Below are 57,061 nucleotides of genomic sequence, written 5' to 3' on the forward strand. Positions count from 1 at the left end.
TAAAAAGTGCTGCGAGCCAGTCCGATCAGCCGCAGCAGGTCAGGCAAAGGGAATCTACGTTTGAGTTTGGAAACGATCAGGACTTTTTCGCCGGTATTCGTTCCTTTTCCTCGCGCAGAGCCTTGAGTTCCTTTAGGACAGCGTTCTCCATGCGCAGATACTCAAGCTCAGCCATCAGCTGGTCTCTGGGCTTTTGCGAATCGTCGGTATCTGTGGGCTTTGCTGGTTTAATCTTCTTCGGCACTTTAATCGGCTTTTTCTGGCGGATGACAGGGGCTACAGGGCTACCACTGTAGTACTGCCGCTGCCAGTTGCCTATCTGCGAGGACTGGCCGAGGCCAAAATGCGCAGCGGTTTGGCGAAGGGAGAGACGATGCTCGTGCATGTGGCTCAGCACTTGACGCTTGAAGTCGTCGTCATAGCGCTGCCCGTGCGAGCGCGGACTAAGGCTGGACTTGCTCTGATAGCTGGATGCCCACCGGCGCAGCAGACTGACGTCGATACCGAAACGCTGGGCTACTTTTCGGAAGCCATCGCTACCATCTAGGTAGGCTGAGATGGCTGTGAGTTTGAACTGCTCTGTGTATTTGCCCATCGGTCCCCCCAAGGGTTGGATTTTTTGTCCAACTTCTTGGGGGCAGTCCACAGATGTGGGAGCGGCCTTGCGCCGCGAAGCGCCGCGCGGGCGGCGCTCGATCTTATAGGCGCCGGATAAACCAAGGCATGCGCTTCGCGGACGCCGCTCGATCTTCGCCCTCCTGAAGAAACCAAGACAAGCAAGCTACTGCCCACCCTCCGGCAACAGGCTGCGGTCGAACATGAACGGCCGCGGCCCCTGCGGTGTGTATTGAAACAACTGCTGCGGCCTGCCCAGCCGTGGCTGGTTCTTCTCCCCGGTGTCCCTCACCCACCCCTGCTCGCGCAAACGCTCCAGGCGCTTGCGCAGCGAGGTGCTGTTCACAGCCTGCCCCAGGCACGCCTGCACTGACGCCAACGCATCGAGCACCGTGAACTTCTCTGCCAGCAAGTACAACGGCAGGCTGCTGTACACCGTCTTCGCCGCCAGTCGCTCGCGGGCGCGCTCCACCAGCAGTCTGTGATCGAAGGGCAACAGCACCCTGCGCTCCAGCACGCTGTCCACATCAAAAAACGCCAGCTGCTCACCCTCAACGGCCTGCCCAGGGGCGAGCAGGGCCAGGTAGTAGGTGCTCAGCGACCAACCGCGCGGGTCACGGAAAGCATTGCCTTCGGTGCCTACCTGTTCCATGTAGCACGGTACGATACAGGCCTTTTCGCGCAAGGCGCGCTCGGCGGCGCCTTCCAGGCTGGTGTCGGCAATACGGCCGTTGACGATGACACCCGGCAACGCCCACTGGCCGACGTGCGGTTCGCGCTCACGGCGGTGCAACAACACTTGCAGGTGCTGGGCTTCAGGGGCCATGCGCAGAGCGACGATATCGACGCTGGCCAGGACTTCAGTGCTACTCACGCAAAGGCTCCACTCTTCAATCCTGCAATATTCCACCAGAGCGCTTTAGTAGTACAAGCTTCTTTCCTACCTGCTCTGGTGCTTGACACACTTAATACACCAGGTGGAATATATATCAACACCCGCGAGGAGAGCACCATGAAGATCGCCAGTTTCGACGTCGACGCGCAAAACGGCTTCACTGCCTACGCCCCACACGAACTGCCGGTACCCGAGGGCAATGAAATTGCCGCCGACCTCAACACCATGGCCCTTCGTGCCGACCTGCGCCTGGGCAGCAAGGACGCACACCCGGCCAATGCCGCCTGGGTGGTGGCCGAACCTGGGCAGATGCTGCAACCGCTGACGCTGGCCAATGCTGACCTGACCTGGGTCAGCCACTGCGTGCCAGGCACGCCCGGCTTCGAGCTGCTGCCCGGCCTGCCCGCCCCCATCGACTACGACTACTTCGTATGGAAAGGCGTCGAACCCGACCTGCACCCCTACGGCGCCTGCTACCACGACCTGGCCGAACGCCGCTCCACCGGGGTTATCGAATACCTCACCGTGCAACAGGTGGGCGCCGTCATCGTCGGCGGCCTGGCTTTGGACTACTGCGTCAAGACCACTGCCCGCCAACTGCGCCAGGCCGGTTTCCAGGTGCTGCTGTACCTGCCCGCCTGCCGCGCCCTGACCCAGGAAGGCGCCATCAGCGCCTGCGGGGCGCTGGCTGCCGAGGGTGTCATCCTCTGCGGCGACGAGGCCGCACTCGACCACCAGCTCGCTTTGATCAAGGAAGACCGCCCATGAGTGACAGCGTATTCGGCCCACGGATCATCCAGAACCTGCTGGACACCGACTTCTACAAGATCACCATGATGCAGGCCGTGCTGCATAACTACCCCAATGCCGAGGTGGAATGGGAGTTCCGCTGCCGTAATGGTGAAGACCTCTCCCCTTACCTGGCAGAAATCCGCTACCAGGTCGAGCAACTGGCCGAGGTCACCGTCACCCACGACCAACTGGCGTATCTGGAGCAGATTCCGTTCATCAAACCGGACTTCATCCGCTTTCTCAGCCTGTTCCGCTTCAACTTGCGTTATGTGCAGGTGGGCCTGGATGACGCCGGGCAGCTGGCGATTCGCGTGCGTGGGCCGTGGCTGCACGTGATCCTCTACGAGATCCCGCTGCTGGCGATCATCAGCGAAGTGCGCAACCGCTACCGCTACCGCGAGGTGGTGATGGAGCAGGTGGGCGAGCGGCTGTACCAGAAGCTCGACTGGCTCAAGGCCGAGGCCAGCGCCGCTGAGCTGGCAGGCTTTCAACTGGCCGATTTCGGCACCCGGCGGCGCTTCTCGTACCGCGTTCAGGAGGCCGTGGTGCACACCCTCAAACGCGACTTCCCGGGCCGCTTCGTCGGCACAAGCAACGTGCACCTGGCCCGCGAATACCAACTCAAGCCCATCGGTACGATGGCCCACGAATGGTTCATGGCCCACCAGCAACTTGGCCCGCGGCTGGTCGACAGCCAGGCGGCCGCGCTGGATTGCTGGGTACGCGAATATCGCGGGTTGCTGGGCATCGCGTTGACCGATTGCATCACCATGGACGCGTTCATGGGCGATTTCGATTTGTACTTCGCCAAACTGTTCGATGGTTTGCGCCACGACTCTGGCGACCCGCTAGCCTGGGCAGAGAAGGCCATTGCCCACTATGAAAGACTGGGCATCGACCCGCAGGGCAAGACGTTGATCTTTTCCGATGGGCTGGACTTTGCCAAGGCACTTGGCCTGTACCGCGCGCTGCATGAACGGATCAATGTGAGCTTTGGCATCGGCACCCATCTGACTTGCGATATCCCTGGGGTCGTGCCGATGAACATCGTGATCAAGATGACGGCCTGCAATGGTGCGCCGGTGGCGAAGATCAGTGATAGCCCGGGCAAGACGCAGTGCCGGGATGAGAACTTCGTGGCTTATCTGAAGCATGTGTTCAAGGTGGCTTGAGCCCTGTCACTGTGAGCGCCTACTAGAGTGGAAGAGGTGTATGCGAAGCGGTCAAGCGAAACGATTATTGGAGTCCAACCCATGAAAGATCAGATCACTAAGCTGGGTGAAACCCTAGAGGGGCTCGCTCAGATCGCAGATGAACTCGAACGCCAAGTAGCCCCATGTCCAGTGACTCGCCTTTTGCTTATCGCATGGTTAACCGAGTGGGTGCGAGGCCCGGAAACCCAGGCTGCGTTGAAGCGAGATCTTCCTTGCTTGCCTCAATCATTGAAATCGGCCTATGCGGTGTGGATTCACCACAGCGGTGGCCGCTAACGAGGAAAACGAATGGTATCTTTCGACCTTCAACGGATGCTGCTGGGCGATCTGCCTGTGACCTTTCTTCTGGAGGTCGCCCTTAGGGTTTTGGCCGCATTTGCAGCCGTGTTCTTCTTCCTCAAATTCAGTGGCCGACGCGGAATCAAACAACTCTCCCGCTTCGAGCTGGTGGTTATTCTGACCCTCGGCTCCGCTGCCGGCGATGTGACCTTCTATGAAGATGTTCCGCTGCTGCCGGTGGCCCTGGTCTTCTTGACGCTCCTGTTGCTGTATCGGGGTACGGTCTACCTCATGAAGCGGAGCAAGACGTGTGAAGCCTGGATTGATGGATTGCCGATAACGGTGGTGAAGGACGGAATGTACGAGATCCATTCGCTGCGCAATATGAACATTTCCTCGAATGAACTCTTCATGGAACTACGCCAGCGCGGTGTAGAGCACTTGGGACAGGTACGTTTGGGCCTGTTGGAAACTGACGGTGAGCTCAGTTTGTATTTCTATGAGCCGGAGGATACCAAGGCGGGCTTGTCAGTGCTCCCTTTTGAGCATCGTCCGCAATACTCCTCACCACCTTCTGCCGGCCTTTACTGTTGCGTGGGCTGTGGTTTTCCGACCTACCATGAGGCGCACGACTCGGTCGCATGTGAGCGCTGTGGCCATGTCGTTTGGTCCCCAGCGCTGGACACGCTACGCAATCGTTAGGCAGCGTGCTCAGCCTCGATTCACAAAAAACCCCTACAACGCCGCTTGCCCTGTTGCTCTGAACTTTGCGGCCTCTGCGGGCTTCATCTGCTTAGTCACCTCAACATCAGACACAGACGAAGAGCACATGAACGACAGCGGTTTTCTGGCACTCATCGAAAGGGGTTGTACACCATGATCGATCACGCGACAGGCATGAAACCAAGTGAACGCTACCGAGTAGAAAACCTCGAGCGCGCCCATCAATTTCCAGGTTTCTTTCAGGACGGCAAATATTACCTTGGCCCAGAGCTATTGACTGCCGTCGGCTGGCTCGAAGGGACGAAGTTCATATATGACAGCCTCGATGCAGAAGGCGAGCCCGTCTTCCCGGATCGGGTAGCGGGCTCCATCGAAGGGCTGAAATTAGTGCTCATCGACGGCACATCCCTCGCGCTCTCGAGGATTGAAGCCAGTGCCACCCTGTCGCCTGCGACTGACGACATCGAGCAACACCCACAGCCAGCCGGGCCTGCACGCCCAGCGCCGATAACTGGCCCGTTGCGCGGCAAGGTCGTGGTCATCACCGGCGCTTCAAGCGGGATAGGCAGAGCAGCCGCACACGCGTTTGCCTGCAAAGGTGCTCGCCTGGTGCTGGCCGCGCGCGATGAGCAAGCGTTGTTCGACGTGCTCGACGAATGCACAGATTGCGGGACGGATGCCGTGGCAATCACTACCGACGTCACCAGCAACGAGCAGGTACAAGCACTGGCCGCGCAGGCTGCCGAATTTGGCCAGGGGCGGATCGATATCTGGGTCAACAACGCCGGCGTTGGCGCGGTCGGCAATTTCGAGGAAACGCCGCTGGATGCCCATGAGCAGGTCATCCAAACCGACCTCATCGGTTACCTGAGAGGGGCGTATGTGGCACTCCCCTACTTCAAGGCGCAGCGTAGCGGCATGCTGATCAACACACTGTCACTGGGCAGTTGGGTCGCCCAGCCCTATGCAGCGGCCTACTCGGCAAGCAAGTTCGGCTTGCGCGGCCTAACCGAGGCGTTGCGCGGCGAACTGACGGAATTTCCCGACATTCATGTCTGTGACATCTATCCAGCGGTCATGGACACGCCGGGTTTCAGGGATGGCGGCAACTACACCGGCCACGCGCTCACTCCGCCTGGGCCGATCTATGACCCGGAGTTGGTGGCCAAGGCCATGGTGGCTTGCGCCATTTCACCTCGCGCGCGCACCACGGTCGGCGCAACAGCCCGCCTTGCGCACTTGGCTAGCTTCCTCATACCTGGGCTGCCGCTGGTTTCAGGATGGCTGACACGCTGGGGGTTGAACCGCAGCGCCAGCGCCGAAATATCGTCTGGCAATCTGTTCGAACCACCGAGTGGCCGGCGAAGTGTGGACGGTGGCTGGAGAACCCCGAAAAGCAAGACGCCGTTGTTGGTGAGTGCGGCAGTCCTCGGCATCATTGCCGGGTTTGTCATCACCCGCTCGCAACGTCGGCCCCGCTAGACTGATCCGCATTTCACCTAACTACAACGGCCTAAGATTGCTCAAGCATTCCCGTTACCTTTTCAATCAGCAGTTGGATTTCAAATGGTTTCGTGATCACCGCAGTGATAGGCGTGAGGAATCCCCCTTTAAGCACGGACGCTTCGGCGAAACCCGTGACAAACAGGACGCGTAGATCAGGCAACAGTTCGCGAGCAGCGTCGGCCACCTCACGACCATTCAAAGCACCGGGCAGACCTACGTCGGTGACCAGCAAATCAAAAGGCTGGCTGGTGCGTAGCAGGTGGAGAGCGCCGGAACCGCTCTCCGCTTCTTCTACGTCGTATCCCGCTTCAACCAACGCTTCAACCATCGACATTCGAACTATCGGCTCATCATCGACGACGAGCACCCGGCCCACGCCTTCGCGTTGTAGGCCGCGTTTCGCAACATCCTCAAGCTCTTGACCTTCTAGGCATCCTTCAAAGCGAGGAAGAATCAGGCGAATTGTCGTACCCACGCCTTCCTTGGAGTGGACGTCTACCTGCCCTCCGGATTGGCGCACGAACCCGTGCACCATGGACAGCCCGAGACCGGTGCCCTGCCCCAATGGCATGGTTGTGAAAAAAGGGTCGAAGATGCGCTTGATGTTGCTCTGGGATATCCCTGTTCCCGTATCTGCCACCGCGATCACGATATAGTCTCCGGCAATAAGGTCAGCGCGTAGCGCTGATGCGTCGTCAAATTCAATGACATCCGTGCTGATTGAAATGGCTCCGATACCATTGGGCATTGCATCCCGCGAATTTATCGCCAGGTTCAACAGTGAACTTTCCAACTGAGCGGGATCAATTCGCGCTAATCCAATTCCGGGCTGCAGGTGCGTGATGACCGTGATCGCCGGCCCGACTGATCGATTGATCAGATCTCCCAAGTCTTCGATGAGGACATTCACGTCGGTAGGCCGAGGATCAAGCGTCTGCCTTCTGGAGAACGCCAGCAATCGTTGGGTTAATGAGGCGGCGCGTTTGGCGCTGACCTGGATACCGTTGAGCAATCGCTCGCTAGCATCCGCTCTGCCTTGTTTTAACCGACGTGAAAGCAAATCTGCGCTCCCTAGAATGGCGGCCAATATGTTATTGAAATCATGTGCGATACCGCCGGTGAGCTGCCCGAGCGCCTCCATTTTTTGTGCTTGGCGCAAGGCCTCATTAGCCTGGGAAAGCTCTTCAGTGCGTCGGGCAACCCGCTCTTCCAGTGTCGCCTTTGCCTGTTGCACCTGGCGGTACAATTGGGCGTTATCGATGGCTACCGCCGCCTGTGCCGCAAGCGCCAGCATCAGTTGTTCATGCCGGTCAGTAAACCGGTTGGGCTGTGGGTGGCCAAAGAACAAACCACCGAGCACATCCCCGCTTCTGGACACCACAGAGATAGCCAGATAGCTGCGCACAGATAGATGCCCCTTGGGCATCCCACGGTGAGGCTCGAACTGCCCATAGCGTGGGTCGGCCAGGATGTCCTGAGAACGAACAACCCCCTCATTTCGGAAGGTCGGTGCGAATACAGGTGTGGCGCGTGGATGGCCCAACCTCTCAAACGCTGATCGATCTGCTCCCGAGAGCGTGTAGAGCTTCAGATGGGCGCCGGTTGCGTCGACTTCGTTGGCAAAGTAGGAGCCATAGGCCGCCCCAGTGAGGGCCATTCCGGCATCAGTCAGGTTTTGGACAATGCGCTCCAAGTTGAGATCGCTGGCGAAGGCGGCGTTGATATCCCGCAGGATGCCAAGTGTCCGGCTTTCCTCCCTGAGTGCCTGTTCGGTTTCCACACGGTTGGTCACATCGAAGCCTTCACAGAAAATCCCAGTGACGATCCCGCAGTCGTCGAATACCGGCTCGTAGACGAAATCGAGATAGCGGGTAGTTTTACTATCGCCCTCCCCATCAAGGAATATCGGCTTCCCTGTGCCGACGAACCGCTCGCCCGTTGTGTAAACACTGTCGAGCCAATCGAAATACCCTTGCTCTTGTAGATCTGGAAACACTTCCCTCATTGAGCAATTAAGGTATCCACGGTCGCCAAAGCTGCGGCGAAAGGCTTCATTGACGAACTCAAAGACATGGTCAGGGCCACGCAGAATGGTGATGAAGCCAGGCGCCTGATCGAACATCTTTCGATCACGTCCTAAGGTGATGTGGGAAGGGACTGTTTCCATTGCCGATAGGTGTACTTCTTGCCCTTGGACCAGAATTCCTGCCACCTCCCCATCGGTGCTCCGCAAAGGACTCAGGCTGAAAGCCCAGGGTTTTTCTCGGTCGAGCCTGACGGGAAACTCCGAATCGGACAGAAGCAGCAACGCTCCCTTTTCAACCACGGCATCGAGCTGAGATACCACCCGCGCCCAAACTGCCGTCCATACATCATGGGCCGGTTGGCCGAGCGCCCGGGGATGACGATGGCCCATGGCGGGGGTCCAGGCCTCGTTATAAAGCAATACTCGATCAGACGACCAGAGAATGGCTGATGGAAGGTCTGAGGTGAGCAAGAATGCAAAGGCGTGCTCTAGGCCAACCGGCCAGTGAGCTCTATCGCCGATAGCCGTGCACTCCCAATTGATGAGGCTCAGCCACTCGGACAACCCACCTCGTTGCCCACTGCTGCTACTGATAGCTGATTGCTGATCACTGTTGCTCATGGCTGTTCAGGGTTGTACCGGTAGAAATCTAAATCTAAACCATGATCAGGAGTTGGGCTTGGCTGTCAGACGATGTGCTATTGAGGTATTCCGATCTAAATCGATTGGCCATCGTCCTCAATGTCTTCTTCCGCTTCGGCTGCCTCGGTGGCATCAGCGTCATTCAACGGCGGCAATGTGGGCTTTTTCGGGTCGTTGATGAAAGGGACGTCGCTTGGCCCCTTCTCTTCGGAGCCCTCGGTCTTGGGTTGCATAGCTGACCCTCCAGAATTCATCGGTTACAAGGCACTAAGCTCCAGTCCAGCATGAGAATCCCTCCCTGCTCATCTTCCTCTGAGCGGATGTGGGCAGGAAAAATTCAGTTTGGCATTCGGCCGGCGCGCGGAATGTATGGGGCGCCCGCGATACCTAACCCACTTTCGGCTCCCCAACGCACAACGCCATAAACCGTGCCGCCGCCCGCGAAGGCGTGGCGGCATGGGGCATCAGGATGGAAAAGCGCCTCACCAGTGGCTGCGGCGCAATCCGCAGCCGTCGCAACGCGCCATCCTCATGGCGAATCGACATGGCCGACACAAAGCCGATGCCCATCCCCGCCCGCACCGCTTCCTTTACCCCCTCCACGCCAGCAATTTCCAGCCCCACGCGCATCGCCACGCCACTGCGGGCAAACGCGCGTTCGACAATCTGCCGCACCCCTGACCCACTCTCGCGCAGCACCAAGGGGTAGGCACCCACAGCTTCCAGGGTCTGCGGCTCGTCACCTGCCAACGGATGGCCACTGGGCACGATGGCGACGATCTCGTCTTCACGCCACGGCGTCACCCCCGTACCTAAGGGCAGTTCCTGCCCGGGGGGGCCTTCGATCAGGGCGATGTCGACACTGCCCAGCGCGGCGACGATTTCTGCGGTATTGCCATTGGAGGTGCTCACCGTCACGTCGGGGTAGCGTGCATGGAAGTCGGCGATCAGGTACGGCAACAGGTAGCTGGCCGGGGTGGTACTGGCGCCGATGCGCAGCGTGCCGCGCTCCAGGCCGCGCATGGCCTCGCGCAGGGCTTGCGCCTGGCGAAAGGTGTCGCGCAGGCGCTCGGCATGAGCCAGCAGCTGCTCACCCGCAGCTGTCAGCCGCACGCCACGGCCGGCGCGTTGATAAAGCGGTTCGCCGAACGCCTCCTGCAGCAACTTCAGCTGCCCGGACACAGCCGGCTGCGACAAGTGCAACGCCTGGGCCGCATGGCTGATGTTGCCGTGCTCGGCAACCGTGGCGAACGTTATCAGTTGTTCTGGGGTCATGAATTGAAAATATCAGCAAAATGGATACTTCACATCCTAAATTACGATTTTTTATAAGCTTATAACCAGATTAACGTAGGCCTTGTCGAAACACCTTTTCCGGAGGACTCACATGGCCACGGCTCCGTCCCACCCCGCCTATACGCCTACTCTCTCTACCCGAGGGCGGCTCAATGGCATCCTGTTCGTCGCGCTGTTCGCGCTTGCCGTCACCCAGCTGGCGGCCTTGCCCGCCATCGCCAGCCTGGGTATCAGCCCCTTGATCGTCGGCATCGTTGCCGGTGCCTTGTATGGCAATGCACTGCGCGATGGCGTGCCGGCCAGTTGGGCGGCGGGCATCAATTTTTCGGCGCGCGGGCTGCTGCGCATCGCCGTGGCCTTCTTCGGCCTGCGGGTCAGCCTGCAGGAAATCGCCGAAGTCGGCTGGTCGGGGCTGACGGTGTCGCTGCTGGTGGTGGTCAGCACCCTGCTGATCGGCCTCTGGTGTGGCATGAAGCTGCTCAAGCTGGACCGCGACACCGCGCTGCTCACCGCCGCCGGCAGTGCCATTTGCGGCGCGGCTGCGGTGCTGGCCTTCGAGTCGGCGCTGCGCAGCGCTCCGCACAAGAGCGCCATGGCGGTCGGCAGCGTGGTGCTGTTCGGTACCCTGTCGATGTTCCTCTACCCACTGGCGATCAATGCCGGCTGGCTGCACCTCGATACCCTGGGCGCCGGGCTGTTCCTGGGCGGCACTATCCATGAAGTAGCCCAGGTGGTCGGCGCCGCGAGCAACGTCAGCCCCGAGGCTACGCACATTGCGACCATCGTCAAAATGACCCGGGTGATGCTGCTGGTGCCGGTGTTGCTGGTGGTGGGCTTGTGGATCAGCCGCGCGCGCCAGCCTGGCCAGGGGCAAGGCAACGGGCGCATCGCCATGCCCTGGTTCGCCTTCGGCTTCCTGGCGCTGGTGCTGGTGAACTCGCTGCAGGTGCTGCCTGGCAGTGTGACCCAGGCGGTGAATACGCTCGACACCTTTGCCCTGACCATGGCCATGACAGCGCTGGGCATGGAGACCCGATTCAGCCAGATCCGCCAGGCGGGGCCACGGGCGCTGATTACCGGGGCGATACTCAACCTGTGGCTGGTGGGCGGTGGGCTGGCCATTACCCTCGGGGTGCAAAAACTGTTCGGCTGAACATGCGCGGCTTCGCGGGTTTACCCGCGAAGCCGCGCCCCCTGTCTGCAGAATCTTTCCACGGTGCCCCCTCGTTGTCGCGTGCATTTCTCGGTATGGTGGTGTCAAAGAAGGATGTTTTACCCGCACAGGAAAGACTTAGATGCCTCAACGCCATGTCATAAATGCATCCGTCAGCCCCAAAGGCAGCCTGGAGACGCTGTCGCAACGTGAAGTGCAGCAACTGAGTGAAGTCGGTACCGGTAGCCTTTACACCCTGTTCCGCCAGTGCGCCCTGGCCATCCTCAATACCGGCGCGCATGTCGACAATGCCAAGACCATCCTCGAGGCCTACAAGGACTTCGAGGTGCGCATCCACCAGCAAGACCGCGGCGTACGCCTGGAGCTGCTGAATGCCCCAGCCGATGCCTTCGTCGATGGCGAGATGATCGCCAGCACCCGCGAAATGCTCTTCAGCGCCTTGCGCGACATCGTCTATACCGAAAGCGAGCTGGCCAGCCAGCGCATCGACCTGGAAAGCTCCCAGGGCATCACCGATTACGTGTTCCACCTACTGCGCAACGCCCGCACCCTGCGCCCCGGCGTAGAGCCGAAGATGGTGGTGTGCTGGGGCGGCCACTCGATCAGCACCGAGGAATACCAGTACACCAAGAAGGTCGGCCACGAGCTGGGCCTGCGCAAGCTGGACGTCTGCACCGGCTGCGGCCCTGGGGTGATGAAGGGCCCGATGAAGGGCGCCACCATCGCCCATGCCAAGCAACGCATGCACGGCAGCCGCTACCTGGGCCTGACCGAGCCGGGCATCATCGCTGCCGAGGCGCCGAACCCGATCGTCAACGAACTGGTGATCCTGCCGGACATCGAGAAACGCCTGGAAGCCTTCGTCCGCGTCGGCCACGGCATCATTATCTTCCCCGGCGGCGCCGGTACTGCCGAGGAGTTCCTCTACCTGCTCGGCATTCTCATGCACCCGGACAACCAGGGCCTGCCCTTCCCGGTGGTGCTGACCGGGCCGCGCAGTGCCGAGCCGTTCCTGATGCAGTTGCACGCGTTCGTCGGCGCCACCCTGGGGGACGCCGCCCAGCGCCACTACCAGATCATCATCGATGACCCGGCCGAAGTGGCGCGGCAGATGGTCGAAGGGCTCAAGGAGGTAAAGCAGTTCCGCCGCGAGCGCAACGATGCCTTCCACTTCAACTGGCTGCTGAAGATCGACGAGGGCTTCCAGCATCCGTTCGACCCGACCCATGCCAACATGGCCGAACTGGCCCTGCGCCGCGAGCTGCCGCCGCATGAACTGGCCGCCAACCTGCGCCGGGCGTTTTCCGGGATTGTGGCGGGCAACGTCAAGGACAAGGGCATCCGCCTGATCGAGGAACACGGGCCGTACCAGATCCGTGGTGACAGTGCGGTATTGGCGCCGCTGGGGCACCTGTTGCAGGCGTTTGTCGACCAGCACCGGATGAAACTGCCGGGTGGCGCGGCGTATGTGCCTTGCTATCAGGTTGTGACCTGAGTGTTTGGGGGCCGCTTTGGCGGCCCCCAGCGTCAAGCGTTGCTAGCTACCCGAGCTGACCAGCGTCCGGTCAACCAGGCGAATGCTGTCGCGCCCATCGCGCTTGGACTGATACAGCGCTACATCTCCCTGCTCGATCAACGCCGCCAGGCTCGCGGGCGGCTGGTCGAACAGGTTGGCACCGATGCTCAAGGTCACGGCCTGCGGCGTGGGCACCGTTTGCAGCGCAAACTGCTGAAATTGTTCACGCAACTGGCTGCCCAGCGCCACCACGCGCTCGCTGGTCGCCGCACTGAGCAGGATGACAAACTCGTCGCCGCCAAGCCGCGCCGCCAGTGACCGCTCCGGCAACACCGCACGCATCATCTCGCTCAAGGCGATCAACAGCCGATCACCGGCAATGTGCCCGTGCAAATCGTTGACCAGTTTGAAATTGTCGATGTCGATCAGCAGCAAGGCGCCTGGCCGCGCCGGGCTCACCTCTTTGAAAAAGTGCGTCGCCCGCACTTCCAGCGCGCGGCGGTTGTATAACGCCGTCAGCGGGTCCCGTGCCGCCAGCCGGGCGATGCGCTCTTCACGGCGATAACGCACCGTACCGGTCATCGACAGCGCAATCAGCATGATTGCCATCGCCCCCTCGACCAGGGAAACCTGGATGATCAGCCCGCCAAACGTCGCCAGGTCAATCAGCGTGCCCGGGGCAATCGCAATGATCGCCTTCGCCACATAGAACAGGCCATGAATCAGCAGCACATAACGCAACTGCACCGCGCCCACGCTCAACGACCTGCCGTGGGGCTTCAACAGGAAACTGGCTTTGAGCGTCAGCAACGCCACCAGCAACGAGTTGACCATCAGCATCACCTTCGACCACTCCGGGCCGGCGGGCAACAGCAGCAAGGCGAACCACACCCCCACCATCAGCAGCCAGGCGCGCGACAGGCGGTGCTGGGTGAAGCGCAACACCCCCAGCAGGAAAAACCCGTGCGCCACCACCAGCAAGCCATTGGCGAACCAGATACCGATCAGCAGCAAGCCGATGCCCCGCAACAGGGCCAGGGTGGAGCCGACGGTGATCGTGGCGAAGCCGGCGCTCCACAACAGCAGCGAAGGCTCGCGAACACTGCGCCACTCGATCGCCAGGTACAAGGCAGCCGCAGCTGCCAGGGCGATGGTGATTGTCAGCATCGTTGGGGGGTCAAGCGCCATGGACGGTTTGGCCTATCTGGTTAACGTGGAAAAGGCCTGATTGTATGCGCTTGCAAGACTTTTTCAGAGCCCTCTCACCAGCGTTACAGCACCCGCTTGATCAACGGTTCCAGGCGGCTGTAGCGCAACCGCCGCAAGAGCTTGCGCACTTCCTTGGGGTGCTCGGCCTTGACCCCCAGCTCGGCAGCTGAATCGATCCTGCGCGCATGCTGGCGCAACCCCGCCAACTCGGCTTCGCGCGGCACTAACCACTGTGCCTCGGGGTCATCGATCAGCAAGCCGTTTTCCAGGTCCAGGTTGAACCCTCGGGGGTTCAGGTTGTTGCCGGTCAACAGCGAGTAGCGCTGGTCGACCCACAGCCCCTTGGCATGGAAGGTGTGCCCTGGGTCGTTCCAGATACGCACTTCAAGCTGGCCACTGGCAAGAGCGGCCTGGCGACGGCGGGTGAAGGCGCGCAGGTTGTCTTCGTACAGGTAAGGCAACGCGCCGCTGGCACTGAACGGCTCGCCGGGCGCGATATAGAAGTCATTGGCGGTACGATCGCCGACAATCAGCTCCACCCGCACGCCTCGGTCGAGTGCATGGTCGATCTCGCGCATCAATACCCGTGGCGGGTTGAAGTACGGCGTGCTGATGACGATTTGCGTGCGCGCAGCGCCCAGCAGTGCGCAAAGCACCCGGTTGAGCAGATTGCCGCGCCCGACACCCAGCAGCGGGATCACCCGCAGGCCCTGCCCCGACGCGCTGGCAGGCACGTCATAGGCCATGCGCCGCAGCCGCGCGCGCAAGCGCCGGATGTCGCCGCGCAGGCTGCGGGTCGAGGGCGGTGCCGGCAGGTCGAGGCGCGGCGTGGCAGTGTGGTGCAGCAGGCGACGCACCAGATCGACCATGGCATCGGCCAGGGCCGGTGAGTGGAACAGGTGGTAGCGATCCAGGCGGTAGCGGTCGAAACGGTGCAGGTAGACGTTGTTGAGACTGGCGCCGGTGTAGATCACGCAATCGTCGATGATGCTGCCTTTAAGGTGCAGTACACCAAACAGCTCGCGGGTTTGCACGGGCACGCCATGGATGACGATGTCCAGGCCATGGTGCTGGCGCTGGGCCTGATACCAGGCAGCGTTGCCCGGCTGCCGCCCGCCCCCCAGCAGGCCGCGCCGGGCACGGAACCAGTCGACCACGATGGTGATCTCCAGGCCTGGCCGCGCGGCTTTGGCCTGGTACAAGGCATCCAGCACTTCCTGGCCGGCTTCGTCTTCCTGCAGGTACAACGCGACGATGACGATACGCCGGGTCGCCGCCCTGATGCGCTCGAGCAGGCAGGCGCGGTAGGCCCTGGCATCGGGCAGCACCTCGATCGACGCGGGTGTCATGGCGAAACCTGGCAATGCCGCCAGCATGGATTCGGGGTTCACTGAACGTTCACCTTCTATGGGCAATCACTGTTGGCAGCCGCCAGCCGGCGGAGCCATTCCTGGCCGCTGCGCCGGGGGTGTAAGATCGACCCGGCAACGACCCATAACAACAAGAAACACGCGAGGCTTGGATTTTTCACTGCCCCTGACCAACTATGCCTCAGCTTGCACAGGAAGATCGCAATGGTCCACCCCGCTACAGCACCCGTATCCCCCTGCACCGTCAAGACCTTCGGCTTTCTGATCCTGCCCAACTTCACCACCATCGGCCTGGCGTCGGCGGTGGAGACCCTGCGCATGGCCAACCTGGCCGCCCGCCGCCCGATGTTTCGCACTGTGCTGATCGCCGCCAGCCACGAGCCGGTAATGGCCAGCAACGGCATGCGCGTGCTGCCTGACCACAGTATCGACAACGCCCCTGCGCTGGACGCCCTGCTGGTGGTCGGTGCCAACCCGATCGACCGCAGCCGTGGCACCCGGCCACTGATCGACTGGCTACGCCAACTGGCCCGTCAACGCCTGCCGCTGGGCGGCATCTGCACCGGCAGCTACCTGCTGGCCAAGGCCGAGCTGCTCAAAGGCTACCGCTGTACCATCCACTGGGAAGACATGCAGACCTTGCAGGAGCAGTTCCCCGGTATCGTCATTTCCGGCCAGCTGTTCGAACTGGACCGCGACCGCTATACCTGCTCGGGCGGTGTGGCGGCCATGGACATGATGCTGCAACTGGTGGCCCGTGAGGAAGGTGGCCAGGGCATCGCCGCCAAGGCGGCCGAGCTGCTGCTGTGCGACCGGGTGCGTGGCGAGCGCGAGCGCCAGCGGGTGCCGCTGCGCACGTTGCTCGGCAGCGCCCAGCCCAAGCTGAGCCAGGTGGTGGCGATCATGGAGGCCAACCTGGAAGAGCCACTGGGGCTGGAGGAGCTGGCCAGCCTCAACGAGGTGACCGTGCGCCAGTTGGAGCGGTTGTTCCATAAATACCTGCAGCGGACACCCAGCCAGTACTACCTGGAGTTGCGGCTGTCGCGCGCGCGGGAGCTGCTGCTGCGCAGCGATGTGCAGGTACGTGAGGTGGCGCTGGCGTGCGGCTTCAGCTCGCCGGCGCATTTCTCCAAGAGCTACAGCCGCTTCTTTGGGCTGTCGCCGTTGGGGGAGCGGCGCCAGGCTTCGTTGCACTGAGTGAGGGGATGCCGCTTCGCGGGTAACCCCGCGAAGCGGCCGGCAAAGCCCGCTAGTCTTTCAAGGCCGCATGCGCCGTCTCCCGGCACATCAACATCGCCACCAGCGCCACCAGTGCCGCCGCCAGCAGGTACCCGGCCGGCGCCAGCTTGCTGCCGGTCACTTGTATCAACCAGGTGGCAATGAACGGCGCCGTCCCGCCAAACAAGGCATTGGCCACATTGAAGCTCAGGGCAAAGCCGCTGAAGCGTACCCGGGTCGGGAAGATCTCCGCCAACAGGCACGGCAAGGTACCGTCGTTCATCGCCAGCATCGCGCCGAAGAGGATCTGGATGGCCAGGATCACCAGCAATGGCTGCCCATCGAGCAGGGTGAACAGCGGCACGGTAAGCCCCAGAAACAACAGCGAGGCGATCACCAGCATGGTCTTGCGGCCGAAATGGTCAGACAGCCGCCCCATCAGGAAGATCAGGCCGATGTAGGTGGCCAGCGAGACGGTCGAGGCGATGAAGGCATCCCGCTCGCCCATGCCCAGCTCGGTGGACAGGTACGTGGGCATGTAGCTGAGCAGCAGGTAGAACGCGACCGCGTTGAGGCAGGTGACGCCGATACCGATGGCTAGGCTGCGGCGGTGCGCGGTCAGCAGCTCACGGATCGGCGCCGGGACCATGCAGGCCTTGTTCTCCAGGCGCTGCTCCATCTCCAGAAACTTGGGGGTGTCCTGCAGGCTCATGCGGATATATCGGCCTACCAGGCCGAAGGGTGCCGCGAGCAGAAACGGCAGCCGCCAGCCCCAGCTGTGCAGGTCTTCGCTGCTAAGCACCTCATGCAGCACCGCCACGAACGCCGCGCCGAACAACAACCCCGCCGCCGTACTGGCCGGCACGATGCTGGTATACAGCCCGCGCCGGCCCTGCGGTGCGTACTCAGCCAGAAACGCCGACGCCCCCGCATACTCGCCCGAGGCCGAAAAGCCCTGTACCAGGCGGATCAACAACAACAGGCACGGCGCCCACACGCCGATTTGCGCGTAGCCGGGCAGCAGCCCGATGCAGAAGGTCGAAATCGACATGATCAGGATCGACAACGACAGCGCGTTGCGCCGCCCGTGGCGGTCGCCGAAATGGCCCCAGACCACCCCGCCCAAGGGGCGAACGAGAAACGACAGGGCAAACACCGCGAAGGTTGCCAGCAAACCGCTGGTCTTGTCGGTTTGCGGGAAAAACGTAGCGGCAATGATGGTTGCAAGGTAGCCGTAGGCGGCGTAATCGAACCATTCGACGAAGTTGCCCATGAAACTGGCGCGCGCGGCCTTGCGCAAGGCCTGGCGTTCGGCGCTAGGCACGGAGCCGTCGAGAGTGGAAGCGTTCAGGGTGGTGCTGGACATGACGGGTACCCTCTGATTCTTCTAATTGGAGGCAGGGTCTAATGGTCATTCAGTAATTATTGTGGTGTGCGTGCCGGCCTCTTTGCGGGGCAACCCCCCGCCCAAAAAGGCCGGCACCGGGCGTTATTTGCGAATGATGTTGTGCTCCGGGCCATACGGGAAGCGCGTGATGTTCTCGGCACCGTTGTCGTTGACGATCAGGATGTCATGCTCGCGGTAGCCGCCAGCACCCGGCCGACCCTCGGGCAGCATGATCATCGGCTCGATCGACACCACCATGCCGGGCTCCAGCACGGTGTCGATGTCTTCGCGCAGCTCGAGCCCCGCCTCGCGGCCGTAGTAGTGGCTGAGGGTGCCGAACGAATGGCCATAGCCGAACGTGCGGTACTGCAGCAGGTCGTGACGCAGGAAGATCTCGTTCAGCTCACGGGCAATGTCGCTGCAGCGCATGCCCGGGCGCACCAGTTTCAGCCCTGCTTCGTGCACCTCGACGTTGGCCTGCCACAGGCGCAGGTGATCATCCGGGCAATGGTCAAGGAACAGGGTGCGTTCAAGCGCCGTGTAATAGCCGGCGATCATCGGGAAGCAGTTGAGGCTGAGGATCTCGCCCTTGCCGACCTTGCGGCTGGTAACCGGGTTGTGCGCGCCATCGGTGTTGAGCCCGGACTGGAACCAGGTCCAGGTGTCCATCAGTTCGCCGTCGGGGAAGCGTTTGGCAATTTCACGCACCATGGCCTGGGTAGCATGCAAGGCCACTTCGTACTCTGGCACATGCTCACGCAGGGCCTCGACCACCGCAGCGCCGCCGATATCGGCCACCTGGGCACCGTGGCGGATCAACGCCTGCTCTTCGGCGGACTTGATCATGCGCATGCGCATGCACGGGGCGCCGATGTCCAGCAGCTCGGCCTTGGGGTAGCAGGCAGCGAGCTTGCCATGGTTTTGCAGGTTGAGGTGGTCGTACTCCACGCCGATGCGCGAGGCCAGCGGCAGCGCCTGCTGGATGGCAACGAAGTAGTTGTCGCGTTGCCAGTCGGTGTAGACGATGTTGTCGGTACCGACCGTGCGCCGCCAAGGTTGGCCGCCATCGATATTGGCGCTGATCGAGACGACCTTGTCCTGGGTCACGACCAGCGCGTACGGGCGGCCGAACGAGCAATAGAGGAAGTCGCTGTAGTAATTGACGTTGTGGTACGAGGTGAAGATCGCCGCCTCGATGTCCTGCTCGGCCATGTAGGCCCGCAGACGGGCGTGGCGGGCTGCGTATTCCTGTGCGGAGAAAGTCGCTTTGACCTTTTCGCCGTTACGGATCTTCAGGGTCTTTGGCATTTGCATGGTCGGGTTCCTTGTCGTTGTGAGCACGCTGTTCAGGCCGGCCGCCTGAGAAGCATTGCAACAGAACGAACGAGGACACTTTTGTATCTATCCGACCTGGAATTGGCGCGATGACCAGGGCTGCTTTGCCGGCCATTTGCGACAAAAGGCCGCCCCCACACCCTGTGGAAGCGGCCTTGCGCCGCGAATGGGGCGCACAGCGCCCCCACGTACTGATGGCGTTACTTCAGATCAAAGCGATCAAGCTCCATCACTTTTACCCAGGCAGCAACGAAGTCCTTGATGAACTTGGCCTGGCCATCGCTGCTGCCGTACACCTCGCTCAGCGCGCGCAACTGGGCATGCGAGCCGAACACCAGGTCGACGCGGCTGCCAGTCCATTTCACCTGCCCGGTCTTGCGGTCCCGGCCTTCGAAGGCTTCGTTGTCGGCCGAGGTCGGCTTCCACTCCACGCCCATGTCCAGCAGGTTGCGGAAGAAGTCGTTGCTCAGGGTACCGGGCCGGTCGGTGAACACGCCGTCCTTGCTGCCACCCTGGTTGGCGCCCAGTACGCGCAGGCCACCGATCAGCGCGGTCAGCTCGGGGGCGGTGAGGGTCAGCAGTTGCGCCTTGTCCAGCAACAGCTTCTCGGCCTTGACGCTGTAACGGTCCTTGGTGAAATTGCGGAAGCCATCCGCCAGCGGCTCCAGCACCGCGAACGACTCGACGTCGGTCTGTTCCTGGGTCGCGTCGACGCGACCGGGGCGGAACCCCACGCTGCCCGTGTAACCGGCATCCTTGGCGGCCTTTTCCACCGCTGCAGTACCGGCCAGCACGATCAGGTCGGCCAGGGAGACCTGCTTGCCGCCGTTGTTGAACTCGCCCTGAATTTTCTCCAGCGCCGCCAGTACCTTGTCCACGCCCTGGTTGGCAGCCCAGCCTTTCTGCGGCGCCAGGCGCAAGCGCCCGCCATTGGCGCCACCGCGCTTGTCCGAACCGCGGAAAGTGGAAGCCGACGCCCAGGCGGTCGACACCAGTTCACCCACGCTCAAGCCCGAGGCCAGCACCTTGGCCTTGAGCGCAGCGATGTCCTGCTCATTCAGCGACGAGGGCTCGGCTTTGGGCAACGGGTCTTGCCACAGCAGTACCTCGTTGGGCATTTCCGGCCCGAGGTAACGCGCAAGCGGGCCCATGTCGCGGTGGATCAGCTTGTACCAGGCGCGGGCGAAGGCGTCTGCCAACTGCTCGGGGTTGTCCTTGAAGCGCCGGGCGATCGGCTCGTAGATCGGGTCGAAACGCAGCGCCAGATCGGAGGTGAGCATCGAGGGTGCGTGTTTCTTGCCCGGGTCATGGGCATCCGGCACGGTGCCGGCGCCCTTGCCTTCCTTCGGCCGCCACTGGTGCGCGCCGGCCGGGCTCTTGGTCAGTTCCCAGTCGAAGTTGAACAGGTTGTTGAGGTACTCGTTGCTCCAGCGCGTCGGCGTCGAGGTCCAGGTCACTTCGAGGCCGCTGGTGATGGTATCGGGGCCTTTGCCGGTGCCGAACGTGTTCGCCCAGCCCAGGCCCTGCAGCTCAAGCCCGGCGGCCTCGGGTTCGGCGCCGACATTGTCGGCGGGGCCGGCGCCGTGGGTCTTGCCGAACGCATGGCCACCGGCGATCAGGGCCACGGTCTCTTCGTCGTTCATGGCCATGCGGCCGAACGTCTCGCGGATATCCTTGCCCGAGGCGACCGGGTCGGGGTTACCTTCCGGGCCTTCCGGGTTGACGTAGATCAGGCCCATCTGCACGGCGGCCAGCGGGTTTTCCAGGTTGCGCTCGGCCTGCAGGTCGCGGCTTTGCTCTTCGCCATGCTTGGCAGGCTCGGCCACCAGATCACCCTGGCCGGGCGGCTGGGCCTTGAGCTGTTCCTTGCCGTAGCGGGTGTCGCCGCCCAGCCAGACCTTTTCCGAGCCCCAGTACACGTCTTCGTCCGGTTCCCACACATCGGCACGCCCGCCCGAGAAACCGAAGGTCTTGAAGCCCATGGACTCCAGCGCGACGTTGCCGGTGAGCACGATCAGGTCGGCCCAGGAAATCTTGTTGCCGTACTTCTGCTTGATCGGCCATAGCAGGCGCCGGGCCTTGTCCAGGCTGACGTTGTCCGGCCAGCTATTGAGCGGCGCGAAGCGCTGCTGACCAGAGCCTGCGCCACCCCGGCCATCACCAATACGGTAGGTACCGGCGCTGTGCCAGGCCATGCGGATAAACAGCGGGCCATAGTGGCCGAAGTCGGCGGGCCACCAGTCCTGCGAGTCGGTCATCAGGGCCGTCAAGTCTTGCTTGAGGGCCTGGAAGTCGAGGCTCTTGAAGGCTTTGGCGTAGTCGAAGTCCGGGTCCATCGGGTCGGACTTGGACGAATGTTGGTGGAGGATTCTCAGGTTGAGCTGGTCAGGCCACCAGTCACGGTTGGTGGTGCCGCCACCTGCGGTTTGATGGAACGGGCATTTCGATTCGTTCGACATCTGTGGGTACCTTTGGGTCGGTTATCCAGATTTCCGGTCTATGCCAGGTGTTCTATCAGCCGAGCACTGGGGCTCGTGCCTACCCCTCATCAGGTCGGGTCGGTCTTTTGCCGACACGGGGCTTGCAACGCTGTCACGCCATGGCGGCAGGGTCTTGAATACAGGTGCTCAGACGCCGCCCACATGCGCAATTCGCAGGGCCAGAGGAAAGACTAGTCGAGCTTGGGCAGACTTCTAATAGAGCCAGTATTCCGGCGTAATAGGCTGGCTCTGTCAGCGCCGATCCGGCCCGCCATAAGGCCGGCACATCCATACAAGGCACAACGGCCGGCGCCGTGCTTCAATGCACCGCGAACCTTCCAGCCAACGTGAGCCAAGCCCCATGAACCGCAACGACCTGCGCCGCGTCGACATGAACCTGCTGGTGCTGTTCGAAGCCCTGATGATCGAACGCAACCTGACCCGCGTCGGTGAAAAGCTGTTCATCACCCAGCCCACCGTCAGCGCCGCCCTCGCCCGCCTGCGCGAGCTGTTCGACGACCCACTGCTGATCCGCAATGGCCGGGCCATGGAGCCCACGCCGCGGGCGATGCAGATTTTCACCGAGCTGGGGCCGGCCATGGATGTGATCTCCTCGGCCATCAGCCGCGCGCGGGCATTCGACCCGGCCAACAGCTGCAATGTATTCCGCCTCGGGCTGTCGGACGATGCCGAGTTCGGCCTGTTCCCCGCCCTGCTCCAGGCCCTGCGCGAAGAGGCGCCGGAGATCAGCGTGGTGGTGCGGCGGGCCAACTTCCTGTTGATGCCTGGGCTGCTGGCCAGCGGCGAGATTTCGGTTGGGGTGAGCTATACCACCGACCTGCCCGCCACCGCCAAGCGCCGCAAGTTGCGCGACATTGGCGTACGGGTGCTGCGCGCAGACGATCGACCGGGGCCACTGACCCTCGACGAGTACTGCGCCCGGCCGCATGTGATGGTGTCGTTCTCTGGCGACATGAGCGGCAATATCGACCTCGACCTGGCGCGCATCGGCCGTTGCCGCAAGGTGGTGCTGGCCGTGCCGCAGTTCGGCAGCCTGCGTGCCCTGCTGCGTAACACCGAGCTGATCGCCACGGTACCGGACTACGCCGCCTGCGCCCTGGCCGATGACGGCAGCCTGCGCGCCGACCCGGCACCCTTCGAGATCACCGAAGCGGAGCTGTCCATGGTCTGGAGTGGCGCCCAGGACAACGACCCGGCCGAACGCTGGTTGCGCGAGCGTATCCTGCAGTTCATGGCGTTGCCGTGAACACGGGCAATTTCACTTGCGCCGCTGCATCCAGGCGGCGCCCAGGCCACTGAGGCAGATGATCGAGATGCCCACCAGGCTCAGGCTGTCCGGCACCTGGCTGTAGAACAACATACCGAGCAGCCCGGCAAACACGATCTGGCAATAACTGAACGGCGCCAGCAGCGCGGGGGCGGCATGGCGAAACGCCTGGGTCAGCAGCAGGTGGGCGGTCATGCCGAACCCGCCGAGCGCCAGCATCAACAGCGCGTGGTCCCAACGCGGCACCTCCCAGAAGAACGGCACCAGCGCACTCATCGCCAGGGTGTTGCACAGCCCTGCATAGAAGTTGCTGGTGGTAGGGCTGTCGTGAGCGGCCAGAATCCGCGTCAGCAACTGATAGAAGCAGAAGCCCAGCGCCGAGCCGAAGGGGTACAGGATTGCCGGCGTGAACATCGCGCCGCCGGGGTGCACCACCACCAGCACGCCGATAAAGCCCATCACCACCGCCACCCACTGCCCCACCGTCACCCGCTCCTTGAGCAGCGGGGCCGACAAGGCCGTGACCAGCACCGGCGCCAGGAAGTTGACCGCAGTGGCTTCGGCCAGCGGCAGATACTGCAGGCCGGTAGTGAACAACAGGCTGGTGCTCAACAGGCTCAGGGCACGCAGGGTCTGCAACAGCGGGCGGCGGGTGCGCAGCACATTGAGGCCCGACTTGGGCAGGAAGATCCCGGCCATCAGCAAGGTGTGCACCAGATAGCGCGCCCATACCACCATGATGATCGGGTACAGGCCACCGAGGAATTTTGACAGGGCATCGTGACTGGCAAACAGGAACGTCGCCACCACCACCAGGGCGATGCCACGTAGTGGTTGGTTGACTCCGGACAGCGGTGTGCTGGAACTCATGGCGTTCTCGACGGCGGCGCGGCTGGATGCAACGCCCAGGGAAAGCCGCACAGGGCTGGCCTGGCGGATGTAACAGCTGGAATTCTAGAAGAGATGCACGAGCATAAGGAAGTTCAATTGCCGCCTGTCCAGGCCAAAAGCAATTTCCGTTCGCTGATCGACCACTTTCCGCCTGCCGCGCATGGTTCGCACCGGGCTGATCGTAGACCATCCGTTACGGACTCTGTAACCACTACAAGGAATCGTCATGCGAAGGCTCACCACTCACAACGGCCTGGACCTGCCCTGCATCGGCCTGGGCACCTGGCCGATGACCGGCACCGAGTGCACCCACGCCGTGCGCCAGGCCCTGGAACTGGGCTATCGACACATCGACACCGCCACTGCCTACGACAATGAATCCGCCGTGGGCCAAGCCCTGCGCGACAGCGACGTGCCACGCGAGCAGATCCACCTGACCACCAAGGTGTGGTGGGATCGCCTTGAACCCAAGGCCATGCGTCAGTCACTGGAAGACAGCCTGCGCGCCCTGGGCACCGACCAGGTAGACCTGTTTCATATCCACTGGCCCGGCAAGGACTGGGACCTGGCCCGCAGCATCGAGACCCTGGTAGCGCTGCGTGACGAAGGAAAGGCGCGCAGCATCGGCGTGGCCAATTTCCCCCTCGGCCTGCTGCGCCAGGTGATCGAGACGCTGGGCGCGCCGTTGTCGGCTATCCAGGTGGAGTACCACGTGCTGCTCGACCAGCAACCGCTGCTCGACTATGCCCGCAGCCATGACCTGCTGCTTACCGCCTATACCCCGCTGGCCCGTGGCCAGGCGGCGCAGCAACCGGTGATCCAGTCGATTGCGCGCAAGCACGGCGTACTGCCAAGCCAGGTGGCGCTGCAGTGGCTGCTCGACCAGGACGGCGTCGCAGTGATCCCCAAGGCCAGCAGCCGCGAAAACCAATTGGCGAACCTGGCGGCGCTGGAGGTACGGCTGGATGATGAAGACCGGGCGTTGATCGCAGGCTTGCCGAAGGATCAGCGCGTGGTAAGCCCCGATTTTGCACCCGACTGGAACAGCTGATAAGGCGCTGTAGCCATGCGCTGTCGACGCGTACTGCACCCTTTGCTGAACAGGCTAAGCTCATGGGCACCGCCCTTCTGCCAAGGAGCCGCCCATGCCGCTGGTACGCATCGACAGCAAGAGACACCCAGACCCCACGCACCTGCCGAGGGTCGGTCAAGTGGTCTACGCCGCGCTCAGGGCAACGATCAACGTCCCTGAGCACGACAACTTCCAGGTACTGACCGAGCACGACGACGACCGCCTGGTGAACGACCCACAGTACCTGGGCATCGCCCGCACCGACGGCCAGGTTTTCATCCAGATCACCTTGAGCGAAGGGCGCACGGTAGATCAGAAGAAGGCGCTGTACCTGGCCATCGCCGAAGGGCTCAACCGCGAGGCCGGTGTGCGCAAGGAGGACGTCTTCATCAATCTGGTCGAAGTGCGCAAGGAGAACTGGTCGTTCGGTAACGGCATCGCTCAGTATGCTATCTGACAGGGGGGCTCAAGTCACAGCCCCCTCGGGGACGCGAACGAACACGCTGTACTTGCCCCCCTCCATCTGCTCGAAGGCAATCAGCTTTTCCACCAACGCCGTACTCAGCACCTTGCCGGCATTGAGCAAGAGCATGCCGTTGTCCGCATTCAGATTGCGCACCAGGACCATGCCGGCGGCCAGGTCGCGGGTACCCAGGGCCTGCACCGTCGGGTCGGCCAGGGTCACATCGCTGAGAAACTCCGCGCAGACGTTTACAAAGTCTTCCACAAGCGCCGGGTCATACAGCTTGCCTGCGTATTTGCGGATGTACATCAAGGCCTCATCGCTGTTCATCTGCCGCTCCAGCACCAGGCCGCGTTGCAACTCGATGAAGTCCACGGCCAGCTTCAACCAGCGCGCCCCAAGGGGGATGGCCTCGCCCTTGAGATGGTCGGGGAAGCCGCTGCCATCCCAACGTTCCTGATGGTGCAAGATCAGTTGCGCCGCTTCTTTCATCGGCTCCAGGGTCATCACCAGCGATTCGCTCTGTTTCGGGTACGACCGATACAGGTCGCGCTCGGTATGCGGCAGCAGGTCCACCGGGCAGGTCAGCATGCTGTCGGTCCAGCTCATCTTGCCGATGTTGTACAGGGCGGCAGCCATGGTCAGGTCGCGGCGGCTGGCTTCGTCCAGGCCATGGCGGGTGCAGTACACACGAATCAGTTCGATGACCTGGCGGTTGGTCTGCTTGGGCTTGGGCAGGCGCAGGTTGGCCAGCAGCGAGAACACCTCGGTGCCGGTGACGTAACTGTGCTTGAGCTCTTCGTAGGCAAGGTCGAGCATGTCGGCCGTTTGCTGCAGCTCGGCGGTGCGCGCCGCGACACGCTGTTCGAGGCTGGCATTGAGCACCTTCAACTGCTGGTTCTGTGCCTGGGTCAGGGCCTCCAGGCGCCGTCGCTCGCTTTCCGAGTGTTGCAAGGCCAGGGCCTGGCGCACGGTCACCAGCATCTCTTCGTCATTCCAGGGTTTGCTGATGTAGCGGTGAATCTGGCCGTCATTGATCGCCTTGGTGATCGTGGCCATGTCGGCATAACCAGTCAGCAGGATGCGCAAGGTGCCAGGAAAGCGCTGGTGCACCTGGGCCAGCAAGGTCGCGCCATCCATGCCGGGCATGCGGGCATCGCTGATCACCAAGTTGACGGGCTGCTGTTCAAGCAGCTCAAGGGCCTGAGCGCCGCTTTCGGCCAGCAACACATCATAGGGCTGGCCACGCAGCAGCCGGCGCAGGCTGTTGAGAATCGAGGCCTCGTCGTCTACCAGCAGCACGACGGCTTTCTCACAGGCGCTGTCGGCCACATCATCCATTACCGGTTGTTCCATGGTCCCCTCCGTGCACCGGGTAATCAAACGGGTCCTTGGTTACAGGCTAGATGACATTTGCCCCATCGGTTAGCGCTGGCGCACGGCACTGACTATTCTCAGCGGCATAGCGCGTTGTCACCAGGGAGGGTTGCCCGATGCCTATCCACCCGCCGTTTCGCACGTGCGCGGGCGTGCTGTTGCTCCTGGTGCCTTCGATTGGGTTGGCACAGGCCATTGGCGGGCCCCTCACCCCATTGCCCGCGGTGCCTGCATTAGCGCCTGAGCGGGTCGAACTGGGCCGCAAACTGTTCAATGACCCGCGCTTGTCGAGCAACGCCAGCCTGGCCTGTGCCAGTTGCCACCGGCTTGACCAGGGGGGCGCCGACGGCCAGGTGCGCTCGCTCGGCGTCGATGGCAAGCCCTTGCCGGTCAATACCCCCAGCGTGTTCAACGCCAGCCTGAACTTTCGCCAGTTCTGGGATGGCCGTGCGCAAACCCTCGAAGAGCAGGCCCACCTGGTGGTCCAGCGCCCAGGCGAAATGGGCAGCGACTGGCAAGTGGTTGTGCAGCGCATCGCCGCAGACCCAAGCTACCGCGCAGGGTTTGCCAAGGCTTATGGCAAGGCGGTGGATGAACATACCCTTCAGGACGCGCTGGCCACCTTTCAACGCACGCTGTTGACCCCGGATTCACGCTTTGACCGCTACCTGCAGGGCGACACCGAGATCCTCAGCAAGGACGAAAAATACGGCTACGCGCGGTTTCAGGAATACGGCTGCATTGCCTGCCACCAAGGCGTCAATATCGGCGGCAACATGCTGCAGAAGTTCGGCGTGCTGGGCGATTTTTTCGCTGACCGCGGCAACCCCACGCCTGCCGACCTGGGGCGCTTCAACGTCACGGGCGATGAAGAAGACCGGCATGTGTTCAAGGTGCCTAGCCTGCGCAATGTCGCGGTCACCGCCCCGTACTTTCACGATGGTTCGGCGCCGACCCTGGAAGCGGCGGTGGACGTCATGTTCCGCTACCAATTGGGGCGCACGCCAAGCACCGACGACAAAGCGCTGATCATTCAGTTTCTAAAGACCCTGACCGGTGAATGGGAGGGCAAACCCCTATGAGACTGACCCGCCGCCGCAGCTTGCTGTTGTTGACGACCAGTGCCGTGTTGCTGGCCTCGGTGCTGGTCTACCTGTACCTGATGTCCAAGGCCGACGAGAGCGGTACCTACACCCAGGCCCGTGACCTGATCCGGCAGATCAAGCAAAACGACTCGCAATGGGAAAACGAAATACTCAAGGCCCGCACCAGCATCAACTACAACTACGACCCCTTGGTCTGGCCAGTGGTCGAGATGAAGCGCCTGTGGCGGGCTTTCGAAAGCATTGAAACCCGCAACCAGCACGGTAACTCCCCGGCATGGCGCCAGGCCTACGCCGACTACCAGCAGGCGTTCGAGGAAAAGGCAAACTACGTCGAGCGCTTCAAGTCGCATAACGCCGTGCTGCGCAACTCCCTGGCGTTTCTGCCCGCCGCCGCCGACGGTATCCAGGCACAACTGGGGCAGTTGGCCGATGCCGACGCACTGCGCTTGCACAACATTTCTACCGACACCTACGACCTGATGCTCAGCAGCCTTGAGTTCGCCCAGATGACCACGGATGACAAGGCGGCTGACATCCTCGTCGGCCTGAACAAGCTGGCGGTCAACAAAGAGCGCCTGCCGCTGGAGTTTCATGCGCCCATCGACACCCTCAGCAACCACATTGCGTTGATCCTGCGCGAGCAGCCCAAGGTCAATCAGTTGCTTGAGCAGATCGGCGCCTTGCCGGTCGCCGCGCACCTGGATGCCATTGCCATGATGCTCGACCGTGACGAACGCACGGCGCTGCTGGTCAATCAGCGCTACCACTTCTACCTGCTGGTGTTCTCTACCCTGTTGGTCTTGCTGTTGCTGTACATGGCGGTGTGGCTGTTGCGCAGCTTCGGCGAGATAAACCGGGTCAACCGCGCGCTTGTAGTCGCCAACGATGAACTGGAACAACGGGTCGCGCGCCGCACCCAGGCACTGACCCAGGCCAGCGCGGCGCTGCAGCGCGAGATCGATGAACGCAAGCTGCTCGAAAGCCAGCTGGTGCAATCAGAAAAACTCGCCTCCCTTGGCCAACTGGCGGCGGGCATCGCCCATGAGGTCAACAACCCAATCGGCTTCGTCTCCTCCAACCTGGGGGCGCTGGGCACCTACTTCGCCCGCTTGCAGGACATGCTCAAGGCCTACCGTGACGCAGAGCCGGCCATCGGCCCGGCGACGCTGCAGGCGAGCTTGGTGAAACTGCGCAGCGAAATGGAGCTGGCATACATTCTCGACGATATTCCGTTGCTGATCAGTGAGTCCAAGGACGGCATCAGCCGCGTCGGGCAGATCGTCAGGGACCTCAAAGACTTTTCGCGGGTGGACAGCAGCCAGGATTGGCAATGGGCCAACTTGCACCAGGGCATCGACTCGACCCTGAACATCGCGGCCAGCGAGCTCAAGTACAAGGCCGACCTGGTCAAGCAATACGGTGTGCTGCCAGAGGTCGAGTGCCTGCCGTCACAAATCAACCAGGTGATCATGAACCTGGTGGTCAATGCAGCCCACGCCATGGGCACCGAGCGCGGCACCATCACCGTGCGCACCGGTTGCGCCAACGACGACAAGGTGTGGATCGAAGTGGCCGACAACGGCTGCGGCATTCCTGCACAGAGCCTGCAGAAGATCTTCGACCCCTTCTACACCACCAAGCCGGTCGGCCAAGGCACCGGGTTGGGGTTGTCGCTGTCGTACGGCATCATCAAGCGCCACTGCGGCGAGATCCATGTGCACAGCGAGGTCGGCGTGGGCACCACGTTCAGGGTCGAACTGCCGGTGCGCCAGGCACAAGCGGCCATTCGTTGATCAAGGCAGGCGCTTTTCCATCGGCTGATAGATCAGCCCGGCAATCTCGCCTACATCCCCTGCCAGTGCGAATCCGTAGCGTTGGTAGGCGGCCACCGAGCTCAACGATGCGCTGACCGTCACTACCGCCGCTCTCGCCTGCTCCAGCGCTGCGTTCATCAGGCGCGTGCCCACGCCCCGACGCTGCCAACTTGGCGCGACAAACAGCATCGCCACGTGGCGCCCTTGCTTGAGTTCGATCAGCCCGGTGATCACTCCCTCTGCGACACAGACCAGCATCAGGTTGTCGCCCGCCATGCGTTCGGCAAACGCCTGCGCCGCAGCTACCTTGGCGAAGGTTTCCACCCCCTGTGCCGACAGCGAGGGCGCAACGGCCTGGGTGAATGCACCCAGGCAGAGGGCGCTGGCGTGGGGCAGGTCATCGTGGGTCAGCTTGCGTACTTGCACGGTCGTCTTCCTTGTCTTGTCGAAACCGGATAATGCACGCATTCACGGGTGCGGCGCACGCCCTACCTGTGGCTCAGCCTTGGCCGTTGGCCTCATGCACGTGCCTGCGGTAGTGGGACAACGAAACTCCGGTCTGGCGCTTGAAATAACGGCACAAGAATGGTTCTTCACGGAATGTTGGGGAAGTGGGGTTGCTAGGTACGTGTCGGGAGATAGGCGATGGCGGCTAGGTGCCTGTCTTAGTTTTGGAGGTGGCGCGGAAATCGAGCGCCGCCCGCGCGGCGCTTCGCGGGACAAGCCCGCTCCCACATCTGTTTCGGGCCAGTTACTCCTGAAGCATTGGCGCGCGCCCCTTTTGGCGCCCGCCTCAATATCGCGTCGTACAAACAAGGGGGGCGCGCGCCTATGTCACAGGCATGACTGGCCCGAAACAGATGTGGGAGCGGGCTTGTCCCGCGAAGCGCCGCGCGGGCGGCGCTCGATCTCATGGGCGCTGCAAAAACCAAGACGGGCACCGAGTGGCCCCGAATACACCCTCCAGGCATCCACAACCCCTCAAAAAAATACCCTGACGCTGGCGACCGACGCTTGAGCAAGGCGGTATGCATGTACCAATTAAGCACCACCCATTACCCTGTCACCCCGAGCCAACCCAGGATGAGTCCAGGATATGCAACTTGAAACAGAACGATTGCTGCTGCGCCCTTGGCAAGACACAGATGCCGCGGACTTGTACGAATATGCCAAGGACGACCGCGTCGGCCCCAGAGCCGGGTGGCCCCCGCACACCAGCGTGCAGAACAGTGCCGAGATCATCCGCACGGTCTTCAATCACCCCGAAGTCTATGCGGTGGAGCTGAAGGAGAATGGCCGTGCGGTAGGGTGTGTTGGCATTCTCATTGGGGCCAACAGCCATTTCGAGATCAGTGAGCAGGAAGGCGAAATCGCCTACTGGATCGGTGTGCCGTACTGGGGCCAAGGCCTGATTCCGGAGGCCGTGCGGGAAGTGATGCGGCACGCGTTTGAAACCCTGAAACTCAAGGCGCTGTGGTGTGGCTATTTCGCGGAGAACACTCAGTCTCATGCTGCCCAGTCGAAGTGTGGGTTCCGTTATCACCACACCGAGGAAAACAAGTACAACGCGTTTTTGCAGGGCTATCGGACCGAGCACATCAGTTGCATCACCTACCCGCAGTGGCTGGAGTGCAGCGAGCAGTAGATGGGTAGGGTGTGAGGCGCCTAGGTGCCTGTCGTGGTTTTTTGGGGGGGCGGGCTGCCCTCGATCTCCGCCCCACCGCCAACCCCAAGCCAGGCGCCGCATACGTATGAACTGGCCTGCGTCACGCGCGCAGCTGATACCAAGTGGTCTTGAGCTGCGAGTATTTGTCGAACGAATGCAACGACAGGTCGCGACCAAACCCCGACTGCTTGCCCCCACCAAAGGGCACCGTGACATCCAGCGCATCCACCGTATTGACCGAAACGGTGCCCACCTTCAACGCCCGCGCCACGCGATGCACCTGGTTGAAGTCATCGCTCCATACCGACGCGGCCAGGCCATAGACACTGTCGTTGGCCAAGCGCACGGCCTGCTCCTCGCTGTCGAACGCGCTGACCGCCAGCACCGGCCCGAACACTTCCTCCCGGGCCAGGCTCATGCTGGCCTCGACCCCGGCAAAAATGCTCGGCTCGATGTAGTTGTCCGACCCGCCCAGGGTCAGGCGCCGGCCACCGCACACCAGCCGAGCGCCCTGCTCGTGCGCATGGTCGATGGCGGCCTTGATGCGGCCGGTCTGCTCGGCATCGACAATTGCACCCGCGCGGCTCGCAGGGTCCAGCGGGTTGCCTGGCATCCATTGGCGGGCCTTGGCTTGCAGGCGTTCGATGAACTCATCGTGGATCGAACGCTGCACGTACAGGCGCGAATTCGCCGAGCACACCTCACCCTGGTTGAAGAAAATGCCGAATGCCGCTTTTTCCGCCGCCAGGTCCAGGTCCTGGCAGTTTTCGAACACCAGGTTAGCGCTCTTGCCGCCACACTCCAGCCAGACCTGCTTGAGATTGGACTGCGCCGAGTACTGCATGAAGTATTTACCGACCTGGGTAGAGCCGGTGAACACCAGGCAGTCGACGTCCGGGTGCAACCCCAGCGCCCGACCCGCCTGTTCACCCAGGCCGGGCACCACATTCAGCACGCCTTCCGGCAAACCGGCCTCCAGCGCCAGTTGCGCCAGGCGCAGCGCTGAGAACGGTGACTGCTCGGCAGGCTTGAGCACCACGCTGTTGCCGGCGGCCAGCGCCGGCGCAAGCTTCCACGCGGCCATGTCGAGCGGGAAGTTCCACGGCACCACGGCGGCGACCACGCCCAGCGCTTCGCGGGTGATCGTGGCCAGCGCGTTGGGCGCCGTGGGGGCCACCTGATCGTACAGCTTGTCCAGCGCCTCGCCATACCAGGCGAAGACATGCGCCGAGCCAGGCACGTCGAGGGTGTAGGCATCCATCACCGGTTTGCCCATGTTCAACGAGTCCAGCAGTGCCAGCTCTTCGCGATTGGCCATGATCAGCTCGGCCAGGCGCAGCAGGACTTTCTTGCGGTCGACCGGGGCCATGCGCGACCACGCGCCCTGTTCGAAGGCCCGCCGTGCGGTGGCCACCGCGAGGTCGACTTCGGCCTCAGCGCAGGCGGCAACCTGCGCCAGCACCTGCTGGGTGGCCGGGTTGATGGCCGCGAAGGTGGCGCCGGAGTTGGCGCTCACCTGCTGGCTGCCGATCAAGGCCTTGTCGAGAAAACGCAGGCCTGCGGCGCGGGTTTGCCAGTATTCGAGACTTTTCATTTGCGCTCCATACGACTGTCTTGGATTTTGCGGCTGCCTTGCGGCCCCAGATACTCAGAGCCTGCCCACCAACTTGGCAGTGCGGTCCACGGCAATGCGGGTCTTGTCGACCAGCTCGTCCAGCTCGGCGCGGTTGGCCACCAATGCCGGCGCCATGATCATCCGCCCCAACGTCGAGCGAATGATCAAGCCTTCCTCGAAACCGAAGGTGCGGCATTGCCAGGCCAGGTCGTTCTCGTTGGCAAAACGCTTGCGGCTGGGCTTGTGCTCGGCAAACTGCAGCGCCGCCACCAGGCCGGCACCCTGCACCTGGCCAATCATCGGGTGGTCGGCGAACACTTCGCGCAGGATGCGCTGCAAGTACGGCCCGGTGTCGTCCTTGACCTGACGCACGATGCCTTCGTCACGCAGCGCCTTGAGGTTGGCGATGGCCACCGCCGCCGCCACAGGGTGGCCCGAATAGGTCAGGCCGTGGGCAAACACCCCGCCGCGCTCCACCAATGCCTCGGCGATGCGCTTGCTCAACACCAGGCCACCCATGGGCACGTAGCCGCTGGTCAAGCCCTTGGCGATCGACAGCGTGTCCGGCTCGAAACCGAAATACTCATGGGCAAACCACTCGCCGGTGCGACCAAAGCCGCCGATCACTTCGTCGGCACACAGCAACACGTCGTACTGGCGGCAGATGCGCTGGATCTCGGGCCAGTAGCTTTCCGGCGGGAAGATCATGCCCCCAGCGCCCTGGAAGGGTTCGGCGACAAAGCCTGCGACGTTTTCCGCGCCCAGTTCGAGGATCTTCTCCTCCAGCTGCAGGGCGCAACGCCGGCCGAACTCGGCCGGGGTAAGGTCACCGCCCTCGGCGTACCAGTACGGTTCGTCGATGTGCGCCACGTCCGGAATCAGCCCGCCCATCTCGTGCATGAACTTCATCCCGCCCAGGGCCGTGGCCGCCAGGGTCGAGCCGTGGTAGCCGTTCCAGCGGCCGATCATGACCTTCTTGTTCGGCTGGCCGACCACCTGCCAGTAACGGCGCACGGTACGGATCAGCACTTCATTGGCCTCGGACCCGGAGTTGGTGTAGATCGCGTGGCTGTAGTGGCCTGGCAGCAAGCTGAACAGCAGTTCGGACAGTTCGATCACCGCCGGGTGGGTGGTGTGGAAGAACATGTTGTAGTAGGCCAGCTGGTCCATCTGTGCGGCGGCCGCGGCGGTCAGGTCCTTGCGCCCGTAACCCAGCTGGGTGCACCACAGGCCCGACATACCGTCCAGGTAGCGCTTGCCCTCGCTGTCCCACAGGTGCAGCCGTTCGCCACCGACCATGACCCGCGGGCCTTCGGCATTGAGCGCCTTCTGGTCGAGGAAGGCATGGATGTGGTGCGCCGCGTCAGCGGCCTGGTAGTCACGGGTCTGGCGTTTGGGGGCAAAAGGCGCGTTCATTGGCGGGTTTCCTTGTGGTTATAGGGGCGGGCGAGGCGGCTGCGCTTAGCGAAGCTTGCCCATGTAGCTTTCCAGCGGGTCCTTGCCCAGCACGCCCTGGGCATTGGCCAGCGCGTCGATGAACAAGGAGAACAGCTCGGACTGCGTGCCGATGTCGAGCTTGGCGTAGACATGCTTGCGGTGTGACTTGATGGTGTCTTCCGAAACCCCCAGGCGCTCGGCCAGGGACTTGGTCGAGTGGCCACGCAAGATGAGCTGGGCAATGCGGCATTCGCGCATCGTCAGCAACGAACTGCCGAAGTTGTTGAGGGCGGCATGGATGCGTTGCTCCAGCACATTCTCGAAACGCCCACCGCGGCTGCCCAGCCCGGCAAAGTGCTTGCTGAGTACCGCCAGCACCCAGGGCGTGATGCGCCCGAACAGGTCGCGGCTTGGGGCGTCCAGCTTGTCGGTGAAGGCCAGCGACACTGCCAGGCTCTGGCCGGGCGCGACCTGCAGGATGTAATTGAGCTCATCCTCCAGGTGTGAATGGCGGTAGAACGACTGGTAGTACTCACTCACTTCGAAGTGGTCGGGCGCCACGTCGAACAGGCCATAGCAGCCCGACGCGACCTGCTCGACGCAGGCGCCGTAGAACGGGTCGAGCAGATAGAAGCCGGAAAGGTAGCGGCTGACGTTGCCTTCTGGCTGCCAGGGTGCCTTGTCATCCTGCTCGAACAACGCGCATGGCATGCCGTCATGCGGGTAGAGGTAGACCGTGGTGGCCTGGATGGGCCGGATCACCCCGAGCGCTGCGAACAAGGTGGCGGCAAAGCCCGGTTGGCCGATCATGTCGGTAACCCTGGCAATGTGCTCGAACCACTGTGTTGAAGCCAATTGATCACTGGTCACTGGAAATCTGCCGGTAGCGGGAAAACGGTATCGCCGTCGGGGCGGCGCGTTGTTTCCAGATACTCCCATGGCCAGGCGAAGACCGAAATCACCCTTTGGGGTGAGCGTTTTCAGGCGACCAGCGGCTCACCCCAAAGGGTGATTTCGAGCGGGCCCGGGGTATGGGAGCATCGTCCGGCCCCACCCCTGAGGGCTGCGCAACCCAAGCTGGCCCAGCCTCCTTTCATGGCCCCTCAACAGTATCGAGCCCGCTCGCATACTGCGGCGTCCTGCATCCGATTTCAGGAGTTCGCAATGCATACAACAACAACTACGGCCCAGACCCACTCCGCCAACGCCTCGTCACCCTCCGCGTCTTCCGGCCGCTTCAGAAAGTCCATGGGGCTCAGCGCCCTGGTGCTGTTCGGCCTCGCCTACATGGTGCCCCTGGCGGTGTTCACCACCTATGGCCTGGTCACCCAGATGACCAAGGGGCACCTGCCCACCGCCTACCTGCTGACCCTCGCCGCCATGCTGTTGACTGCCTACAGCTACGGCCGCATGGTGCAGGCGCACCCCTACTCCGGCTCGGTGTACACCTACACCCGCAAGGCATTTGGCACCCACATCGGCTTCATGGCCGGCTGGACGCTGCTGCTCGATTACATCTTTTTGCCGTTGCTCAGCTACCTGCTGATCGGCATCTACATGTCGGAGTACTTCCCGGCCATCCACGCCTGGGTATGGGTTGCCGGCTCCATCGCCCTGGTGACCTTCCTCAACCTGATTGGCATCGAGTCGATTACCCGGGTCAACTGGATCCTGGTGGTTGTGCAACTGGTGTTCATCGTCGTGTTCGTCGGCTTGTCGATCAACAACTTGGCGGGTCAATCGGCGCCGGTGTCACTGCTTGCCCCCTTCCACCACGAAGGGTTCAGCGTGCCGCTAATCATGACCGGTGCCGCGGTGCTGTGCCTGTCGTTCCTTGGTTTCGACGCGGTTTCGACCATGGCCGAGGAAACCAGCAACCCGACGTTTCGCATCCCACTGGCGATCATGGCCGTGTCGCTGATCGGTGGCCTGCTGTTTCTGGTGGTGTCGTACTGCGCGCAGATGGTCTTCCCCGAGTGGGGCGCCTTCGCCGACCCCGATTCGGCCTCGGTGGACGTGATGCGCCGGGTCGGCGGTGAACTGCTGGTGACGGCGTTTACCGCCACCTACGTGGCCGGCTGCTTCGCCTCGGCCATGGTCTCCCAGGCAAGCGTGTCGCGGGTGCTGTTCGCCATGGGCCGCGATGGTGCGTTGCCAGGGGTGTTTGGCCAGTTGGTGACGAAAAAACGCGTACCGGCTGCGGCCATCATGCTGGTCAGCATCCTCTCGCTGATCGCCCTGGTCATCACCTTGGACACAGTCGCCAACATGATCAGCTTCGGTGCGCTGTTCGCCTTTTCGGCAGTCAACCTGGCGGTGGTCAAGCACTACCTGGTCGACCAGAAGCTGCGCGGCACCCGCAATTACCTGCTGTATGGCGCGATTCCGGGGTTGGGGTTTCTCAGCACGCTCTGGCTGTGGAGCAGCCTGTCGCGCCTGTCGTTCACCATCGGGTTGTGCTGGATGGCCGTGGGCTTCCTCTGCCTGCTCGGGCTGACCCGGGCGTTTCGGGTGAAACTGCCCGAGTTGCAGATGGCCGAATGACGCTCAGAGCGTCATGAGCATTTCGTGCCAGGCCATGCCGCCGTGGTCGGACGGCGACGGTTTAACGTAGGCGTAGCCGAGCTTAGCGTACAGCGCGACATGCTGCTCCTTGCACATCAGGTGGATGGTCTGCTTGCCTTGCGCCTTCATGCGCTGGATGAACGCGCCCATCAGCAGCTTCGCATAGCCTTTGCCCTGATGGGCGGGGTCGACCACGACCGACATGATCACCACGTTGGGCGCCGCCGGGTCATGGCCGACCAGTTCCTTGAAGGCTTCGTCGGACATGACCACGTCATGGGCACAGCCACTGTTGATGAAGCCGACGGTTTCACCCTCGGCTTCGAGCAGTAGGAACCCTTCGGGGTACTGCGCGATGCGGGTGCGGATTTTTTCCAGGGTTGCCGCTTCATCCCCTTCATAGGCGCCGATTTCGATCGCGTAGCAGCGTTCAGCGTCGGTGGGTTCGGGGTTGCGGAACTGGGGGGCGCTCATGCGCTGACTCCTTTGGGACATGACAACAGGCTGCATGATAAATCACTGCCGTTTATTTTCGGCATGACAGGATCGTTTCCTAGGCTGAGTGATCTTATTACCATGCCCTTTTGCCACTTCGACATGGAAATCCCCGATGACTGCAACCGCCACGCGCCTCACCGTCCCCGGCCGCTGCGCGCGCCTGAAGGCGTCCAGCAGCCGCGACCACGACAGTGTCGATGAACTGGTCATGGCCGCACGCCCCTTCGAAGACCGTGAGCGCTATGCGCGCTTTCTGCAGGTGCAACATCGCTTCCATGGCAGCCTGCTGGCGTTGTACCACGATGAGTTGCTCAACGATCGCCTGCCGGGGCTGATGCAATTGTCGCGTTTCGCGGCGGTCGAGCGCGATCTGCTTGACCTGGGCCTGGCGCTGCCTTCGGCGCCGCCGACGGTCAGTGCCAGCCCGGCCCAGGCTTTGGGTTGGCTGTATTGCAGCGAGGGGTCGAACCTTGGGGCGGCGTTTTTGTTCAAGCAAACCCAGCGCCTGGGCCTGGACGGCAACGAGGGGGCTCGGCACCTGGCGCCACATCCCGACGGGCGTGCCCTGCACTGGCGGGAGTTTGTTGCCAGGGTTGATGGCCTGGCGCTTGATGCTGGGGAAGAGGTTGAGGTGATTGCGGGGGTGATTGCGGCGTTTGACAGTTATCGGGGGCATTTGCGTGCGGTGTTTGCCGGGGGGTGATGGTGTGGGGGGCTGGCTGGTGCCTGGCATTGGATCTTCAGCGCCTGTGAGATCGAGCGCCGCCGTGCATGCCTTGGGAGTTTCAGCGCCTACAAGATCGAGCGCCGCCCGCGCGGCGCTCGATCTCACAGGCGCTGAAAACCTCAAGCCAGGAACCCCCAAAACACCGCGCGAGCACCCGAGCCCAAGACAACCATCAAACCTACCCCACCAGAACTTTTCCCAATTAAAAGGTCTATGTGCTCAGGAAAAATGGTTTACCAGAGGTTGCCTTCGCTGATGAAAATGCATGTCGCACGGTTGATGCTTCTCGGCCTGTTCACCTTCGCGGCGGTGGGCTCGGCATCCGCATCACAAATGAAAACCCCGAACACTGCCTCGCCTGTCGCAGCCCCTGCCGAATCCCCCTGGCCCAGCGTGGCCAGCCTGGCTGGCGAGCACTCAGCGCCCTTGCTCGCCCATGATGACCGCTACCGGCACGACGACCGTTGGCACGATCACCGAGGCGACTGGCGCCGCGACCAGTGGCGCCGGGAACAAGCCCGCCGCGAAGCCGAGCGCCGGCGAGACTGGGAACGCCGGCGAGACTGGGAGCGTCATCATGAGCGGGCGATGCATCACCGCTACCAGGACGACCATCGTTACTATCGCCGTTGATACGCCAGCCCCCACCCGCTCAGCTCTGGGCGTCTGAAACCGTACCCTCGGCAGCTTCGGCTGCCAGCTTCAACCGGTCGGCTTTACTGATGTACTTGGGCTTGCTCTTGGGCGCCAGCTTGGCACTGGCCTTCTTGGCATGTGCCTGCATCAACTGTTTGATCTTTTTACGACGGTTCATATTCCACTGCGCCTGTAGGTCTGGTTACGCTGCCGACATCATACCTGCACGCGTGGCGGGGACCACGGGTTAAGTTATCGCACCCATTACAGGACAAGCGTTGGCGCCCTTGACAGTTCGCGCAATGGCGCAATACGGCTGGGCCTCCTTGCCAACGGCATTGACGTTATTTTCACAGCCATCAGATTAGCGTCACGCCCTTTCCGGCCGCCCGCACATTGGGTGGCTGCCAAGGTTCAACGAGGCATACGTGTCAGACACTACAACAACCCCCTCCCCGCGCAAACGGGTGGACTGGGCCGGCCTGGGCTGGCTCCTGCTGTTCTTCTGGTATTTTTCCGGCGTTACCCAAGCGCTGCTGCTGTTCAGCGGCACCACAGGGTTTGCCGGTTTTCGCGATGCGCTGTTCCTCAGCAGCCTGTGGCTGGCCCCGGTGCTGCTGCTGCCGCGCTTCACCCGGGCCACTTCGGCGGTCATCGGCCTGGTGCTGTGGGGCGCTTCGCTGGTAGGCCTGAGCTACTTCGGCATCTATCGCCAGGAGTTCTCGCAAAGCGTCATCTTCGTGATGTTCGAGTCCAACACCGCCGAGGCCGGCGAATACTTCAGCCAGTATTTCAGCCTCTGGCTGGGCCTGGCGCTGCTGCTGTACAGCCTGGTTGCCGTGGTGCTGTGGAAACGCGTGCGCCCGGTCACCTTGCCTATGCGCAGCCGAATCCCGGTAGTTGTCCTGCTGTTGCTGGCCAACCTGGTCTACCCCTTCTACAAGCAGATGGTTACCCAGGAACGCAACTTCCTCGACGCCGCAGAAAAGGTCCAGCAGCGCATGGAGCCCGCCGTGCCTTGGCAACTGCTGGTTGGTTACAGGCAATATCGCCAGCAACTGAACAACATGCAGCAGCTGCTGGCACAGAACGCCGCGCTGCCGCCCTTGCAGAACCTGCGCAACAGCAGCGGGGACACACCGCGCACGCTGGTATTGGTGCTGGGCGAATCGACCACCCGCGAGCACATGCACTTGTATGGCTACCCGCGCGATACCACACCGAATCTCGACGCGCTGGCGGCCAGCGACAAGGGCCTGACGGTGTTTCAAAACGTCGTTTCGCCGCGCCCCTACACCATCGAAGTGATGCAGCAGATCCTTACCTTCGGTGACGAACAGCACCCGGACCGCTTCCTCACCGACCCGTCGCTGATCAACCTGATGAAACAGGCGGGGTACAAGACCTTCTGGATCACCAACCAGCAGACGATGACCAAGCGCAACACGATGCTGACCACCTTCTCCCAGCAAACGGATGCACCGGTCTACCTGAACAACCAGCGCAACCAGAATGCCAGCCAGTACGACGAGGTGGTGCTGGACCCGTTCCAGAAGGCGTTGCAAGACCCTGCACCGAACAAGTTCATCATCATCCATCTGCTGGGTACGCACATGGATTACCGCTACCGTTACCCGAAAACCTACCAGCACTTCACCGATCGCCAGGGCGTACCGGCCAAGCTGACGCAGAGCCAGGCAGAAACCTACAACTTCTACGACAACGCGGTGCGTTACAACGACCACGTCGTCGCCAGCCTGATCAAGCGTTACTCGGCCAGTACCCCCAACGGCTTCCTGCTGTACCTCTCCGACCATGGCGAAGATGTCTACAGCTCTGGCGATCATGACCGCCTGGGGCGCAACGAAGGTGCCCCGACCCGGCCGATGTACACCATCCCGTTCCTGCTCTGGACCTCGCCGAGCTGGCAGGCGGCCCACCCACGCGACCTGCAGGCCATGGCCAACCGCCCCTACAGCAGCTCGCACTTGATCCACACCCTGTCCGACCTGGCCGGGCTCAGCTATGACCACTACGAGCCGGCAAAAAGCATCGTCAACTCGCAGTTCGTGGTGGCGCCGCGCTGGATCGGTGACCCTTACCGCAACAACGGCCTGCGCGAGTTCGACAAACTGCCCCAGGACAAGGCCGCACGGGTGCAGGAGACTGCCAGTAGCGCCAAGGCGCAGCCAGGCAACAACCTCAACTGATCGACCGGTGCTATCAACCGGTGCAAGCGCCTGGCAGTGCCGCACCGGCCACCGCGCCCAGGCGCCGGTAACTGCACAGCGCAACCAGTGCAACGGCAACCCCTGCGGCCACGGCCACCTGGTAGCCCGCCGTGGCCCCCAGCAGGTCGACCACCTGCCCTGAGGCCAAAGCCCCCAGCGCGACGCCGACATTCAGCCCGGCCAACAGCCAGGTCATGCCTTCGGTGAGCTGGTGCGCGGGCACGCTGCGCTCCACCAGCGACATCGCCACGATCAGGGTCGGTGCGAAGAACAGGCCTGCCAACAGCACGGCGCCTGCAAGCGCGAAAACGCTGCCCGCCAGCAGCAACGGCAGGGTCGTCGCCGCCGTCGCCAGGCCGCCGAGCAGCAACAGCCGGTGCGGCGGCATTGGCAATTTCAAGGCACCGAACACCAGCCCCGCCGCGCATGAGCCAATGGCGTAGCACGCCAGCACCAGGCTGGCCGCGGCCGGCATGCCGGCCTGTTCGGCGAATGCCACACTGACGATATCGACGCTGCCCACGATCACCCCCATGGCTACCATCAACAGTGCCAGCAACTGTACCTCCAAGCGCCGCAACACCGACCTCTGACCATTCAAAGCGCCTGCGTCTGCGTCCACCGCTGGCTCGGTGCCGGTTTGAACGACCAGCGCGAACACCCCGATCGCCAGCAGCACCGCCGCAGCCAAGGGCCCGGCCTGGGGCGACAGCCCCACGCACAGCCCTACCGACAGCGGTGGCCCGGCGATGAAGGTGAGCTCGTCGAGTACCGTTTCCAGCGAATAGGCCATCTGCAACTGCGGTGTACCCCGGTAAAGCGCCGTCCAGCGCGCACGTACCATCGCCGACAGGCTGGGCATCAAGCCTGCCAGCGCGGCACCGATGAACAGACTCCAGTCAGGCGCCTGCCACCCGCTGCACGCCAACAGCAACAGTATGCCCACCACACTCAAGGCGGCAGCGACAGGCAGCACACGGCGCTGGCCGTGCCGATCGACCAGGGCGGACACCTGAGGCGACATCAGCGCATAGGTCAACACGAACGTCGCCGCCACGGCGCCCGCCAGGCCATAGCTGCCGCGCAGTTGCGCCAGCATGGTGATGATGCCGATGCCCATCATCGGCAAGGGCAAGCGAGCCACCAGGCCAGCCAGGGCAAAACCTGCCGTGCCTTTGGCCTGGAACAGTTGGCGGTAGGGGCTGAGCATGATCGGCTCTCCTTAGGGAAAAAACGTTTTACATACACTTCGTATGATTGCGATCTTATTATCATACGCAATGAATGTAAAACGGCCCGCAAGTCCGAGAGCAGTCGGTGTTTTGTTTCGCACGGACTATCCTGTGAAAGGGGGTCACGCCCACAGGAGGTGTGCCATGCGTTCGTTTACTTGGAGTTACCTGCTGGTGCTGCTATGCACAGCACCTGCCGCCCAGGCGCAGACAGTGGTGCCGCTGAAGGGCCAGAGCAGCCAGCAGATGCAACAGGACATCAATGAGTGCAATAGCGTCGCAACCAATGCCGCGAACAGCACCGCGACTTCCAGCGATGCCCACGTCGGTGGCCGGGTTCGCGGCGCAGCGGCAGGTGCTGCCGCAGGTGCCGTAGGTGCGCAGGTGCGTGGCAATCAGCATGACGAGGTGTATGACCGGGCCAGTGACGATGCCAAGCAGGCGTACCGGCAGAACCGTGCCGGTGAAACCGCCGCCGCCGGGGCTGCGGTCGGTGGCATGCGCCAGCGCCAGGACCGTCGAGAGGATCGGCGCACGCAGGACCAGGCGCAGAGCTCGGCCCATGCCAGCGCGTACAGTGGTTGCTTGCAGGGGCGCGGGTATCAGCTCAACCCTTGACCCTCAGGCACGGGCCAGCCCAGCGGCGCGCATCAGAATTTGGCCAGTTCTTCACGGCAGAACTCCACGAACAGCTGCGCCGGTTTGGTCAGCTGTACCCGCTTCAAGCGGGCTGCCGCCAGCCCTGACAACGCCACCGGCTCGGCGATGTCCACCATCGCCAGGCGCTGCCCGTCGTAGGTGCACTCCGAATGCGGGCGTGTCACCAGCAACGAAAAGCCGAACCCCTGCCCGACCATGCCGCGCACCATCTCGATCGACGGCGAGCTGAAGACGATGTTGGGGGTCAACCCCATTTCGTTGAACAGGCTGACGAAGTAGGTACGGCTGGGTGCCACGTCCAGCAGAATCATCGGTTCGGGGCAGAGGTCGCGCAGCGACACCTGGCTTTGCCCGGCGAAGCGGTGCTTTTCGGGCAACAGCACATAGGGTTTTTGCGGCGGCATCAGTGGCTCGGCCTCGATCGTGCCATCCAGGTCGTGGTCGTAGAGAAACACCAGGTCGAAGGTGCCGGCGGTCAGGCCCTGGATCAGGTCCTGCTGCTCGCCATCGCGCAGGCGGATATCGACGCCCGGGTAACGCTCGCGAAAACCGGCGATCAGCCGCGGCAGGTACAGCGGGGCCACCGTTTCGAAACAGCCGATGTCGATCTGCCCGGCCACGGTGTCGTTGTCAGCCAGTGCGTTCTGCTCGAACTCGTGGGCCATTTGCAGCAGCGATTTGGTCTTGGCGTAAAAGCGCTTGCCGCTGGGGGTCAATGACACACCTTGGGCGTGGTGGCGGATGAACAACTGCACGCCAAAGCTTTCTTCCAGGCTCTTGATTGCCGTGGAAATCGACGGCTGGGCGATGTACAGCTGGCGCGAGGCCTCGGCGACACTGCCGGCCTCCACGGTGGTGACGAAATACTTGAGTTGTCGCAAGGTATAGGAAGCCACAGGTACCTCTCTGGCGCTGTCTGGGCGCTCGGGGATTTTGCCTGTCACTGTAACGTGCGGCCTGGCTGCCGGGGGATCGGCCGATGAAGGATTTACCTATGGCTTGAGCATGTTTTTTGTAGCCGGCGACTGGCGCCCTGTGAAGCCTGCCACTGGTCAAATAGGCCCGAGCGTCTTTACTAAGAGTGAACGAGCCCCAGCAAACGGTGTGTGCCTATGAAGATCGTGGTCACCAGCATCCTTGTCGACGACCAGGCCAAGGCCTTGGCTTTCTATCACTACGTGCTCGGCTTCATGCCCAAACATGACATCCCCCTGGGCCGGCACCGCTGGCTGACCCTCACCTCACCTCACGACCCCAATGGCGTCGAGCTGCTGCTCGAACCCGATGCCCACCCCGCAGCCAAGGTGTACAAGGCAGCGCTCAAGCAAGACGGCATACCCGCCACTTCTTTCGGCGTGCGCGACATCCAGGCCGAGTACACCCGGTTGTGCGCGGCCGGCGTGCAATTCACCCAACCCCCCACAGTGGTGGGGCCGGTCACTGTGGCAGTGTTCGACGACACCTGCGGCAACCTGATCCAGATCGCCCAGAAACACTAGCGACCGCCCGCCCGGCGGGCATATGTGGCCCGCCCTCCGCTAGCGTTGCGATTGCTCACTTGCGCACCTGACAAGGAAAACAAATGCGCCACGAATTCAGTGAAGTCCTCAACGACCTGATCGATTACTTCCTGGTCGGCGACATCCAGCTACTCGAACGCTTCAAGCAGGAAAACGGCCTGGCCGACGACCTGGCCCACGCATTCACCCATGACGACAGCGGCGATCAGGCAGTACGCGAAGGCGTGGTGCTACCCATGGCGGGCATCGACAACCTGCCCTACCGGATCATCTTCACCCTCGATGGCCACACACCCGCCCTGCGTGAACCGGGCAGCCGGCTGAAGCATCAGCGTTCTGGGTATGTACTGCACGTCGAGCACCGTGCGGTGATGCTTTATACCTGGCGCATCCTGCAGCACTTCACCAACAAGACCCTCGGCGACCTGCTGGCACGCTACCAGGCGCCGGGGAGACCGATCATCGAGCTGGAAAATGGCTGGTACGACGTGGAGGTGCTCGGCGGTGCGGTGGTGCGCGACGAGCTATACGAGCCGGCGTTCGAGTTCGTCTTGAGCAAGCGCTGGAGCAGGGCTGAAGCCGCAGTGGTGGATACCGGGTACGCCTTTACCCTGCGGGGCTATTTCGACTGACGCCACTTCCCGCCATGCGCCCTTGCAGGGGCGCCCGTGCCAGGGCGCTCCTGCATACAGCGACAGGATCAGGTGTGGCTGATGTCCCGGTCCTTGGTCTCCGGCATGAAGAAGATCCCCAGCACCGCCGTCATCAGCGCGATCACGATCGGGTACCACAAGCCGTAGTAGATATCCCCGGTCGCCGCCACCATGGCAAACGCCACGGTCGGCAGGAAGCCGCCGAACCAGCCGTTGCCGATGTGGTACGGCAGCGACATCGAGGTGTAACGGATGCGCGCCGGGAACAGCTCCACCAGCCAGGCCGCAATCGGCCCGTAGACCATGGTCACGTAGATCACCAGGATAGTCAGCAGCAACAGCACCATCGGGTAGTGGATTTTCGCAGGGTCGGCCTTCTCGGGGTAACCCGCCTCTTTCAGCGCGCCGCCAAGGGTGGCGGTGAAGGCATCATTCTGCGCCTTGAAGTCGGCTGCGGCCAGGCTGCGCCCGTCAAAGCTCGGGATCACCCGCTCGCCGATACGGATCTGCGCCACACTGCCAGGCTCGGCCTTTTCGTTGGAGTAAGGGATCGCGCGCTTGGCCAGCACGCTCTTGGCAAGGTCGCAGGAGCTGGTGAATTTGGCCTTGCCCACCGGGTCGAACTGGAACGCGCACTGGCCGGGGTCGGCCACCACCACTACGGGGTTCTGCTCCTGAGCGACGAACACGTCGGGGTTGCCGTACTCGGTCAGCGCCTTGAAGATCGGGAAGTAGGTCAGCGCCGCGATGATGCAGCCAGCCATGATGATCTTCTTGCGCCCGATGCGGTCCGACAGGCTGCCGAAAATGATGAAGAACGGCGTGCCGATCAGCAGCGAACCGGCAATCAGCAGGTTGGCGGTCTGTGGGTCGATCTTCAGTGTCTGCAACAGGAAGAACAGCGCATAGAACTGCCCGGTGTACCACACCACGGCCTGGCCGGCGGTACCGCCGAGCAGCGACATGATCACCACCTTGAGGTTCTCCCAGCGGGCGAACGATTCGGTCAGTGGCGCCTTGGACGCCTTGCCCTCGGCCTTCATCTTCAAGAACACCGGCGACTCGTTGAGCTGCATACGGATGTACACCGAGATGGCCAGCAACAGGATCGACAGCAAGAACGGAATGCGCCAGCCCCAGGCTTCGAAGGCCTCGGTGCCCATGGCCGTGCGGCAAGCCAGGATCACCAGCAGCGACAGGAACAGCCCCAAGGTCGCGGTGGTCTGGATCCAGGCGGTAAAGAAGCCACGCCGGCCCTTGGGCGCATGTTCGGCCACGTAGGTTGCCGCCCCTCCGTATTCACCGCCCAGTGCCAGGCCTTGCAGCAGGCGCAGGGTGATGAGGATGATCGGCGCGGCCACGCCGATCGTCGTATAGCTGGGCAATAACCCGACCAACGCGGTGGACAGGCCCATGATGACGATGGTGATCAGGAAGGTGTGCTTGCGCCCGATCAGATCGCCCAGCCGGCCGAACACGATGGCGCCAAACGGTCGCACGGCAAAGCCTGCGGCAAACGCCAACAGGGCGAAGATGAACGAGGTGGTCTCGTTGACGCCGGCAAAGAAGTGCTTGGCGATGATCGCGGCCAGTGAGCCGTACAGGTAGAAGTCGTACCATTCGAACACTGTGCCCAGGGACGAGGCGAAGATAACCTTGCGCTCCTCCCGGGTGATACCGCGTTGGGGCGCGCTACTGCCCGTGGATGCGCTGTCGATAACCGCCATGGGTTGCCTCCGTCTTGTTGTTATCCCAGGCCGGAGCACCTCACACCCATTTCACCGTCGCACCCAGGCCCTAGGGCTTGCATTGGTTGCGCGAAGCACGACGAGGCGGGCCGCCTCGGATCGCAGCAAGGTATCTGAAGCATAATCGGCTTTACCGGGATATCCACTCGCCGTGATGGCGAACTGGCACACGGGCGCGTCATTGCCTTTTAGGCGCCTCGGGCGACGGAATCGGCCCTTTGAGCTCGACCTGGTTGCCGTCCGGGTCAAAGCAATACACCGACAACCCCTCGCCCTCGGCGCCGTAGCGCTTCTCGGCAGGCTCCACCTGCACCCCCGCAGCGCGCAGGTAAGCGGTCAATGCCTGTTCATCGAAGGGTTCGATACGCAGGCAGAAATGATGCAGGTTGCGCCCCTCTGCGCCCGGGGCAGCGCCACCGGGCTGCCCCAGCACACCGTCCAGCGTAACCAGGTCGATCATCGCCGTACCCGTGGCCAGGTGGACCATGCCCAGGTCCTCACGCACCCTGCTGACCGTGCAGCCGAGCACATCCACATAAAAGGCGATGCTGCGCGGCAGGTCACTGACCCGCAGCACAAGGTGGTCGATGCGCTTGATGGCGAACGGTCGCATGTCGGAGCTCCTTGTGGCGGCTGCGCGAGGTGAACCGCCACCATAGCCCAGTACCCGGCGCGCTGGCCATTGCCCGCTACTCGTTGACCAACCGCGGCAGTACCCCGCCTTCGTGCCGCGCCAACAACCGCAGAAGCTGATCGACCAGGGCCCGATCGGGCGCTTCCAGGTGGAAGTGGTGCCCGCCGGGGTGCCAGGAAACCTTGGCGTGGCTGGGCAAGGCCGCCTCACGCTGGGCAAAGGCGTTACCGCTGAAAGCGCCTTGCCGACCGAACATCAAGTACAGCGGGCAGCGGATCTGGCTGAGCAGGTCACAGGCTTCGCGCTCGGTCAACGGCATGGGCTCGGGCAGCACCAGGCGCGGGTCGTGGCGCCAGCAATAGCCATCGCTGAGCTGCAACAGGTCGCGTTGCGCCAACAGCCGTGCGGCGCCCTCCGACAGCTCGCCATCCAGGCGCGTGCGCCGCTGCTCCAGGGCAGAGGCGAGGCTGTCGAAACGGCTCGCATCGGGCTCGGAGAAACCCTGCAACTGGCTGCGCTGAACCATGCGCTTGAGCCGATAAGCGCGGGCCAGGTGCTGTACGCGGTCATCCTCGGCGACCGTGAACGGCGCCCCCATGCCATCGAGAAAAACCATGCTGGCGATACCGCTGGTCATGGCCGCCAGCAGCGATGCGACGCCGGTGCCCATGCCGTGCGCCAGCACATGAAATTGCGCCAGCCCCAGGGCGTCGGTCACCGCCAGCATGTCCTCGGCGTGCTCCCACAGGTAGTAGCCACTGTCGTGGCGGCGATGGTCCGAACGGCCATGGCCGACCAGGTCGGGGGCCACCACGAAACAGCCATCGAGCATCGGTGCCAGGCGCTCGAACGAGGCGGCGTTGTCCAGCCACCCATGCAGGGCCAGCACGGGAATGCCGTCCTCCGGGCCCCAGCAGCGTATGGCAATCTGGATGCCATTGAGGTCAAGCAGGTGATCCTTGGGTGTTGCACGCATGGGTACGCTTCCTGACTTGAAGCCTGGCACGACCACACCAGGCCGAATACGCCGCCGGCCTCCTTCGAAGCAGATCGCCAGCGACAACCCTTGCGCCGGGCCGCACGGGGCTCCGACAGGTTACCTTGGCGTAACGGCAGGCGACTGATTGGCCCGTCACCGACTGTGACTTAGCCATCACCGACCCTCAGGTTCAAGCCCGTGCACCCATGCACGTCACTGGCCGCGCAGGTCCTCGAAGAAGGCCTGCCGGCCATCCACCTGGCCCGACGCCCGGGGCGCCGCTGGCGCTTCGCTGTTGGCCGCTTCCACATGCCAATAGCAGTGCCTGACCGCACGCGTGACCGCCACGTAGGCCAGCCGCTGGACCTCTTCCTTCTGCGCCGTATCGAATGCCTGGGCATCACCGGGCTTACCAAGGCCGGCCAAGCGATACACCTGGTTCTTGTAGGGCGAACTGGTCAGGTATTGGCAGTCGCCGAGCATGAACACCGCATCGGCCTGCAAGCCTTTGGCGCTGTGATAAGTCAGCTGCCGCAGCCGACGCTGCTCGGCGGGCAATCCAGCCTCGGCGTGCAGCACCGCTTGCAGGTGTTCGTTCATCACGGCTTTATCGCTACCCTTGCGGTACAGCATCATCACCGACTCGCCACGTTGATAATGCTCGATCAGGGTCTCGCCCAGCGCCGCCTCATCACGGTCGAACACCTTGACCGGCGAGCCCGGCAACTCGGCTGCAGGCCCACTGGCCCGGGCCTTCTTGCCGGTGATCGCCGGGGTGCCCTTGACCAGGAACTCGGCAGCGTCGATCACCTGCTGCTGGCAGCGGTAGTTCTCGACCATCATCACCCGGGTGTTGGCCGGCGACACGAATGCCTTGGTGAACTCCATGAAGTACTTCGGCGAACTGCCGCGCCAGCCATAGATCGATTGCCAGTCGTCCCCCACACACAACAGCGAGGAATGCTGGGCATTACGACCGGTGTGCATCGACGGCCCGCGCCGGCGGATCTCGGCAAGGCTGGCACGCAGCCAGCTGACGATCTGCGGCGAAACGTCCTGGAACTCGTCGATCATCAGGTGCGCCAGCGGCCTGAGCAAGGGGTCAGGCAGCAGTTGCAGGTTTTCCGGGTTGTTCTCGCCAAACAGGGCGAACATGCGGTTGTAGCTCATCACCGGTGGCGACTGGCTCAGCAGATGTGCCTCCAGGGCTTTCCAGTACAAGGCCAACGCTTCGAAGAACAGGCCGTCGCTGTCGCCTGCCGGGAAGCTCATCGCCGCCACGGCGCTGTTCACGTCAAGGCCCAGGTTTTCGATGAAGTTGGCGGCGCCGACAAAGGCGTCGAGCAGCGGTGCCGGGGCCAGTTCACCCTTGACCTTGTATTCGAAGCCGGGGCCGGCCACCGCATCACCGGCCAGGGACGCAGCCAAACGCCGGGCGGCTGCATAGTTGTCCAGCCAGATCAGGGGCTTGTCGCAGAACGCCTGCAACAGGGTGCGCTTGACCGCCCACTCGGCACGCACCGCCAGCTTGGCGCCGGGGCGCTGGTACTGCGCGCTCTCTGCGGGGTCGAAGCCCAGCACCACCCAGGCACCCTGCCCCTGCAGGCGGCCATGCACATGGAAGCGGCTGCCGCGGATTTCGAGCGTGTCGCGGCACGGCTCGATGCCCTTGATCGGCCAGGCACCTGCAGCGAACCACAGGTCCTCGATCACATCGCACAGCTCTTCGTCGCGCTGGGCGGCCAACTGCGTCACCTGCGCACGCTTTTGCACATCGGGGTGGTTGGGGTCCAGCGGCTTGAGCTGCAACGCCTCGCTGCGCAACAGGCCAACAAGCTCGGCGAAACGCGGGTTCTCGCCCAGCAAGGTGCTGTAGCAGAGGTTGAGCTGCTGGCGTTGCGCATCGTTCAGGCGCAGGTCGAACGGGTTGCTCTCGGCCTCGGCCTCACGGCCGGCCGGCATCTCGTTGCCCAGCGTCTCGAACGCACGCACCTGGCCAAAGCCTGGCAGGCTGCGTACCAGCGGCAAGATGCGCGAATGGAAGGTGCGCACCAGCTCACGGGCAAGCGCGGGCTGCAGGTCGATCTGCCACAAGGCGAACACCTGCAACAGGCGCTTGATGAAGTCTTTGCGCGACTCGCGGGTGAAGGTGACCACGGTCATCGCATCCAGCTCGTAGCCCAGGTAATGGCGCAGCAGCAGAATCCGCAGTACCAGCGAGGTCGACTTGCCCGCCCCGGCCCCGGCCACCACACAGGTGGAGGGGGTGTCGCTGAAAATCAGCTTCCACTGCGCCGCACTGGGTTGCGCTTCGGCCGGCAGGCGCTGCGCCACATCAGCCTTGAAGCGCTTTTTCAGTTCGGCGGTCAACGGCAGGCGCCAGTCGTCGAAAAGATTGTTGTCCTGGCCGGGCACGGCGGCGGTATCGGGGCGGGTATCGCGAATGACCAGCACCTGTCGCCCCGCCTCGTAGCCTTCTACCCGCCCGCGCTCGAAGCCTTCACGCACACCGTCCTCATGGCCACTGCGCTGCCCCGTGGCATGGCCGAGGAACCAGGAGTCGCGATGCTGGGCTTGCAGGCGGGTCAAGCCTCGGCCCAGCAGGCGGGCGGCTAGGCGGCGAAACCAGGGTAACTGGGCAGGTGGGGTCAGGTCGGCAGGCGCCTGGGGATGCTCGTGGGCCACGGTCACTCCGATGGAAAACAAATCAGCGTGCCATGTTCGCCGCATCCACCAAAAATCACCAGCGAATGCTTGCAGATCAGTGGATTAGGCGATGAAACGGATAAAACACCACACCCAGAGCAATCAATTTAATCGATTATAATTAGCCGATATTTACGCTTATTTTCGATCTTTCTTTGACGCATCATGGCCCCATTCCACCCATTCAAGGAGCACGACCATGCTGCAACTGCGACCCTTCGAAAGCCTCGGCCACGCCAACCACGGCTGGCTCGATGCCCATCACCATTTCTCGTTTGCCGAGTACTACGACCCCGCCCGTATGCACTGGGGCAACCTGCGAGTCTGGAACGACGACCTGATTGCGGCTGGCAGCGGTTTCCCGTCGCACCCGCACCGGGACATGGAAATCATCACCTATGTCCGTGAAGGCGCGATCACCCACCAGGACAGCCTGGGTAACAAAGGCCGTACCGAAGCGGGTGATGTGCAGGTAATGAGTGCAGGCTCCGGCATCGTCCATAGCGAGTACAACCTGGAGGACGTCGATACGCGCATCTTCCAGATCTGGGTGGTGCCTGAGCGGGTGGGCGATGCGCCGACCTGGGGCAGCCGGCCCTTCCCTAAAGGAGAACGTGGCGAAGGCTTCGTGACCCTGGCCAGTGGGCGTGCAGGTGACGAAGACAGTTTGCAGATTCGTACCGATGCACGGTTGGTGGCTGCGACGTTGCAGGCGGGGGAAAGCGCCGAGTACCGCTTTGATGCCGGGCGCCGTGGTTATCTGGTGCCGGCCAAGGGGGTGGTGGAGGTCAACGGCGTGCGCGTCAAGGCACGTGATGGGCTGGCCATCGAGCAAGAAGCAGTGTTGCGGGTTACGGCCATCGAAGACAGCGAGATCGTGCTGGTGGATGTTGCCTGAGTATCTGGGGCTGCGAAGCGGCCCCAAAATTGCTCCTCAACACAATCACCGCAGGGGCATTGGCGCCAAACGCCAGCCTGCACTAGCGTTGTGCTATCCAGCCAACCCCCTGCCGTTGATGCGGAGCAAACACCCAACATGCCGGATATGCGCCCGAACCCGACGCAGAACCTGGAATATCGCGCCGAGCGCCCGATCTTTCACGCCTTTGTGGAGCAAGCAAAGCACTCGCCCGATGCCACCGCCATCATCGCCCACGACGCCACCTGCAGCTACGGCCAGCTAGACCGCATCAGCCAGGGCATTGCCACGTACCTGCTGGAAAACGGCGCCAATGGCAGCGATCGGCTGGTAATCGTCGCCAGCCGTGGTGCCGCGCTGGTTTATGCCATGCTCGGCGCCTTGCGCGCCGGCCTGACCTTCACCGTGGCCGACGCCGCTTACCCTGCTGCGCGCATTGCGCAGATCATCCACACCCTCGGACCAGCCTTTGTCTTGCGCTGTGGCGATACCGAGGTCGAGCCAAGCCTTGCCCGCACCGTCAACGTGCCACCCTGCCCCGACCAAGCACTGCAACACTTCGCCAGCAAGCAGTCGCCCCTGCCTGAGGTTAGCCCCGCGCAGCCGGCCTATATCACCTTCACCTCAGGCAGCACTGGCGAACCGAAGGGCATCGTCACCCACCACGCGCCCCTGGTGCATTTCATCGACTGGCATGTGCAGCAGCAGGGTTTTACCCGGGGCGACTGTTTTTCCCTGCTCTCGGGCCTGGGCCACGACCCGGTCTACCGGGACGTGTTCACGCCGTTGTCGATCGGCGCAACGGTCCTCTGCCCGGCCCAGGCCACCCTGACCGACCCGTCGCGCCTGGCCGCCTGGATACACCACCACGGCCTGTCGGTCATCCACCTGACCCCGCCCCTGGGCAAGCTCATCGAAACCGGCGCGCGCATGAACGGGCAGGTGTTCGAGCGCCTGCGCTACCTGTTCTGGGGCGGCGATGCACTCAGCCCTACGCTGTACCAGCAGGTGCGCGCGATTGCGCCCAACGCCAGCAGTGTGAATTTCTACGGCACCACCGAAACGCCGCAGGCCATGGCGTACCACCCACTCGACCCGGGCGCCGATAACAGCCGCATCCCTTTGGGTAAAGGCATAGACGGCGCGCAGCTGTTGATCATCGATGAAGCCAACCGCCTGGTCGAAGCGGGCGAAGTCGGGGAAATCCTGATCCGCAGCCCTTACCTGTCGCTAGGCTATTGGGGTGACCCGGCACTGACCGCAGAAAAGTTCGTGGCCAACCCCTTCACCGGCGCCCAGGCCGACCGCTGCTACCGCACTGGCGACCTCGGCACTTACCTGGCCGATGGCAGCGCCAGCTTCCTGGGGCGCGGCGACAGCCAGGTGAAAATTCGTGGCCACCGCATCGAACTGGCGGAAATCGAAAATGCCCTGTGCCAGCATCCACGCATCAAACAGTGCGTGGTGCTGGCCAACCACGACAACGCGACGGTCAGGCTGGTTGCCTATTGCGTTGCCGAGCAACCCGTAGGCACCGCTGAACTGCGCCAAGCCATGGCGGGCATGCTGCCCGACTACATGGTGCCGGCGATGTTCCTGTTGGTGCCCGGCATCCCCCTCACACCCAACGGCAAGGTCGACAAACGCGCCTTGCCAGCGGCGTTCGACGGCAGCGACACCCTCGACAACGCGGCCACGCAGCCACTGTCACCGCTCGCCCTGAAACTGACCGACGCCTGGTCACAGATCCTGCAGGCCTCGCGCATCGATGCCCGGCTCAGCTTCGTGGAGCTCGGCGGCGATTCATTGTCGTTCGTGCGCGCGTCGATGGTGCTGGAAGAACTGATCGGCCACCTGCCGGATCGCTGGGAAATGATCCCGGTCCAGGACCTGGCCGAACTGGCCGAGCAGCGCAGCAAGGCCTCGAAGTGGTCGATGCGGGTCATGGAGGTGCCGGTTTTCCTGCGGATGATCGCCATCATCCTGATTGTGGTTGGCCACCTGGAGGTGTTTTCCGAATGGCGGATCGCAGGCGAAACGTCAGTGCTGTTCCTGATCTCTGGCATCAGCCTGGCCAGGTTCCAGTTCAAGGCCATCGACGAGCGCGGTGACGCCCGTATGCTGGTCAAGTCGGTGGCAGCCATCGCGGTGCCGACCATTGCCTATACGGTGTTGGTTCAGGCGCTGTTCGACCAGGTGCATTGGCAATCGCTGCTGTTGATCTCCAACTGGTTCCCCCCCGACAAGGTCGGCATCTTCGCCTACTGGTACATCGAAGTGCTGGTGCAGATGATCCTGGTCATTGGCCTTGTGTTGTCGTTCAAACGCGTGCGCAAGGCGATCCTTGCCAACCCGTTCCGCTGGCTGACCATGGCCGCCTGCGCGCTGGTGGTGGCGGATCTGCTGCTCAGCCATTTCGTCTTCGACGCCACGGCCCTGCTCAACCGCGTGCCCCAGCATTACCTGGCGGTGATGGTGCTGGGCATGGCGATTCACTACGCCGACTCGACGCTGCGCAAAGGCGTCGCCAGTGCAGTGGCGGTACTGCTGATTGCCGAGCTGGACCTGGTGGCCATTGCCGGCATCGGCTGGCAAGCGTTTGCCAGTTACTTCGATATTGCCCTGCCGGCGATGCTCGCCTTGATCTGGTTCCGCGCTGTGCCCGTGCCGGGCGTGGTTGCCAGGGCGGGGGCGATGATCGCGTCGTCGACCTTGTTCATCTACCTGACGCACTTCCAGCTCCAGTCGCTGGCGCGCCACATCTACGATCAGCCGTTGTTCGCGGTGGCCCTGGCGCTTGTCGGTGGCGTAGTGCTGAGCTACTGCTGGAACACCCTGCTGCGCAGCGTACTGACACGCTGGCACGTGAGCAGGAAGGCGCGCGCAGCGCAGGCCTTGGAACGCGTGACTTCCCCTTGAACAAGGCAATGCCCGCCCGCTGGTGATTGCCAAGCCTGAAACAGTTTGCATAAAATGCGAACCATTAACATTTGCAACTCTTTTCAGGCGGCATGGATGAGCACCCCGGACGTAGCCCTCAATTCCCAGGTCAGCCAGCTCTACCGTGCGCAGAGCAAATGGCTGCACGGCTGGCTGACACCCCGGGTCAACTGTACCCACCTGGCCGCGGACTTGGTCCAGGACGTGTTCGTTCGCGTGATGACGGCCGCCGATGCGGCGGCCAAGCTCGAAGCGGTCCGTGAACCCAAGGGCTACCTGGCCACGATCGCCCGTCGCCTGATGATCGACCACCTGCGCCGGGTGCACCTGGAGCGGGCCTGGCTGCAGGTACTGGCAGAGCAACCCGAAGCGTTGGATATCTCGGCCGAACAACGCTTGTCGCTGCTGCAAACGTTGTTCGAACTCGATGCGATGCTGGCAGCGCTTGGCGCCAATGTGCGGGAGGCATTCTTGCTGTCGCAGGTCGATGGCATGCCGTACAAACGCATCGCCGCCCAGTTGGGCGTCTCTGAAGTGACGGTGCGCCGCTACATTGCCAAAGCGGCGGAACACTGCATGATCTACAGCCTGACCCACGGCCAGTGAGCATGGCTTTGAGTGCCGAGCAGCGCACAGCCCTGCGTCAGGCCGCGCATTGGTACAGCCAGCTCAACAGCGGTGAAGTGCAGCCCAGCGACCATAGCGCCTGGCAGTCATGGCTGAACGCTGCGCCCGCCAATGCCTGGGCCTGGCAGCAGGCCGAGCGTTTGCAGACCCGCATGAGCGCAACCCCTGCCCCGGCCACCAGCCGTGTACTGTCGCTGGCGGCGCATGGCCGCCACGCCACCCGCCGCCGCGTGGTCAAGGCCGGGCTGGTACTGCTGGGTGGCAGTGCACTGGGCTTGGGTAGCTATCGCGAAATGCAGTATTCACCGTTGCTGGCTGATGTACGCAGTGGCGTGGGTGAACAGCGTTCACTGACCCTGAAAAACGGCAGCACGCTGCTGCTCAACAGTGCCTCGGCAGTTGATATCGATGACACCCGCGAACAGCCGCATGTGCGGCTGCGCCAGGGCGAGATCATGGTCGAGGTGCCAGAGCAGCAACGCTGCAGCGTGGTGACCCGGCACGGCAGCATCGCGGCTGGCCACAGCCGCTTTTGCGTGCGGCTGTTCGATGACGCCAGCAAGCTCGATGTGCTTGGCCAGCAGGCACGTGTGACGCTTGCCTCGGGCCAGGCCATGGAAGTGCACGGCGGCCAGAGCTGCCAGTTCGATGGCAAGGGCTTTTCGGCTGTGCAGACGCTGGCCAACGCCGCAGACGCCTGGAGCAGAGGCTTGCTGATCGTCAATGACCAACGCCTGGACACCTTCGTCACCGAGGTTTCACGGTACCGGCCAGGTTGGCTGCACTGCGCGCCGTCGGTTGCTGGCCTGCGCATCAGCGGCACCTATCGGCTCGATGATACCGAGCAGATCTTGCGGGCACTGGCTACCTCCTTGCCGGTGCAGGTGCAGCGTCGCACGCGTTTCTGGGTGACGATTACTGCGGCTTAAGTGGTATTTTGGGGCACCTCAACATTTCGCTCTCCCCCAAAAAAAACCACCATGCCTGATCACTTTCGCGCGGCTCATCCGACTCATAGGTAACCCCAGCTGTGGCTGCCTCTTTACCTTTCCGAGACCTCGACGATGACCTGCCGCTTCACTCTCAGGCCCTTCAGCGCGCCAGACCTGCGCACCTGCCTGCTGTTGACTGCTTTGCTCGGTGGGCCGGGCGCAGCCTGCGCCGCGCAAGCGCATGACTACCACCTGCCGCAAGGGGACCTGGGCGCAACATTGACCCAGTTCGCTGCAGAGTCCGGCATTGTGCTGTCGTTCGACACCCAGTGGACGCGCGGTAAACGCTCGCCGGCCTTGAATGGCCAGTACCCGGTCGACCAGGCCCTGCAGATTCTGCTCAGCGGCACAGGCTTGCAGGCCGTCAAGGAAAGCGACGGCCGCTACT

Annotated in this window: 50 protein-coding genes (1 of these 50 cut by a window edge); 26 read left to right on the forward strand and 24 right to left on the reverse strand. The window is 62.8% G+C overall.

Annotation, left to right across the window (positions count from 1 at the left end; translation table 11 throughout):
* Positions 1-76: 76 nt before the first annotated feature.
* Together CKW22_RS23140 and CKW22_RS23145 are read right to left on the reverse strand one after the other, a co-directional pair.
* Entirely contained in the window at positions 77-595 is a 519-nt protein-coding gene (locus CKW22_RS23140; RefSeq protein WP_095065202.1) for a transposase, read from the reverse strand.
* A 186-nt stretch (positions 596-781) separates the two neighbouring features.
* Positions 782-1,489 (reverse strand): NUDIX hydrolase, encoded by a 708-nt coding sequence (locus CKW22_RS23145; protein ID WP_047583962.1) that lies wholly within the window; start codon positions 1,487-1,489, stop codon positions 782-784.
* Between the two features lie 138 nt (positions 1,490-1,627).
* On the opposite strand from CKW22_RS23145, the gene CKW22_RS23150 reads away from it, so the two are divergent.
* The 5 genes from CKW22_RS23150 to CKW22_RS23170 all read left to right on the forward strand — a co-directional run bounded on the left by CKW22_RS23150 (position 1,628) and on the right by CKW22_RS23170 (position 6,000).
* Positions 1,628-2,278, forward strand: a complete 651-nt coding sequence (locus tag CKW22_RS23150) for an isochorismatase family protein (protein ID WP_033697300.1) — start codon at positions 1,628-1,630, stop codon at positions 2,276-2,278.
* Positions 2,275-3,474 (forward strand): nicotinate phosphoribosyltransferase, encoded by a 1,200-nt coding sequence (gene pncB / locus CKW22_RS23155; protein ID WP_033697299.1) that lies wholly within the window; start codon positions 2,275-2,277, stop codon positions 3,472-3,474. Before CKW22_RS23150 ends, pncB begins: the two co-directional genes overlap by 4 nt.
* An 81-nt stretch (positions 3,475-3,555) precedes the next feature.
* Positions 3,556-3,792 carry a hypothetical protein gene (locus CKW22_RS23160; protein ID WP_077068376.1) on the forward strand — a complete coding sequence of 79 codons (237 nt, stop codon included), beginning with the start codon at positions 3,556-3,558 and terminating at the stop codon, positions 3,790-3,792.
* Positions 3,793-3,804: 12 nt separating this feature from the next.
* On the forward strand, positions 3,805-4,497 hold the full coding sequence (locus tag CKW22_RS23165; RefSeq protein WP_047583960.1) for a DUF421 domain-containing protein: 693 nt from the start codon (positions 3,805-3,807) through the stop codon (positions 4,495-4,497).
* Positions 4,498-4,671: 174 nt separating this feature from the next.
* Positions 4,672-6,000 (forward strand): SDR family oxidoreductase, encoded by a 1,329-nt coding sequence (locus tag CKW22_RS23170; protein WP_095065243.1) that lies wholly within the window; start codon positions 4,672-4,674, stop codon positions 5,998-6,000.
* A gap of 31 nt (positions 6,001-6,031) precedes the next feature.
* Here the strand turns inward: CKW22_RS23170 and CKW22_RS23175 are convergent, their stop codons facing one another.
* The 3 genes from CKW22_RS23175 to CKW22_RS23180 form a co-directional block, all read right to left on the reverse strand.
* Positions 6,032-8,671, reverse strand: coding sequence for an ATP-binding protein (locus tag CKW22_RS23175; RefSeq protein WP_095065204.1), 2,640 nt, complete (start codon positions 8,669-8,671; stop codon positions 6,032-6,034).
* Positions 8,672-8,766: 95 nt separating this feature from the next.
* A complete protein-coding gene (locus CKW22_RS27630) occupies positions 8,767-8,925 on the reverse strand; it encodes a hypothetical protein (RefSeq protein ID WP_177447960.1) in 159 nt (52 codons plus the stop codon).
* A 154-nt stretch (positions 8,926-9,079) separates the two neighbouring features.
* The gene (locus tag CKW22_RS23180) at positions 9,080-9,967 is read right to left on the reverse strand and encodes a LysR family transcriptional regulator (protein WP_095065206.1); all 888 of its coding nucleotides are present in this window, start codon (positions 9,965-9,967) and stop codon (positions 9,080-9,082) included.
* Positions 9,968-10,079: 112 nt separating this feature from the next.
* On the opposite strand from CKW22_RS23180, the gene CKW22_RS23185 reads away from it, so the two are divergent.
* Positions 10,080-11,141, forward strand: a complete 1,062-nt coding sequence (locus tag CKW22_RS23185; protein ID WP_047583958.1) for a YeiH family protein — start codon at positions 10,080-10,082, stop codon at positions 11,139-11,141.
* 142 nt (positions 11,142-11,283) lie between these two features.
* Positions 11,284-12,657 (forward strand): nucleotide 5'-monophosphate nucleosidase PpnN, encoded by a 1,374-nt coding sequence (ppnN, locus tag CKW22_RS23190; protein WP_033697295.1) that lies wholly within the window; start codon positions 11,284-11,286, stop codon positions 12,655-12,657.
* Positions 12,658-12,699: 42 nt separating this feature from the next.
* Here the strand turns inward: ppnN and CKW22_RS23195 are convergent, their stop codons facing one another.
* Positions 12,700-13,866: a GGDEF domain-containing protein gene (locus CKW22_RS23195; protein ID WP_033697294.1), complete on the reverse strand. Its 1,167-nt coding sequence runs from the start codon at positions 13,864-13,866 to the stop codon at positions 12,700-12,702.
* Positions 13,867-13,949: 83 nt separating this feature from the next.
* Positions 13,950-15,278: a CDP-diacylglycerol--serine O-phosphatidyltransferase gene (pssA, locus tag CKW22_RS23200; protein ID WP_077068375.1), complete on the reverse strand. Its 1,329-nt coding sequence runs from the start codon at positions 15,276-15,278 to the stop codon at positions 13,950-13,952.
* Positions 15,279-15,461: 183 nt separating this feature from the next.
* Between pssA and CKW22_RS23205 the strand changes: the two genes are divergently transcribed.
* Entirely contained in the window at positions 15,462-16,454 is a 993-nt protein-coding gene (locus tag CKW22_RS23205; protein ID WP_033697293.1) for a GlxA family transcriptional regulator, read from the forward strand.
* A 52-nt stretch (positions 16,455-16,506) separates the two neighbouring features.
* On the opposite strand, the gene CKW22_RS23210 is transcribed toward CKW22_RS23205, so the two are convergent.
* The 3 genes from CKW22_RS23210 to katG form a co-directional block, all read right to left on the reverse strand.
* Positions 16,507-17,841, reverse strand: coding sequence for an MFS transporter (locus tag CKW22_RS23210; RefSeq protein WP_095065208.1), 1,335 nt, complete (start codon positions 17,839-17,841; stop codon positions 16,507-16,509).
* A gap of 123 nt (positions 17,842-17,964) precedes the next feature.
* A complete protein-coding gene (locus CKW22_RS23215) occupies positions 17,965-19,176 on the reverse strand; it encodes a M24 family metallopeptidase (RefSeq protein WP_033697291.1) in 1,212 nt (403 codons plus the stop codon).
* A gap of 221 nt (positions 19,177-19,397) precedes the next feature.
* On the reverse strand, positions 19,398-21,656 hold the full coding sequence (katG, locus tag CKW22_RS23220) for a catalase/peroxidase HPI (RefSeq protein WP_033697290.1): 2,259 nt from the start codon (positions 21,654-21,656) through the stop codon (positions 19,398-19,400).
* 382 nt (positions 21,657-22,038) lie between these two features.
* Here katG and CKW22_RS23225 point away from each other — a divergent pair, with 382 nt between their 5' ends.
* Positions 22,039-22,944, forward strand: coding sequence for a LysR family transcriptional regulator (locus tag CKW22_RS23225; protein ID WP_033699993.1), 906 nt, complete (start codon positions 22,039-22,041; stop codon positions 22,942-22,944).
* Between the two features lie 12 nt (positions 22,945-22,956).
* On the opposite strand, the gene CKW22_RS23230 is transcribed toward CKW22_RS23225, so the two are convergent.
* A complete protein-coding gene (locus tag CKW22_RS23230; protein ID WP_033697289.1) occupies positions 22,957-23,835 on the reverse strand; it encodes a DMT family transporter in 879 nt (292 codons plus the stop codon).
* A 247-nt stretch (positions 23,836-24,082) separates the two neighbouring features.
* Between CKW22_RS23230 and CKW22_RS23235 the strand changes: the two genes are divergently transcribed.
* Complete coding sequence (locus tag CKW22_RS23235) at positions 24,083-24,907, forward strand: aldo/keto reductase (RefSeq protein ID WP_033697288.1); 825 nt, start codon at positions 24,083-24,085, stop codon at positions 24,905-24,907.
* A gap of 94 nt (positions 24,908-25,001) precedes the next feature.
* Complete coding sequence (locus tag CKW22_RS23240; RefSeq protein ID WP_033697287.1) at positions 25,002-25,385, forward strand: tautomerase family protein; 384 nt, start codon at positions 25,002-25,004, stop codon at positions 25,383-25,385.
* Positions 25,386-25,394: 9 nt separating this feature from the next.
* Here the strand turns inward: CKW22_RS23240 and CKW22_RS23245 are convergent, their stop codons facing one another.
* Positions 25,395-26,747, reverse strand: a complete 1,353-nt coding sequence (locus CKW22_RS23245; RefSeq protein WP_033697286.1) for an HD domain-containing phosphohydrolase — start codon at positions 26,745-26,747, stop codon at positions 25,395-25,397.
* Between the two features lie 137 nt (positions 26,748-26,884).
* Here CKW22_RS23245 and CKW22_RS23250 point away from each other — a divergent pair, with 137 nt between their 5' ends.
* Together CKW22_RS23250 and CKW22_RS23255 are read left to right on the forward strand one after the other, a co-directional pair.
* Positions 26,885-27,850 carry a cytochrome-c peroxidase gene (locus CKW22_RS23250; protein WP_050506039.1) on the forward strand — a complete coding sequence of 322 codons (966 nt, stop codon included), beginning with the start codon at positions 26,885-26,887 and terminating at the stop codon, positions 27,848-27,850.
* Entirely contained in the window at positions 27,847-29,667 is a 1,821-nt protein-coding gene (locus CKW22_RS23255; protein ID WP_033697285.1) for a DAHL domain-containing protein, read from the forward strand. The genes CKW22_RS23250 and CKW22_RS23255 overlap by 4 nt, the downstream gene beginning before the upstream one ends.
* Here the strand turns inward: CKW22_RS23255 and CKW22_RS23260 are convergent, their stop codons facing one another.
* Positions 29,668-30,114, reverse strand: coding sequence for a GNAT family N-acetyltransferase (locus tag CKW22_RS23260; protein WP_047583542.1), 447 nt, complete (start codon positions 30,112-30,114; stop codon positions 29,668-29,670).
* A 670-nt stretch (positions 30,115-30,784) separates the two neighbouring features.
* On the opposite strand from CKW22_RS23260, the gene CKW22_RS23265 reads away from it, so the two are divergent.
* A complete protein-coding gene (locus tag CKW22_RS23265) occupies positions 30,785-31,333 on the forward strand; it encodes a GNAT family N-acetyltransferase (protein WP_033697283.1) in 549 nt (182 codons plus the stop codon).
* A gap of 121 nt (positions 31,334-31,454) precedes the next feature.
* On the opposite strand, the gene CKW22_RS23270 is transcribed toward CKW22_RS23265, so the two are convergent.
* From CKW22_RS23270 to CKW22_RS23280, 3 genes are read right to left on the reverse strand one after another with little or no spacing between them, the layout of a single operon-like run.
* Positions 31,455-32,948: an aldehyde dehydrogenase gene (locus CKW22_RS23270; RefSeq protein ID WP_047583541.1), complete on the reverse strand. Its 1,494-nt coding sequence runs from the start codon at positions 32,946-32,948 to the stop codon at positions 31,455-31,457.
* A gap of 54 nt (positions 32,949-33,002) precedes the next feature.
* Positions 33,003-34,385: an aspartate aminotransferase family protein gene (locus tag CKW22_RS23275; RefSeq protein ID WP_095065209.1), complete on the reverse strand. Its 1,383-nt coding sequence runs from the start codon at positions 34,383-34,385 to the stop codon at positions 33,003-33,005.
* A gap of 45 nt (positions 34,386-34,430) precedes the next feature.
* Entirely contained in the window at positions 34,431-35,216 is a 786-nt protein-coding gene (locus CKW22_RS23280) for a helix-turn-helix transcriptional regulator (protein ID WP_050506037.1), read from the reverse strand.
* Positions 35,217-35,570: 354 nt separating this feature from the next.
* On the opposite strand from CKW22_RS23280, the gene CKW22_RS23285 reads away from it, so the two are divergent.
* On the forward strand, positions 35,571-36,950 hold the full coding sequence (locus tag CKW22_RS23285) for an APC family permease (protein ID WP_095065211.1): 1,380 nt from the start codon (positions 35,571-35,573) through the stop codon (positions 36,948-36,950).
* A gap of 3 nt (positions 36,951-36,953) precedes the next feature.
* Here CKW22_RS23285 and CKW22_RS23290 read toward each other — a convergent pair whose 3' ends face one another.
* Positions 36,954-37,445 (reverse strand): GNAT family N-acetyltransferase, encoded by a 492-nt coding sequence (locus CKW22_RS23290; protein WP_033697279.1) that lies wholly within the window; start codon positions 37,443-37,445, stop codon positions 36,954-36,956.
* Positions 37,446-37,581: 136 nt separating this feature from the next.
* Between CKW22_RS23290 and CKW22_RS23295 the strand changes: the two genes are divergently transcribed.
* On the forward strand, positions 37,582-38,172 hold the full coding sequence (locus CKW22_RS23295) for a biliverdin-producing heme oxygenase (protein ID WP_033697278.1): 591 nt from the start codon (positions 37,582-37,584) through the stop codon (positions 38,170-38,172).
* A 279-nt stretch (positions 38,173-38,451) separates the two neighbouring features.
* A complete protein-coding gene (locus CKW22_RS23300) occupies positions 38,452-38,829 on the forward strand; it encodes a hypothetical protein (protein ID WP_050506036.1) in 378 nt (125 codons plus the stop codon).
* Between the two features lie 19 nt (positions 38,830-38,848).
* Here CKW22_RS23300 and CKW22_RS23305 read toward each other — a convergent pair whose 3' ends face one another.
* Positions 38,849-39,010 (reverse strand): DUF2986 domain-containing protein, encoded by a 162-nt coding sequence (locus tag CKW22_RS23305; RefSeq protein ID WP_077068373.1) that lies wholly within the window; start codon positions 39,008-39,010, stop codon positions 38,849-38,851.
* Between the two features lie 250 nt (positions 39,011-39,260).
* Here CKW22_RS23305 and CKW22_RS23310 point away from each other — a divergent pair, with 250 nt between their 5' ends.
* Complete coding sequence (locus tag CKW22_RS23310) at positions 39,261-41,042, forward strand: phosphoethanolamine transferase CptA (RefSeq protein ID WP_077068372.1); 1,782 nt, start codon at positions 39,261-39,263, stop codon at positions 41,040-41,042.
* A 13-nt stretch (positions 41,043-41,055) separates the two neighbouring features.
* Here the strand turns inward: CKW22_RS23310 and CKW22_RS23315 are convergent, their stop codons facing one another.
* Positions 41,056-42,273 (reverse strand): MFS transporter, encoded by a 1,218-nt coding sequence (locus tag CKW22_RS23315; protein WP_033697276.1) that lies wholly within the window; start codon positions 42,271-42,273, stop codon positions 41,056-41,058.
* A 166-nt stretch (positions 42,274-42,439) separates the two neighbouring features.
* On the opposite strand from CKW22_RS23315, the gene CKW22_RS23320 reads away from it, so the two are divergent.
* The gene (locus CKW22_RS23320) at positions 42,440-42,913 is read left to right on the forward strand and encodes a YMGG-like glycine zipper-containing protein (protein WP_047583536.1); all 474 of its coding nucleotides are present in this window, start codon (positions 42,440-42,442) and stop codon (positions 42,911-42,913) included.
* A gap of 32 nt (positions 42,914-42,945) precedes the next feature.
* Here the strand turns inward: CKW22_RS23320 and CKW22_RS23325 are convergent, their stop codons facing one another.
* Positions 42,946-43,851 carry a LysR family transcriptional regulator gene (locus CKW22_RS23325; RefSeq protein ID WP_033697274.1) on the reverse strand — a complete coding sequence of 302 codons (906 nt, stop codon included), beginning with the start codon at positions 43,849-43,851 and terminating at the stop codon, positions 42,946-42,948.
* 216 nt (positions 43,852-44,067) lie between these two features.
* Between CKW22_RS23325 and CKW22_RS23330 the strand changes: the two genes are divergently transcribed.
* Complete coding sequence (locus CKW22_RS23330; RefSeq protein WP_033697273.1) at positions 44,068-44,454, forward strand: VOC family protein; 387 nt, start codon at positions 44,068-44,070, stop codon at positions 44,452-44,454.
* An 83-nt stretch (positions 44,455-44,537) separates the two neighbouring features.
* Positions 44,538-45,107: a hypothetical protein gene (locus CKW22_RS23335; protein WP_033697272.1), complete on the forward strand. Its 570-nt coding sequence runs from the start codon at positions 44,538-44,540 to the stop codon at positions 45,105-45,107.
* Between the two features lie 68 nt (positions 45,108-45,175).
* Here CKW22_RS23335 and CKW22_RS23340 read toward each other — a convergent pair whose 3' ends face one another.
* The 4 genes from CKW22_RS23340 to CKW22_RS23355 form a co-directional block, all read right to left on the reverse strand.
* Positions 45,176-46,855: an MFS transporter gene (locus tag CKW22_RS23340; protein ID WP_033697271.1), complete on the reverse strand. Its 1,680-nt coding sequence runs from the start codon at positions 46,853-46,855 to the stop codon at positions 45,176-45,178.
* A 199-nt stretch (positions 46,856-47,054) separates the two neighbouring features.
* Positions 47,055-47,489: a VOC family protein gene (locus CKW22_RS23345; protein ID WP_033697270.1), complete on the reverse strand. Its 435-nt coding sequence runs from the start codon at positions 47,487-47,489 to the stop codon at positions 47,055-47,057.
* Positions 47,490-47,565: 76 nt separating this feature from the next.
* Positions 47,566-48,486: an alpha/beta fold hydrolase gene (locus CKW22_RS23350; RefSeq protein WP_033697269.1), complete on the reverse strand. Its 921-nt coding sequence runs from the start codon at positions 48,484-48,486 to the stop codon at positions 47,566-47,568.
* A 216-nt stretch (positions 48,487-48,702) separates the two neighbouring features.
* A complete protein-coding gene (locus tag CKW22_RS23355; RefSeq protein ID WP_050506034.1) occupies positions 48,703-51,219 on the reverse strand; it encodes a UvrD-helicase domain-containing protein in 2,517 nt (838 codons plus the stop codon).
* A 175-nt stretch (positions 51,220-51,394) separates the two neighbouring features.
* Here CKW22_RS23355 and CKW22_RS23360 point away from each other — a divergent pair, with 175 nt between their 5' ends.
* From CKW22_RS23360 to CKW22_RS23380, 5 genes are all read left to right on the forward strand, one after another.
* On the forward strand, positions 51,395-52,093 hold the full coding sequence (locus CKW22_RS23360) for a pirin family protein (RefSeq protein ID WP_033697268.1): 699 nt from the start codon (positions 51,395-51,397) through the stop codon (positions 52,091-52,093).
* A 138-nt stretch (positions 52,094-52,231) separates the two neighbouring features.
* Complete coding sequence (locus CKW22_RS23365; protein ID WP_095065213.1) at positions 52,232-55,033, forward strand: amino acid adenylation domain-containing protein; 2,802 nt, start codon at positions 52,232-52,234, stop codon at positions 55,031-55,033.
* A gap of 96 nt (positions 55,034-55,129) precedes the next feature.
* Positions 55,130-55,660: a sigma-70 family RNA polymerase sigma factor gene (locus tag CKW22_RS23370; protein ID WP_033697263.1), complete on the forward strand. Its 531-nt coding sequence runs from the start codon at positions 55,130-55,132 to the stop codon at positions 55,658-55,660.
* 2 nt (positions 55,661-55,662) lie between these two features.
* The gene (locus CKW22_RS23375) at positions 55,663-56,610 is read left to right on the forward strand and encodes a FecR domain-containing protein (RefSeq protein ID WP_095065214.1); all 948 of its coding nucleotides are present in this window, start codon (positions 55,663-55,665) and stop codon (positions 56,608-56,610) included.
* Positions 56,611-56,745: 135 nt separating this feature from the next.
* On the forward strand, positions 56,746-57,061 hold the start of the coding sequence (locus CKW22_RS23380; protein ID WP_033697259.1) for a TonB-dependent receptor. It continues 2,135 nt past the right edge of the window; the window shows 316 of its 2,451 coding nt (coding positions 1-316); its start codon is at positions 56,746-56,748; its stop codon lies off the right edge, out of view.

This window comes from Pseudomonas sp. Irchel s3f19 (genome assembly GCF_900187555.1).
Taxonomy (GTDB): Bacteria; Pseudomonadota; Gammaproteobacteria; order Pseudomonadales; family Pseudomonadaceae; genus Aquipseudomonas; species Aquipseudomonas capeferrum.

What these genes read in the sequence shown, in the direction of transcription:
- CKW22_RS23255 (WP_033697285.1), top strand. Translation starts at nt 27,847, where the DNA reads ATGAGACTGACCCGCCGCCGCAGCTTGCTGTTGTTGACGACCAGTGCC.
- CKW22_RS23250 (WP_050506039.1), top strand. Translation starts at nt 26,885, where the DNA reads ATGCCTATCCACCCGCCGTTTCGCACGTGCGCGGGCGTGCTGTTGCTC.
- CKW22_RS23280 (WP_050506037.1), bottom strand. Translation starts at nt 35,216, where the DNA reads ATGATCGGCCAACCGGGCTTTGCCGCCACCTTGTTCGCAGCGCTCGGG.
- katG (WP_033697290.1), bottom strand. Translation starts at nt 21,656, where the DNA reads ATGTCGAACGAATCGAAATGCCCGTTCCATCAAACCGCAGGTGGCGGC.
- CKW22_RS23360 (WP_033697268.1), top strand. Translation starts at nt 51,395, where the DNA reads ATGCTGCAACTGCGACCCTTCGAAAGCCTCGGCCACGCCAACCACGGC.
- ppnN (WP_033697295.1), top strand. Translation starts at nt 11,284, where the DNA reads ATGCCTCAACGCCATGTCATAAATGCATCCGTCAGCCCCAAAGGCAGC.
- CKW22_RS23215 (WP_033697291.1), bottom strand. Translation starts at nt 19,176, where the DNA reads ATGCAAATGCCAAAGACCCTGAAGATCCGTAACGGCGAAAAGGTCAAA.
- CKW22_RS27630 (WP_177447960.1), bottom strand. Translation starts at nt 8,925, where the DNA reads ATGCAACCCAAGACCGAGGGCTCCGAAGAGAAGGGGCCAAGCGACGTC.
- CKW22_RS23175 (WP_095065204.1), bottom strand. Translation starts at nt 8,671, where the DNA reads ATGAGCAACAGTGATCAGCAATCAGCTATCAGTAGCAGCAGTGGGCAA.
- CKW22_RS23365 (WP_095065213.1), top strand. Translation starts at nt 52,232, where the DNA reads ATGCCGGATATGCGCCCGAACCCGACGCAGAACCTGGAATATCGCGCC.
- CKW22_RS23230 (WP_033697289.1), bottom strand. Translation starts at nt 23,835, where the DNA reads ATGAGTTCCAGCACACCGCTGTCCGGAGTCAACCAACCACTACGTGGC.
- CKW22_RS23150 (WP_033697300.1), top strand. Translation starts at nt 1,628, where the DNA reads ATGAAGATCGCCAGTTTCGACGTCGACGCGCAAAACGGCTTCACTGCC.
- CKW22_RS23235 (WP_033697288.1), top strand. Translation starts at nt 24,083, where the DNA reads ATGCGAAGGCTCACCACTCACAACGGCCTGGACCTGCCCTGCATCGGC.
- CKW22_RS23270 (WP_047583541.1), bottom strand. Translation starts at nt 32,948, where the DNA reads ATGAAAAGTCTCGAATACTGGCAAACCCGCGCCGCAGGCCTGCGTTTT.
- CKW22_RS23240 (WP_033697287.1), top strand. Translation starts at nt 25,002, where the DNA reads ATGCCGCTGGTACGCATCGACAGCAAGAGACACCCAGACCCCACGCAC.
- CKW22_RS23305 (WP_077068373.1), bottom strand. Translation starts at nt 39,010, where the DNA reads ATGAACCGTCGTAAAAAGATCAAACAGTTGATGCAGGCACATGCCAAG.
- CKW22_RS23285 (WP_095065211.1), top strand. Translation starts at nt 35,571, where the DNA reads ATGCATACAACAACAACTACGGCCCAGACCCACTCCGCCAACGCCTCG.
- CKW22_RS23210 (WP_095065208.1), bottom strand. Translation starts at nt 17,841, where the DNA reads ATGTCCAGCACCACCCTGAACGCTTCCACTCTCGACGGCTCCGTGCCT.
- CKW22_RS23205 (WP_033697293.1), top strand. Translation starts at nt 15,462, where the DNA reads ATGGTCCACCCCGCTACAGCACCCGTATCCCCCTGCACCGTCAAGACC.
- CKW22_RS23275 (WP_095065209.1), bottom strand. Translation starts at nt 34,385, where the DNA reads ATGAACGCGCCTTTTGCCCCCAAACGCCAGACCCGTGACTACCAGGCC.
- CKW22_RS23345 (WP_033697270.1), bottom strand. Translation starts at nt 47,489, where the DNA reads ATGCGACCGTTCGCCATCAAGCGCATCGACCACCTTGTGCTGCGGGTC.
- CKW22_RS23185 (WP_047583958.1), top strand. Translation starts at nt 10,080, where the DNA reads ATGGCCACGGCTCCGTCCCACCCCGCCTATACGCCTACTCTCTCTACC.
- pncB (WP_033697299.1), top strand. Translation starts at nt 2,275, where the DNA reads ATGAGTGACAGCGTATTCGGCCCACGGATCATCCAGAACCTGCTGGAC.
- CKW22_RS23295 (WP_033697278.1), top strand. Translation starts at nt 37,582, where the DNA reads ATGACTGCAACCGCCACGCGCCTCACCGTCCCCGGCCGCTGCGCGCGC.
- CKW22_RS23355 (WP_050506034.1), bottom strand. Translation starts at nt 51,219, where the DNA reads ATGCGGCGAACATGGCACGCTGATTTGTTTTCCATCGGAGTGACCGTG.
- CKW22_RS23245 (WP_033697286.1), bottom strand. Translation starts at nt 26,747, where the DNA reads ATGGAACAACCGGTAATGGATGATGTGGCCGACAGCGCCTGTGAGAAA.
- CKW22_RS23195 (WP_033697294.1), bottom strand. Translation starts at nt 13,866, where the DNA reads ATGGCGCTTGACCCCCCAACGATGCTGACAATCACCATCGCCCTGGCA.
- CKW22_RS23290 (WP_033697279.1), bottom strand. Translation starts at nt 37,445, where the DNA reads ATGAGCGCCCCCCAGTTCCGCAACCCCGAACCCACCGACGCTGAACGC.
- CKW22_RS23330 (WP_033697273.1), top strand. Translation starts at nt 44,068, where the DNA reads ATGAAGATCGTGGTCACCAGCATCCTTGTCGACGACCAGGCCAAGGCC.
- CKW22_RS23350 (WP_033697269.1), bottom strand. Translation starts at nt 48,486, where the DNA reads ATGCGTGCAACACCCAAGGATCACCTGCTTGACCTCAATGGCATCCAG.
- CKW22_RS23225 (WP_033699993.1), top strand. Translation starts at nt 22,039, where the DNA reads ATGAACCGCAACGACCTGCGCCGCGTCGACATGAACCTGCTGGTGCTG.
- CKW22_RS23170 (WP_095065243.1), top strand. Translation starts at nt 4,672, where the DNA reads ATGATCGATCACGCGACAGGCATGAAACCAAGTGAACGCTACCGAGTA.
- CKW22_RS23370 (WP_033697263.1), top strand. Translation starts at nt 55,130, where the DNA reads ATGAGCACCCCGGACGTAGCCCTCAATTCCCAGGTCAGCCAGCTCTAC.
- CKW22_RS23165 (WP_047583960.1), top strand. Translation starts at nt 3,805, where the DNA reads ATGGTATCTTTCGACCTTCAACGGATGCTGCTGGGCGATCTGCCTGTG.
- CKW22_RS23335 (WP_033697272.1), top strand. Translation starts at nt 44,538, where the DNA reads ATGCGCCACGAATTCAGTGAAGTCCTCAACGACCTGATCGATTACTTC.
- CKW22_RS23315 (WP_033697276.1), bottom strand. Translation starts at nt 42,273, where the DNA reads ATGCTCAGCCCCTACCGCCAACTGTTCCAGGCCAAAGGCACGGCAGGT.
- CKW22_RS23140 (WP_095065202.1), bottom strand. Translation starts at nt 595, where the DNA reads ATGGGCAAATACACAGAGCAGTTCAAACTCACAGCCATCTCAGCCTAC.
- CKW22_RS23375 (WP_095065214.1), top strand. Translation starts at nt 55,663, where the DNA reads ATGGCTTTGAGTGCCGAGCAGCGCACAGCCCTGCGTCAGGCCGCGCAT.
- CKW22_RS23180 (WP_095065206.1), bottom strand. Translation starts at nt 9,967, where the DNA reads ATGACCCCAGAACAACTGATAACGTTCGCCACGGTTGCCGAGCACGGC.
- CKW22_RS23320 (WP_047583536.1), top strand. Translation starts at nt 42,440, where the DNA reads ATGCGTTCGTTTACTTGGAGTTACCTGCTGGTGCTGCTATGCACAGCA.
- CKW22_RS23160 (WP_077068376.1), top strand. Translation starts at nt 3,556, where the DNA reads ATGAAAGATCAGATCACTAAGCTGGGTGAAACCCTAGAGGGGCTCGCT.
- CKW22_RS23300 (WP_050506036.1), top strand. Translation starts at nt 38,452, where the DNA reads ATGAAAATGCATGTCGCACGGTTGATGCTTCTCGGCCTGTTCACCTTC.
- CKW22_RS23265 (WP_033697283.1), top strand. Translation starts at nt 30,785, where the DNA reads ATGCAACTTGAAACAGAACGATTGCTGCTGCGCCCTTGGCAAGACACA.
- CKW22_RS23340 (WP_033697271.1), bottom strand. Translation starts at nt 46,855, where the DNA reads ATGGCGGTTATCGACAGCGCATCCACGGGCAGTAGCGCGCCCCAACGC.